This window comes from Neobacillus camarae, assembly GCF_054950115.1.
Map to the genome: position 1 here is coordinate 290687 of NZ_JBUCKX010000002.1, position 57671 is coordinate 348357.

At 48.2% G+C, this 57671-nt stretch carries 55 protein-coding genes (1 of these 55 cut by a window edge); 53 read left to right on the plus strand and 2 right to left on the minus strand.

The features are described from left to right. On the minus strand, positions 1-91 hold the 5' portion of the coding sequence (gene cls, locus ACY8D0_RS09125; RefSeq protein WP_462410202.1) for a cardiolipin synthase. Its footprint begins 1112 nt before the window's first position; only the first 91 of its 1203 coding nucleotides appear in the window; it begins with the start codon at positions 89-91; its stop codon lies off the left edge, out of view. Positions 92-271: 180 nt separating this feature from the next. On the opposite strand from cls, the gene ACY8D0_RS09130 reads away from it, so the two are divergent. The 10 genes from ACY8D0_RS09130 to ACY8D0_RS09175 all read left to right on the plus strand — a co-directional run bounded on the left by ACY8D0_RS09130 (position 272) and on the right by ACY8D0_RS09175 (position 14415). Further along, positions 272-2362 (plus strand): (Fe-S)-binding protein, encoded by a 2091-nt coding sequence (locus ACY8D0_RS09130; protein ID WP_462410203.1) that lies wholly within the window; start codon positions 272-274, stop codon positions 2360-2362. A gap of 290 nt (positions 2363-2652) precedes the next feature. Further along, on the plus strand, positions 2653-3837 hold the full coding sequence (locus ACY8D0_RS09135) for an acetyl-CoA C-acetyltransferase (protein ID WP_462410204.1): 1185 nt from the start codon (positions 2653-2655) through the stop codon (positions 3835-3837). A 15-nt stretch (positions 3838-3852) separates the two neighbouring features. Further along, complete coding sequence (locus ACY8D0_RS09140; protein WP_462411333.1) at positions 3853-4704, plus strand: 3-hydroxybutyryl-CoA dehydrogenase; 852 nt, start codon at positions 3853-3855, stop codon at positions 4702-4704. Positions 4705-4736: 32 nt separating this feature from the next. Further along, entirely contained in the window at positions 4737-5870 is a 1134-nt protein-coding gene (locus tag ACY8D0_RS09145; RefSeq protein ID WP_462410205.1) for an acyl-CoA dehydrogenase, read from the plus strand. A gap of 190 nt (positions 5871-6060) precedes the next feature. Further along, positions 6061-7200 carry an acyl-CoA dehydrogenase gene (locus ACY8D0_RS09150; protein ID WP_462410206.1) on the plus strand — a complete coding sequence of 380 codons (1140 nt, stop codon included), beginning with the start codon at positions 6061-6063 and terminating at the stop codon, positions 7198-7200. Between the two features lie 162 nt (positions 7201-7362). Beyond that, positions 7363-8001: a TetR/AcrR family transcriptional regulator gene (locus ACY8D0_RS09155; protein WP_462410207.1), complete on the plus strand. Its 639-nt coding sequence runs from the start codon at positions 7363-7365 to the stop codon at positions 7999-8001. A 26-nt stretch (positions 8002-8027) separates the two neighbouring features. Continuing rightward, positions 8028-11297 (plus strand): fused isobutyryl-CoA mutase/GTPase IcmF, encoded by a 3270-nt coding sequence (gene icmF, locus ACY8D0_RS09160; RefSeq protein WP_462410208.1) that lies wholly within the window; start codon positions 8028-8030, stop codon positions 11295-11297. Positions 11298-11467: 170 nt separating this feature from the next. Further along, positions 11468-11665: a hypothetical protein gene (locus tag ACY8D0_RS09165; protein WP_462410209.1), complete on the plus strand. Its 198-nt coding sequence runs from the start codon at positions 11468-11470 to the stop codon at positions 11663-11665. Positions 11666-11847: 182 nt separating this feature from the next. Beyond that, positions 11848-12462 carry a DNA-directed RNA polymerase subunit delta gene (gene rpoE / locus ACY8D0_RS09170; protein WP_462410210.1) on the plus strand — a complete coding sequence of 205 codons (615 nt, stop codon included), beginning with the start codon at positions 11848-11850 and terminating at the stop codon, positions 12460-12462. 357 nt (positions 12463-12819) lie between these two features. Further along, a complete protein-coding gene (locus tag ACY8D0_RS09175; protein ID WP_462410211.1) occupies positions 12820-14415 on the plus strand; it encodes a CTP synthase in 1596 nt (531 codons plus the stop codon). Positions 14416-14742: 327 nt separating this feature from the next. Here ACY8D0_RS09175 and ACY8D0_RS09180 read toward each other — a convergent pair whose 3' ends face one another. After that, positions 14743-15267 carry a DUF2529 domain-containing protein gene (locus ACY8D0_RS09180; protein WP_462410212.1) on the minus strand — a complete coding sequence of 175 codons (525 nt, stop codon included), beginning with the start codon at positions 15265-15267 and terminating at the stop codon, positions 14743-14745. Between the two features lie 393 nt (positions 15268-15660). On the opposite strand from ACY8D0_RS09180, the gene ACY8D0_RS09185 reads away from it, so the two are divergent. The 43 genes from ACY8D0_RS09185 to ACY8D0_RS09395 all read left to right on the plus strand — a co-directional run bounded on the left by ACY8D0_RS09185 (position 15661) and on the right by ACY8D0_RS09395 (position 57599). Further along, positions 15661-16032 carry a response regulator gene (locus ACY8D0_RS09185; protein ID WP_462410213.1) on the plus strand — a complete coding sequence of 124 codons (372 nt, stop codon included), beginning with the start codon at positions 15661-15663 and terminating at the stop codon, positions 16030-16032. A gap of 235 nt (positions 16033-16267) precedes the next feature. Then, the gene (locus ACY8D0_RS09190) at positions 16268-17122 is read left to right on the plus strand and encodes a class II fructose-bisphosphate aldolase (protein WP_462410214.1); all 855 of its coding nucleotides are present in this window, start codon (positions 16268-16270) and stop codon (positions 17120-17122) included. Between the two features lie 136 nt (positions 17123-17258). Beyond that, positions 17259-17909, plus strand: a complete 651-nt coding sequence (fsa, locus tag ACY8D0_RS09195) for a fructose-6-phosphate aldolase (protein ID WP_462410215.1) — start codon at positions 17259-17261, stop codon at positions 17907-17909. Between the two features lie 289 nt (positions 17910-18198). Beyond that, on the plus strand, positions 18199-19485 hold the full coding sequence (locus ACY8D0_RS09200) for a UDP-N-acetylglucosamine 1-carboxyvinyltransferase (RefSeq protein ID WP_462410216.1): 1287 nt from the start codon (positions 18199-18201) through the stop codon (positions 19483-19485). A 136-nt stretch (positions 19486-19621) separates the two neighbouring features. Beyond that, on the plus strand, positions 19622-20581 hold the full coding sequence (glpX, locus tag ACY8D0_RS09205; protein WP_462410217.1) for a class II fructose-bisphosphatase: 960 nt from the start codon (positions 19622-19624) through the stop codon (positions 20579-20581). A gap of 341 nt (positions 20582-20922) precedes the next feature. Beyond that, the gene (rho, locus tag ACY8D0_RS09210; RefSeq protein WP_462410218.1) at positions 20923-22188 is read left to right on the plus strand and encodes a transcription termination factor Rho; all 1266 of its coding nucleotides are present in this window, start codon (positions 20923-20925) and stop codon (positions 22186-22188) included. Between the two features lie 212 nt (positions 22189-22400). Then, a complete protein-coding gene (gene rpmE, locus ACY8D0_RS09215) occupies positions 22401-22607 on the plus strand; it encodes a 50S ribosomal protein L31 (protein ID WP_462410219.1) in 207 nt (68 codons plus the stop codon). A gap of 258 nt (positions 22608-22865) precedes the next feature. Next, a complete protein-coding gene (locus ACY8D0_RS09220) occupies positions 22866-23477 on the plus strand; it encodes a thymidine kinase (RefSeq protein ID WP_462411334.1) in 612 nt (203 codons plus the stop codon). Between the two features lie 141 nt (positions 23478-23618). Continuing rightward, positions 23619-24128 (plus strand): hypothetical protein, encoded by a 510-nt coding sequence (locus tag ACY8D0_RS09225; protein WP_462410220.1) that lies wholly within the window; start codon positions 23619-23621, stop codon positions 24126-24128. Between the two features lie 152 nt (positions 24129-24280). After that, positions 24281-25354: a peptide chain release factor 1 gene (gene prfA / locus ACY8D0_RS09230; protein WP_462410221.1), complete on the plus strand. Its 1074-nt coding sequence runs from the start codon at positions 24281-24283 to the stop codon at positions 25352-25354. Beyond that, a complete protein-coding gene (gene prmC, locus ACY8D0_RS09235) occupies positions 25314-26210 on the plus strand; it encodes a peptide chain release factor N(5)-glutamine methyltransferase (RefSeq protein WP_462410222.1) in 897 nt (298 codons plus the stop codon). The genes prfA and prmC overlap by 41 nt, the downstream gene beginning before the upstream one ends. Before the next feature lie 385 nt (positions 26211-26595). Next, the gene (spoIIR, locus tag ACY8D0_RS09240; protein ID WP_462410223.1) at positions 26596-27426 is read left to right on the plus strand and encodes a stage II sporulation protein R; all 831 of its coding nucleotides are present in this window, start codon (positions 26596-26598) and stop codon (positions 27424-27426) included. A gap of 131 nt (positions 27427-27557) precedes the next feature. Next, positions 27558-28010 (plus strand): GNAT family N-acetyltransferase, encoded by a 453-nt coding sequence (locus tag ACY8D0_RS09245; RefSeq protein ID WP_462410224.1) that lies wholly within the window; start codon positions 27558-27560, stop codon positions 28008-28010. Between the two features lie 186 nt (positions 28011-28196). Beyond that, positions 28197-29240 (plus strand): L-threonylcarbamoyladenylate synthase, encoded by a 1044-nt coding sequence (locus ACY8D0_RS09250; protein ID WP_462410225.1) that lies wholly within the window; start codon positions 28197-28199, stop codon positions 29238-29240. A gap of 353 nt (positions 29241-29593) precedes the next feature. Further along, on the plus strand, positions 29594-30151 hold the full coding sequence (locus ACY8D0_RS09255; RefSeq protein WP_462410226.1) for a manganese efflux pump MntP: 558 nt from the start codon (positions 29594-29596) through the stop codon (positions 30149-30151). Positions 30152-30282: 131 nt separating this feature from the next. Continuing rightward, on the plus strand, positions 30283-30732 hold the full coding sequence (locus ACY8D0_RS09260) for a low molecular weight protein arginine phosphatase (protein WP_462410227.1): 450 nt from the start codon (positions 30283-30285) through the stop codon (positions 30730-30732). 158 nt (positions 30733-30890) lie between these two features. Beyond that, positions 30891-31337, plus strand: coding sequence for a ribose 5-phosphate isomerase B (rpiB, locus tag ACY8D0_RS09265; RefSeq protein WP_462410228.1), 447 nt, complete (start codon positions 30891-30893; stop codon positions 31335-31337). A gap of 18 nt (positions 31338-31355) precedes the next feature. Further along, positions 31356-31922 (plus strand): TIGR01440 family protein, encoded by a 567-nt coding sequence (locus ACY8D0_RS09270; RefSeq protein ID WP_462410229.1) that lies wholly within the window; start codon positions 31356-31358, stop codon positions 31920-31922. Positions 31923-32051: 129 nt separating this feature from the next. Then, positions 32052-33293, plus strand: coding sequence for a serine hydroxymethyltransferase (locus tag ACY8D0_RS09275; protein WP_462410230.1), 1242 nt, complete (start codon positions 32052-32054; stop codon positions 33291-33293). A 156-nt stretch (positions 33294-33449) separates the two neighbouring features. After that, entirely contained in the window at positions 33450-34079 is a 630-nt protein-coding gene (gene upp / locus ACY8D0_RS09280) for a uracil phosphoribosyltransferase (protein ID WP_462410231.1), read from the plus strand. Positions 34080-34884: 805 nt separating this feature from the next. After that, positions 34885-37146 (plus strand): S8 family serine peptidase, encoded by a 2262-nt coding sequence (locus tag ACY8D0_RS09285; RefSeq protein ID WP_462410232.1) that lies wholly within the window; start codon positions 34885-34887, stop codon positions 37144-37146. A gap of 396 nt (positions 37147-37542) precedes the next feature. Then, the gene (locus ACY8D0_RS09290; protein ID WP_462411335.1) at positions 37543-37731 is read left to right on the plus strand and encodes an AtpZ/AtpI family protein; all 189 of its coding nucleotides are present in this window, start codon (positions 37543-37545) and stop codon (positions 37729-37731) included. A gap of 5 nt (positions 37732-37736) precedes the next feature. Then, a complete protein-coding gene (locus tag ACY8D0_RS09295) occupies positions 37737-38111 on the plus strand; it encodes an ATP synthase subunit I (protein ID WP_462410233.1) in 375 nt (124 codons plus the stop codon). Between the two features lie 22 nt (positions 38112-38133). Then, entirely contained in the window at positions 38134-38847 is a 714-nt protein-coding gene (gene atpB / locus ACY8D0_RS09300) for a F0F1 ATP synthase subunit A (protein WP_462410234.1), read from the plus strand. 86 nt (positions 38848-38933) lie between these two features. Continuing rightward, positions 38934-39146: a F0F1 ATP synthase subunit C gene (gene atpE, locus ACY8D0_RS09305; protein WP_042463793.1), complete on the plus strand. Its 213-nt coding sequence runs from the start codon at positions 38934-38936 to the stop codon at positions 39144-39146. A gap of 98 nt (positions 39147-39244) precedes the next feature. After that, a complete protein-coding gene (gene atpF, locus ACY8D0_RS09310; RefSeq protein ID WP_462410235.1) occupies positions 39245-39766 on the plus strand; it encodes a F0F1 ATP synthase subunit B in 522 nt (173 codons plus the stop codon). After that, the gene (locus ACY8D0_RS09315; protein ID WP_462410236.1) at positions 39766-40305 is read left to right on the plus strand and encodes a F0F1 ATP synthase subunit delta; all 540 of its coding nucleotides are present in this window, start codon (positions 39766-39768) and stop codon (positions 40303-40305) included. The genes atpF and ACY8D0_RS09315 overlap by 1 nt, the downstream gene beginning before the upstream one ends. A 23-nt stretch (positions 40306-40328) precedes the next feature. Next, a complete protein-coding gene (gene atpA / locus ACY8D0_RS09320; RefSeq protein ID WP_462410237.1) occupies positions 40329-41837 on the plus strand; it encodes a F0F1 ATP synthase subunit alpha in 1509 nt (502 codons plus the stop codon). Positions 41838-41930: 93 nt separating this feature from the next. Continuing rightward, positions 41931-42788 (plus strand): ATP synthase F1 subunit gamma, encoded by an 858-nt coding sequence (atpG, locus tag ACY8D0_RS09325; protein ID WP_462410238.1) that lies wholly within the window; start codon positions 41931-41933, stop codon positions 42786-42788. A 195-nt stretch (positions 42789-42983) separates the two neighbouring features. Then, positions 42984-44405, plus strand: coding sequence for a F0F1 ATP synthase subunit beta (gene atpD / locus ACY8D0_RS09330; RefSeq protein ID WP_462410239.1), 1422 nt, complete (start codon positions 42984-42986; stop codon positions 44403-44405). Between the two features lie 20 nt (positions 44406-44425). After that, a complete protein-coding gene (locus tag ACY8D0_RS09335; RefSeq protein WP_462410240.1) occupies positions 44426-44830 on the plus strand; it encodes a F0F1 ATP synthase subunit epsilon in 405 nt (134 codons plus the stop codon). Positions 44831-45965: 1135 nt separating this feature from the next. Then, positions 45966-46340 carry an NADH-quinone oxidoreductase subunit A gene (locus tag ACY8D0_RS09340; RefSeq protein ID WP_462410241.1) on the plus strand — a complete coding sequence of 125 codons (375 nt, stop codon included), beginning with the start codon at positions 45966-45968 and terminating at the stop codon, positions 46338-46340. Further along, a complete protein-coding gene (locus ACY8D0_RS09345; protein WP_462410242.1) occupies positions 46331-46843 on the plus strand; it encodes a NuoB/complex I 20 kDa subunit family protein in 513 nt (170 codons plus the stop codon). The genes ACY8D0_RS09340 and ACY8D0_RS09345 overlap by 10 nt, the downstream gene beginning before the upstream one ends. Before the next feature lie 3 nt (positions 46844-46846). Beyond that, complete coding sequence (locus tag ACY8D0_RS09350; RefSeq protein ID WP_462410243.1) at positions 46847-48289, plus strand: NADH-quinone oxidoreductase subunit C; 1443 nt, start codon at positions 46847-46849, stop codon at positions 48287-48289. Positions 48290-48292: 3 nt separating this feature from the next. Beyond that, positions 48293-49393 (plus strand): NADH-quinone oxidoreductase subunit D, encoded by a 1101-nt coding sequence (locus tag ACY8D0_RS09355; RefSeq protein ID WP_462410244.1) that lies wholly within the window; start codon positions 48293-48295, stop codon positions 49391-49393. Further along, positions 49393-50397, plus strand: coding sequence for an NADH-quinone oxidoreductase subunit NuoH (gene nuoH, locus ACY8D0_RS09360; protein WP_462410245.1), 1005 nt, complete (start codon positions 49393-49395; stop codon positions 50395-50397). The genes ACY8D0_RS09355 and nuoH overlap by 1 nt, the downstream gene beginning before the upstream one ends. A 69-nt stretch (positions 50398-50466) precedes the next feature. Beyond that, the gene (gene nuoI, locus ACY8D0_RS09365) at positions 50467-50886 is read left to right on the plus strand and encodes an NADH-quinone oxidoreductase subunit NuoI (protein ID WP_462410246.1); all 420 of its coding nucleotides are present in this window, start codon (positions 50467-50469) and stop codon (positions 50884-50886) included. Beyond that, positions 50883-51401, plus strand: a complete 519-nt coding sequence (locus ACY8D0_RS09370; RefSeq protein ID WP_462410247.1) for an NADH-quinone oxidoreductase subunit J — start codon at positions 50883-50885, stop codon at positions 51399-51401. Before nuoI ends, ACY8D0_RS09370 begins: the two co-directional genes overlap by 4 nt. Next, a complete protein-coding gene (gene nuoK, locus ACY8D0_RS09375; protein ID WP_462410248.1) occupies positions 51398-51712 on the plus strand; it encodes an NADH-quinone oxidoreductase subunit NuoK in 315 nt (104 codons plus the stop codon). Before ACY8D0_RS09370 ends, nuoK begins: the two co-directional genes overlap by 4 nt. Before the next feature lie 201 nt (positions 51713-51913). Further along, positions 51914-53782, plus strand: a complete 1869-nt coding sequence (gene nuoL, locus ACY8D0_RS09380) for an NADH-quinone oxidoreductase subunit L (protein WP_462410249.1) — start codon at positions 51914-51916, stop codon at positions 53780-53782. Then, on the plus strand, positions 53779-55284 hold the full coding sequence (locus ACY8D0_RS09385; RefSeq protein ID WP_462410250.1) for an NADH-quinone oxidoreductase subunit M: 1506 nt from the start codon (positions 53779-53781) through the stop codon (positions 55282-55284). The genes nuoL and ACY8D0_RS09385 overlap by 4 nt, the downstream gene beginning before the upstream one ends. Before the next feature lie 6 nt (positions 55285-55290). Continuing rightward, positions 55291-56802, plus strand: a complete 1512-nt coding sequence (gene nuoN / locus ACY8D0_RS09390) for an NADH-quinone oxidoreductase subunit NuoN (protein WP_462410251.1) — start codon at positions 55291-55293, stop codon at positions 56800-56802. A gap of 389 nt (positions 56803-57191) precedes the next feature. Beyond that, a complete protein-coding gene (locus ACY8D0_RS09395) occupies positions 57192-57599 on the plus strand; it encodes a DUF6157 family protein (RefSeq protein ID WP_462410252.1) in 408 nt (135 codons plus the stop codon). Positions 57600-57671 lie beyond the last annotated feature (72 nt).

Here is a 57671-nt window from a genome sequence, read left to right on the forward strand (position 1 = left end):
CAAGATGCTTCTTTTGTCCTAAGTTAAAATCCAAGCCAAGCCATATAATGAACAGAAGAATTAGTCCAATCAAAGCCATTGCCACATACATGGGAAACCATCCTCCAGTCTGTTGTAGTTTTTCCACGAAAAATCATTTCTATTAGTTTGAAAAAATGGTTTGACTGAATGCTCATTCATTTTTATAATATGGATAAGATGTTCAGAAAATTTTATATTTTCTACAACTTAAGTACAATTAGGGAGAGAAAAAGGAAAGGGGCGTTTCAGTGTGAATGGACTGTTATGGGTCAACCTTATTGCGTTTCTTGGTGTAACCGCTTACGCAATCAGCCTGTTCGTCTATGTTGTCAAAACTCGCATCGAGTACATTAAGCTTGGCAAAAAAGTGGAGTTCGACAACAATGTGAAAGCGCGGCTGGAGAAAATCTGGATCAACGTCTTCGGGCAAAAAAAGCTGCTTAAGGATAAGAAAAGCGGCGCTATGCACGTCATGTTCTTCTACGGCTTTATTTTAGTCCAATTCGGGGCCATCGATTTCATTTGGAAAGGTCTCGCGCCAGGGTCCCATCTGCCGCTCGGCCCGTTATATCCTGGCTTCACCTTCTTCCAAGAAATCGTCACCTTAATGATTTTAGTGGCCGTTATTTGGGCTTTCTACCGCCGCTATATTGAAAAATTAGTCCGGTTAAAGCGGAACTTCAAGTCAGGTCTGGTGTTAATTTTTATCGGCGGCTTGATGCTGTCCGTTTTATTAGGTAACGGAATGGGCCTCATCTGGCACGGTGAAGAGAGCTCTTGGACGGAGCCGGTGGCATCGTTGATCAGCACGATTTTCTCCGGTATGGGCGAAACGGCTGCGGTGTCCGTGTTCTATGTGGCCTGGTGGATTCACTTGCTGTTCTTGCTGTCATTCTTGGTTTACGTGCCGCAGTCCAAGCATGCTCACTTGATTGCCGGTCCGGCCAACGTTTATTTGAACCGGTTGGAAAAGCCGGGCAAATTGAAAAAAATTGATTTTGAAGATGAATCGCAAGAATCCTTCGGGGTTGGAAAAATTGAAGACTTTACCCAGCTGCAGCTGGTTGATTTTTACGCTTGCGTCGAGTGCGGCCGCTGTACTAGTATGTGCCCGGCCACCGGAACAGGCAAAATGCTGTCGCCGATGGACTTAATCGTAAAAATGCGCGACCACTTAACCAATTATGGAGCCGCTGTCACATCCAAACAGCCATGGGTGCCAACGTTTGCGTTTGCGGGCACGAAAGGCAACCAGCTGGCGATTGCCGCCGCCGGGCAAGGTGCGGAAGAAACGGCCGCTACTACAATCTATAATCCAAGCTTGATTGGCGATGTGATCACGGAAGAAGAGATTTGGGCCTGCACAACCTGCCGTAACTGTGAGGACCAATGTCCGGTCATGAACGAGCACGTCGACAAAATTATTGACCTGCGCCGCTATCTGGTTTTGACAGAAGGAAAAATGGATGCCGATGCCCAGCGCGCCATGACCAACATCGAGCGCCAGGGCAACCCGTGGGGCTTAAACCGCAAACAGCGTGAAGACTGGCGCGAGCTCCGCGAAGACGTGGAGATTAAAACGGTGAAGGAAATGAACAAGGCGGGCGAAGAGTTCGAATACCTCTTCTGGGTCGGTTCGATGGGTTCCTACGACAACCGTTCACAAAAAATTGCGCTATCCTTTGCCAAGTTGCTGAATGAAGCAGGCGTCAAGTTTGCCATCCTTGGCAACAAGGAGAAGAACTCCGGCGATACGGCCCGCCGTTTGGGCAACGAGTTCCTGTTCCAGGATTTGGCCGCGAAAAACATAGAAGAATTTGAAAAGGCGGAGATCAAGAAGATTGTCACGATTGACCCGCATGCTTATAATACGTTCAAAAATGAATACTCCGATTTCGGCCTGGAAGCACAAGTGTACCATCATACTGAAGTGCTCTACCAGCTGGTGAAGGAAGGACGGCTAGTGCCGAAGAATGAGGTTAAAGAAACCATCACATTCCATGATTCGTGTTACTTGGGCCGTTATAACGAGGTATATGACGCACCGCGGGAGATTTTAAAATCGATCCCTGGCGTGACGCTGGTGGAAATGGAACGGAACCGCGAAAAAGGCATGTGCTGCGGCGCCGGCGGCGGACTCATGTGGATGGAGGAAGGAACCGGCCACCGCATCAACGTCGCCCGAACCGAGCAGGCTTTGTCCGTCAACCCGACCGTTATCAGCTCCGGATGCCCATACTGCCTCACCATGCTGACCGATGGAACCAAAGCCAAAGAAGTCGAAGACAAAGTCTCCACCTATGATGTCGCAGAACTTTTAGAAAAAGCCGTCTGCGGATGAGCAAAAGAACTGGTGCCTGGCAGTCATTCTTGACCGCCAAGCACCTAACTAACAAGAATAGCAGAGTTGAATTTTTATCATCATAAAATTTGGAAAATTTTGTGTAAAACAATTCAACTTCTGCTATTATTCATGTAAAATAGAAATAAGATAAAACGCTTTCATTTACAGCTGACGTGGGCTGCCTAGAGGCCTGCGTTATTTTTGGGAAACTCGCCGAACGAGCGTTCAGTCAGGAAACATTTTTACAATAAAAATACTGAATATTGGGAAAAGGGAGAGTGGATCGAATGGGGAAAACGGTCATTTTAAGCGGGGTAAGGACGCCATTTGGCAAATTTGGCGGTGGATTAAGCAGCCTCAAAGCGGTGGAGCTTGGAGGTATTGCGATTAAAGAGGCATTAAAACGCGCCGATGTCAGGCCAGAAGATGTAGAAGAAGTGATTTTTGGAACGGTGCTGCAAGGCGGCCAGGGGCAAATCCCGTCGCGCCAAGCCTCCCGCCATGCTGGACTGCCTTGGGAAGTCAAAACCGAAACAATCAACAAGGTGTGCGCGTCCGGGATGCGCAGTGTCACGTTGGCAGACCAAATCATCCGCGCCGGCGACGGGGAAGTGATTGTCGCGGGCGGTATGGAATCGATGAGCCATGCGCCTTATATTCTGCCGAATGCCAGATGGGGGATGCGGATGAATGATGGGGCCGTCAAGGATTTAATGATTCATGATGGCTTAAGTTGCAGCTTTACCGGGGTCCATATGGGGACATATGGAAATTCGACAGCGGAGGATTTGGACATCAGCCGCCAAGCCCAGGATGAATGGGCCTATCGCAGCCATCAGCGGGCCATTGCTGCAATTGAAGCGGGTAAATTTGCTGAGGAGATCATTCGGGTAGAGGTGCCGCAGCGCAAAGGGGCTCCTGTCGTAGTGGAGCACGACGAGGCGCCTCGGAAGGACACATCACTCGAAAAATTGGCGAAGCTCGGGCCGGCATTTGGGGGCGGCACCATTACGGCAGGAAACGCGCCTGGGGTCAATGACGGGGCAGGAGCGATGGTGTTAATGAGCGAGGAGCGCGCCATCCGAGAAGGCCGCGGGATCGAAGCGGTCATCATTGGCCAGGCGGCGGTTGCTGTGGAAGCCAAGGATTTTCCGAAAACTCCCGGACTGGTCATCAATGAAATTTTACGAAAAACAGGCAAAACAGTAGAAGACATTGATTTGTTTGAAATCAACGAGGCATTCGCCGCGGTGGCACTGGCAAGCAAGCAGATTGCGGGTCTTGATCCGGAGAAGATCAATGTCAACGGCGGTGCGGTTGCCCTGGGCCATCCAATCGGTGCCAGTGGAGCGCGGATTATTATTACCTTAATACATGAGTTGAAACGGCGTGGCGGCGGAATTGGCATTGCGGCCATTTGCAGCGGCGGCGGCCAGGGTGACGCTGTTATGATTGAGGTGCCAAAAAGATAGGGGGACGGTGTGATGATGAAGGTAGAAAAAGTGATGGTAATCGGAGCGGGGCAAATGGGCTCGGGGATTGCCCAAGTTTGTGCCCAGGCGGGATATCAGGTGCTGCTTAACGATTTAAAACCGGAATTTGTCGAGCGCGGTTTGGGGGTCATCAACAAGAACCTGTCACGCAACGTGGAAAAGGGACGATTGACAGAGGAGCAAAAACAGCAGGTGTTGGACCGGTTAACGGCTTCCACGGACTTGAATGATGCGGGCGGAGTTGACCTTGTCATCGAAGCAGCGGTCGAAAATATGGACATCAAGGCCAAAATTTTTGCACAGTTGGATAGCATCGCACCGGAGCATGCGATTTTGGCGAGCAACACCTCGTCGCTGCCCATCACCGAGATTGCGGCATCCACCAAGCGTCCGGAAAAAGTCATCGGCATGCATTTTATGAATCCGGTACCGGTGATGAAGCTCGTGGAAATCATCCGCGGCTTGGCGACTTCCGATGAAGTGTACCAAGTGATCGAGGACATGACGAAAACACTGAACAAGGTGCCGGTGGAGGTCAATGACTTCCCAGGTTTCGTGTCGAACCGAATCTTGCTGCCGATGATTAATGAAGCGATTTTTACCTTATATGAGGGAGTAGCCACGAAGGAAGCGATTGACGAAGTCATGAAGCTTGGCATGAACCATCCGATGGGGCCGTTGACCTTGGCTGATTTTATCGGCTTAGATACCTGCCTTTACATTTTGGAAACCTTGCATGAAGGCTTCGGCGACGACAAATACCGTCCATGCCCGCTGTTGCGCAAATACGTGAAAGCCGGCTGGCTGGGCAAGAAAACGGGCCGCGGGTTCTATACCTACGAATAAGCTTGAGAAGTCCTCCAAAGGAGCGAGGAATCATGAATTTATTTTTTACCGAAGAGCAAATCATGCTGCAAAAAATGGTCCACGATTTTGCGGCCAATGAAATCGCGCCATTTATTGAAAAAATGGAGCAGGGCCAGTTTCCCCGGGAGATTTTAAAAAAAATGGGGCAGCTGGGCCTGATGGGCATTCCGGTTCCTGAACCATATGGCGGTGCGGGGATGGACTTCATTTCATATGTGAGCACGATCCACGAGCTGTCCAAAGTCAGTGCCACGGTTGGCGTGATTTTGTCGGTTCATACGTCCGTTGGAACAAACCCGATTCTGTATTTTGGCACAGAGGAACAGAAGCAGAAGTATGTGCCGAAGCTTGCGGCCGGAGAATATTTGGGGGCATTTTGTTTAACGGAACCGGGCTCGGGCTCGGATGCCGCCAGTTTAAAAACCCGTGCGGTCAGGCAAGGGGACGAATATATCCTGAACGGCTCCAAAATCTTCATCACCAATGGCGGCGAGGCTGATGTGTATATCGTGTTTGCCAAAACGAATCCTGAAAAAGGCGCTAGGGGGATCTCGGCATTTATTGTGGAAAAAGGGTCGCCGGGGTTTGTAGTCGGCAAGGATGAAAAGAAAATGGGGCTGCACGGGTCGAGGACCGTCCAATTAACCTTTGAAGATATGCGTATTCCAGCGGAAAACCTGTTGGGCCGTGAAGGTGAGGGGTTTAAGATTGCGATGGCCAACCTTGATGTCGGCCGTATCGGGATTGCCGCTCAGGCGCTCGGGATTGCGGAAGCCGCGCTGTCGGCCGCAACCGACTATGCAAAGGAACGGCACCAGTTTGGCAAGCCGATTGCCGCCCAGCAGGGGATTGGCTTCAAGCTTGCTGATATGGCAACCCAAGTCGAGGCGGCGAAACTCTTAGTCTACCAGGCGGCGGATTTGCGGAACCGTGGGGAGAAATGCGGTAAAGAAGCCTCGATGGCCAAGCTGTTCGCGTCGCGGGCAGCGGTGGAAGTGGCAACGGAGGCAGTCCAAGTGTTCGGCGGCTACGGTTATACGGAAGACTACCCGGTCGAGCGGTATTTCCGCGATGCGAAAATCACGGAAATCTATGAGGGAACGAGCGAGATTCAGCGGATCGTGATTAGTAAGCAGCTTTTATGATGGGACATCGGGCGTTTGAAAGGTACTTTTGAAAGTAAAATCCAAATAAAGGTCGTAAGTTCTCTAAATTAGGCAGTAAGTGCCCAAAAATAGGTTGTAAATAAAAAAAATAGGCTGTAATCGATAAATAGGATGTTGTAAGTGACTACGTTTAAAAATAGAACCAGTTTCGAAGAGGGAGAGACTCAAAATGAACTTTAAACTGTCCGAAGAACACGAAATGATTCGCAAAATGGTACGGGACTTTGCCAGAAACGAAGTGGCCCCGACCGCAGCGGAGCGCGATGAGGAAGAACGTTTCGACCGGGATTTATTTGACAAAATGGCATCGCTCGGACTGACAGGAATACCATGGCCGGAGGAGTACGGCGGCATCGGCAGCGACTACTTGGCTTACTGTATTGCGGTCGAGGAGTTGTCCCGCATCGATTCCTCCATCGGCGTCACCTTATCGGCCCACACTTCGCTGGCAAGCTGGCCGATCTACAAATTCGGCACAGAAGAACAGAAACAGAAGTATTTAAGGCCATTAGCTGAGGGAACCAAGATGGGTGCCTACGGTCTGACCGAACCTGGAAGCGGTTCGGATGCAGGCGGCATGCGGACAACGGCACGTCTCGAGGGCGGCCATTATATCATTAACGGTTCAAAAATTTTCATCACCAACGGCGGCGAGGCAGAGATTTATGTGGTGTTTGCCTTAACCGACCCGTCCAGCCGGCAAAAAGGCACGACCGCGTTTATCATCGAAAAAGATTTCCCAGGCTTCTCTGTCGGTAAAAAAGAAAAGAAACTCGGGATTCGTTCGTCACCAACTACCGAATTGATTTTTGAAGATTGCCAAGTGCCGGTTGAAAACCGGCTGGGAGCGGAGGGCGATGGTTTCAAAATTGCCATGATGACACTTGACGGAGGGCGCAACGGCATCGCGGCCCAGGCGGTCGGGATTGCCCAAGGAGCACTCGATGCGGCAGTGGATTATGCAAAAGAACGCCATCAGTTCGGCAAGCCGATTGCCGCCAACCAAGGCATCAGCTTCAAGCTGGCCGACATGGCCACCAGCATCGAGGCTGCCAGACTGTTAACCTATCAGGCCGCTTGGCTGGAGTCCAATGGCCTTCCATACGGAAAAGAGTCGGCGATGTCCAAACTGTTTGCCGGGGATGCGGCGATGAAGGTCACGACGGAAGCAGTGCAAATCTTCGGCGGCTACGGCTATACCAAGGACTATCCGGTTGAACGGTTCATGCGTGATGCGAAAATCACGCAAATCTACGAAGGCACCCAGGAAATCCAGCGGCTTGTGATTTCAAGAATGCTGACAAAATAACCGGCTGACCAGGCCCCCTTGACCAGGTGCCATTGACCCGGCAAGGAACTGTGACGAAATAACCGGGATACAGGGCCCGCCCGGTTCGAGGCCCGGCTAAAATTTTACAAGAAGAAAGGCGGTAATTTTGGATCGCCAGACTATGATAAAGGCGGTTGGGATATGAACAAACGGGAGGTACAGGCTTCGGTCAAAGATGAGCGTCTTGTCCAAAAAAGGCGCGACCAAATGATCAAGGGAGCCGTTGCACTTTTTAAACAAAAGGGGTTTCATCGGACGACAACAAGGGAAATCGCCAATGCGGCTGGGTTCAGCATCGGGACGCTTTATGAGTATATCCGCACCAAGGAAGACGTGCTTTACCTCGTGTGCGACAGCATCTATGACCATGTCAGCGACCGGCTTCAGAAAGACCTCGAACTGAAAAAGGGCACCATTGACAGCCTGAAAAAGGGGATTGCCAACTTCTTTTATGTGATGGACGAGATGCAGGAGGAAATCCTTGTCATGTACCAGGAGGTCAAGTCACTGTCAAAGGACGCCCTGCCCTATGTCCTGAAAAAGGAACTGGAAATGACGGGCATGTTTGAGAGCATGCTTGAAAAATGTGTCGAAAATGGTGAACTCGATTTGTCGGAAAAACAAATCAAGCTGATTGCCCACGATATTTTTGTCCAAGGGCAAATGTGGAGCTTCCGCCGCTGGGCGCTTAGAAAATTATATACTCTCGATGAATATATTGAGTTGCAAACCGATTTGCTGCTCTTGGGGATTAAACAGCTTCATAAGGGCGAGACCTAAACCGTTTTACGAAAAGGGGGAGAAGGATGAAAACGACCGAAATTTACAAGCCGAAACACCATATCCGCTTTGTGACGGCGTCCAGTTTATTTGATGGCCATGACGCCTCCATCAATATCATGCGGCGTATCCTCCAAGCGAGCGGCGCCGAGGTAATCCACCTTGGTCATAACCGCTCGGTCGAAGAGGTGGTCAACGCGGCGATTCAAGAGGACGCGCAGGGGATTGCGATTTCCTCCTATCAAGGCGGGCATGTCGAATATTTTAAATACATGTACGATTTACTGAAGGAAAAAGGCGCACCCCACATCCGGATTTACGGCGGGGGCGGCGGCGTCATTATTCCTAGGGAAATAAACGAGCTGCATGAGTATGGGATTGCGAGGATTTTTTCACCAGAGGATGGCCGCCAGCACGGCCTTCAGGGCATGATTGATATCATGATCAAGGAATGTGATTTTTCAACGGTCTCGGACGAGATCAGCGGGATGATTGAAAAATTGCCTGCTGGCGATGTGAACGCGATCGCCAAGCTGATCACGTGTGCAGAGCTGCAGGTGGATCAGAATTCGGAGGCCGCCGCGGCAGCGGAGCAGGTGTTGGAAAAAGTCAAAAGCATGGAAAAAGCGATTCCGGTGATTGGGATTACCGGGACGGGCGGAGCCGGAAAAAGTTCCTTGACCGATGAGCTGATCCGCCGGTTTATCAATGAATTCCCTGCTAAAAAAGTGGCGGTCCTGTCGGTCGATCCGACGAAACAAAAGACCGGCGGGGCGCTGCTGGGTGACCGGATCCGCATGAATGCGATTTTTTCGCCAAATGTGTACATGCGCTCGCTGGCGACAAGGAGTTCGAAAACCGAGCTGTCGCTGGCGATTAAGGATGCGTTGGCCGTGACGAAAGCGGCCGGATTTGACCTGATTATCGTGGAAACAAGCGGCATCGGCCAAGGGGATGCAGAGATTACCCAGATTTGCGATGTTGCCATGTATGTGATGACCAGCGAGTTCGGGGCCCCGTCCCAGCTGGAAAAAATCGATATGATTGATTATGCCGACCTGATTGTCATCAATAAATTCGAGCGCAAAGGCTCTGAGGATGCCAAACGCCAGGTGCAGAAGCAATACCAGCGCAGCCACATGCTGTTCGAAAAGGATACGAGCGAGATGCCGGTGTACGGGACGATTGCCAGCCAATTCCATGATGCCGGCACCAACGCCTTGTTCGCCGCTTTAATTGAAAAAATAAACGAAAAAACCGGCACGGATTGGGTGACCACTTTTTCAAAAAATGCTGTGGTCGAAAAGCAAAATGTCATTATCCCGACCGACCGCCGGTATTATTTAAGGGAAATCACCGAAACAGTCCGGTCCTATCATAAGAAGGCCGAGCAGCAGGCCAATCTTGCGCGGAAACTGTTTCAGCTGGAAGGGGCGATGGCCAGTGTCAAAGAGCAGGATGGCGGAGCTCCCGAAGTGCTGGCGGCTTTAGAACGGATTAAGCTGGAAACGGAAGCCAAGCTGACGCCGGAGTCGAAAAATATCCTCGACAATTGGGAAAAAACAAAAGCATCCTACAGCGGCGACCAGTTTGTCACACGGATTCGCGATAAAGAAATTATTACAGCCCTTACCACAACAAGTCTGTCCGGGCTGAAGATTCCTAAAGTCGTGTTGCCAAGATACAAGGATTACGGAGAAATTCTCCGCTGGGTGTACCGGGAAAACGTGCCGGGCTCGTTCCCGTATACTGCAGGGGTGTTTCCGTTCAAGCGCGAGGGCGAGGACCCGAAACGCCAGTTTGCCGGAGAAGGCACGCCGGAGAGGACGAACCGCCGCTTCCATTATCTGTCCAAGGATGATCCGGCAAAGCGCTTGAGCACGGCCTTTGATTCCGTGACCCTTTACGGTGAAGATCCCGATCATCGTCCTGACATATACGGAAAAGTCGGCGAGAGCGGGGTCAGCGTGTGCACGCTCGATGATATGAAAAAGCTGTATGATGGCTTCGATCTGTGCCATCCGTCCACGTCCGTGTCGATGACGATCAACGGTCCAGCCCCGATTATTTTGGCGATGTACATGAATACCGCGATTGACCAGCAGGTAAAGAGGAAGGAAGCCGAGCTCGGCCGGGTACTGACGGTGGAAGAGTTTGCGGAAGTGAAAGCATTTACGCTGCAGACGGTCCGCGGTACGGTTCAGGCCGATATTTTAAAAGAAGACCAAGGTCAGAACACATGTATCTTTTCAACGGAATTCGCGCTGCGGATGATGGGCGACATCCAGCAATATTTCATCGACCACAAGGTGCGTAACTATTACTCGGTGTCGATTTCGGGTTACCATATTGCCGAAGCAGGTGCCAACCCGATTTCCCAGCTGGCGTTTACGCTGTCAAACGGATTTACCTATGTGGAGTACTACTTGAGCCGCGGCATGAATATCGATGATTTTGCGCCGAACCTATCATTCTTTTTCTCCAACGGGCTCGATCCGGAATATACGGTCATCGGCCGGGTGGCGCGCCGGATTTGGTCGACAGTGATGCGCGAGAAGTACGGGGCTAATGAACGGAGTCAAAAGCTGAAGTATCATGTGCAGACTTCCGGGCGCTCCCTGCATGCCCAGGAAATCGATTTTAATGATATCCGTACCACCCTGCAAGCGTTGATGGCCCTGCAGGATAACTGCAATTCCCTTCATACGAACGCGTATGATGAAGCCATCACGACACCGACCGAGGAATCGGTACGGCGGGCGATGGCAATCCAAATGATCATCACCAAGGAGCAGGGGTTAGCGAAAAATGAAAATCCGCTCCAGGGTTCGTTCATTATCGAAGAGCTGACGGATTTGGTGGAGGAAGCGGTGCTCCAAGAGTTTGACCGGCTCAATGACCGCGGCGGCGTGCTCGGGGCGATGGAAACCCAGTATCAGCGCGGCAAAATCCAGGATGAATCAATGTACTATGAAATGAAGAAGCATACTGGGGAACTGCCGATTATTGGGGTCAACACCTACTTGAACCCGAACCCTCCTTCCGAGGAAGAGGTCAACAGTATGGAACTGGCCAGGGCGACACAAGAAGAAAAAGAACTGCAAATCGCTAACCTAAGGGCCTTCCAAGCCGCACGCGTTGGCGAAGCAAAAGACGCCCTGAACCGGTTAAAACGAACAGCCACAAGCGGCGGCAACATCTTCGCCGAACTCATGGAAACCGTCAAAGTCGCCAGCCTCGGCCAAATCACCAAAGCCCTATACGAAGTCGGCGGCCAATACAGACGCAACATGTAGCACAGTAACGCATTAACGGGGTGGGGGCCTGGCCCCCACCCCGTTAATGCGGTGAAGCAATGGGTTCTAAAAATACCCAGAAATATTTTTTTGGAAGTTGTCCATAATAGGAATTTATCTTATATAATCAAGTTGGGTGTTTACTTCTGTGTTTTGGGCAGGTGTCAGCAATGAAGGGCAGTCGGATGGTTTTGATATTGGTGGTTTTTGCGTGGCCATTGTATTATCTTTATGAGAAGCAGCTGGGAGCGATTTCGTTTCTTTCGCTGGCAATTTTTTTTGGGGTGATTTCTTATAAAGAGGCCAAAAAACTCAGAGATCAGGAAAAAAACAGCGGGGAGTCCGAAAAAAGGGAAAAAATTGAATGAAACCGTTGCTGGAACTAGCATAAACGGGAAGAATTTGTTTATAATGAAGAATATGGTTTCTGAGCGGGCGGGGTGCTCTGTGCACGCTTTTACTGTTAAGGAACGATAAGTAATCATACATAATGATTCGTCATAAGAAGGTCCGTTAATCACCCTTAAAGGGTGTTAAATAGAGAAAGGAAGTGCCAATATTGAGTTTAGCACAATACTCAAAAGAGGAGTTACAAGAACTATCCCTCATCGAAATAGCATACGAATATTTGAATAATAGCAAGCAGCCAATCACATTCCAAGATTTAGTTAGTGAAATTTCATCCGCTTTGGGACTTTCCGAACAAGAAATTCGCTCCCGCCTGGCACAATTTTATACTGACATCAATATCGATGGCCGATTTTTGTCATTAGGTGAATACCGCTGGGGACTTCGCGCTTGGTATCCAGTCGACACAGCTGAGGATGACGTGGTAACGACCACGAAACCGAAGAAGAAGAAGGCGAAGAAGGTCGTGGATGAGGAAGAACTTGAACTCGACGATTTCGATGAAATCGACGAGGAAGATTATGATGACTTCGAAGAAGAGGAAGAAGATGTTCTTGAGGATGAAGAAGTCTTTGAGGATGAACTCGATGAGGACGAACTCGATGAAGACTTGGATGAGTTCGATGACGACGATGAAGCAATTGAAGAGGACGAAGACTTTGAACTCGATGAGGACGAAGAGCTGGAAGACGACCTTGAGACCGAGCTAGAAGAGGACGAAGACCTCGAAGTCGATGATGAAGAGGAAGACTTATAATAGAAAAACTAAGCCGCCCAAGTTCCAAAAAAGTGGCTTGACTTTTTGGACGGCAGCTTGTATTATCTTGTTTGGGCTCCTTAAAAAGGACGTATAAATTAGTGAATGCAATGCGCTCCCCTTACACACAGCGTAAGAGGAGCGCTTTTTGTTTTTTGGTCCGTCAAAAAATGCCTGTCTGCCGCCGGTTGCGCGGCATTTGTCAAAGGCAAGAAAACCTCCTTTAAGGCGGGGTTTTTTATTTTTGAACAAAGCATTCCCCTGCTGCAAATAGGGTGGATATTTGCAAAAGAAATTTTTAAAAAATCCATTAACAATCTAAATAATGCACAAACTGTATTTGAGGGGGAATTATTGATGACGAAGTATATATTTGTGACGGGCGGTGTGGTTTCATCGCTGGGAAAAGGAATTACCGCTGCATCCTTAGGAAGATTATTAAAAAACCGTGGATTGAACGTGACAATCCAAAAATTTGATCCCTACATTAACGTCGACCCAGGAACCATGAGCCCTTACCAGCACGGTGAAGTATTCGTGACTGACGATGGCGCTGAAACAGACTTGGACCTTGGCCACTATGAGCGCTTTATTGATATCAATTTAAACAAGTACAGCAACGTAACGACAGGAAAAGTGTACTCCACTGTCCTTCGCAAAGAGCGCCGCGGCGATTATTTGGGCGGCACAGTTCAGGTAATTCCGCATATTACCAATGAAATCAAGGATCGTGTGTTCCGCTCCGGCAAGGAAACCAATGCTGATGTGGTGATTACGGAAATCGGCGGAACCGTTGGCGACATCGAATCGCTGCCATTCTTGGAAGCCATTCGCCAGATCAAAAGTGATATTGGCAGTGAAAATGTCATGTACATTCATTGTACCCTGATTCCTTATATCAAAGCAGCCGGGGAAATGAAGACCAAGCCGACCCAGCACAGCGTAAAAGAATTGCGCGGCCTTGGGATTCAGCCTAACATCATCGTGCTCCGTACCGAAATGCCGGTTACCCAGGATATGAAGGATAAAATTGCCTTGTTCTGTGATATTGACGCAAAAGCGGTCATCGAATGCCGTGATGCGGATACGTTATATTCCATTCCACTTGCATTGCAAGAGCAAAACATGGACCAAATCGTTTGCGACCATCTGAAATTGGTCACTCCGGAAGCAGATATGGCCGAGTGGAAGCAATTGGTGGACCGTGTGCTGAACCTTTCGAAGAAAACCCGCATCGGCCTTGTCGGAAAATACGTTGAGCTTCAAGATGCGTATATTTCCGTTGTCGAAGCAATGAAGCATGCCGGCTATAATTTTGATGCCGACGTGGAAGTGAAGTGGATTAACTCTGAAAACGTGACTCGTGAAAATGTTGCGGAACTGTTGGATGATGTGGATGGTGTGCTTGTGCCTGGCGGCTTCGGTGACCGTGGGATTGAAGGGAAAATTGAAGCAACCCGCTATGCCCGCGAAACGAAAAAACCATTCTTGGGTATTTGCTTAGGCATGCAGCTGGCAACGATCGAGTTTGCCCGCAATGTGCTCGGCTACAGCGATGCTCATTCATCTGAATTTGTTCCGGATACGCAGCATCCGATTATTGATCTGCTTCCAGAGCAAAAGGATGTGGAAAACTTGGGCGGTACACTGCGTTTGGGCTTGTATCCTTGCCGTCTTGTGGAAGGAACGAAGGCTTTTGAAGCATATGCTGAAGAAGTGATCTATGAGCGCCATCGCCACCGTTACGAGTTCAACAATGCATATCGCCAGCAAATGGAAGAGGCCGGTTTTGTGTTCTCTGGGACAAGCCCGGATGGACGACTAGTGGAAATCGTCGAGCTGAAGGATCACCCTTGGTTTGTCGCATCCCAGTTCCACCCGGAATTCGTCTCCAGGCCAACACGCCCGCAATCGTTATTCCGTGAGTTTATCAAAGCGACAATTGAAAAATAAAATTCAAAGACCAGTTCCGGTTCAGGGACTGGTCTTTTTCTGTTAAACGCAGTGAATTATCGCTGATTCATTGATTTAAAGGTTGGGGCCTGCCGATCTTCATAGGCATGATGAAAGACAGTTTTTAGCGAAAAGAAAGAGGAAGTGTCCTTCATAAGCTGGATGAAAGACAGTTTTGAGTAAAAAGAAAGAAGAAGTGTCCTTCATAGGAGTCATGAAAGACACTTGTCACAGAAAAGAGAGGGGAATTGTCTTTCATGATCAACTGAATAAAAGGTCCCAAAAAACTCGGGGCTCCCGCCTGTCCGTGAAAGAGGCAACTCTACATTACATTTCATACTCCGCCAAGATTTCATCAATAGTAAACTTCAACCCATAATAAACAAACAGTCCGGCCATGGAAGACGGATACCCGAACCGTCCGCCGGTCTCATCGGGAAGCAGCCCCTTGGTCAGCCGCAAATCGATATGGACATCCGCTATTTCAGCCAATCGGCCATCCTCTACATTTGTAGAAACCACGACAAAAGGGATATTTTTTTCAACCAAGGATTCGGCAACCATGATTGCCTCAACATCATCGGAGTTCCTTGTGAACAACAGCACCCTGTCAGCATCCGTAAGTTCGGAAAGAGTTTCACTGGTCAGCTCTTTGGCCGAGCCAAGTGGCTCTGCGCCTTCTGTGGCTTCTGCAGGAACAGCTTTCATTTCTTTAGCTGCAAAAATATAGATGGAACCGTCTCCTGAAGCCGCCTGGGCCAACAGCCGGGCCCCGTCCTCAAAAGAGAACTCCTCATTTTCCGCAATCCTTTTAAATAATCCCGTTAACTGGGTAGAAAACATTTTTAACATAAACATCCTCCTTACTAACCCAAAGCGCTGCCCTGATTTTACATATAGGCCCTGTTAAACGATCATATTGATTTTTTTAACCCGCTGATTGTAATGAATAAGATCCAATCCTGCGGGAGTACGGGGCCGAGGGGGCTCCTCGGCAAGCCCGTGGGTTCGCTGAGAGACTGGAGCGAAAATCAACAGCCGTATTTTAATAGAGCCCACAAAAAGGATCCAATTCGTACGCGCTTTTTCATCTTTCATCATTATAGACTTTTTCATCAAAATGCAAAAATGCAAGAATTTACCCAAAATTAGATATATACAGGAGGAGTTTTATTCATTAAAGTAGAAGTAATACAAGTATGTAAACAATGTACATAAAAAGATGATGAGGGTAGGGGTGGAAGTATGAAGGAGAAGATTTTGATAGTGGATGACCAGTTTGGCATCCGGATATTGCTCAATGAAGTTTTCAACAAAGAAGGATATCAAACTTTTCAGGCGGCCAATGGAATTCAGGCCCTCGACATTGTGAATAAGCATGCACCGGACCTCGTGCTCTTGGATATGAAAATTCCAGGCATGGACGGGATTGAAATTTTAAAAAGGATGAAGGTGATTGATCCCGACATCCGCGTTATTATCATGACAGCCTACGGAGAATTGGACATGATCCAAGAGGCAAAAAACCTTGGGGCCATCACCCATTTTGCCAAGCCATTCGATATCGATGACATTCGGGCTGCAGTCCGTAAAAATATGCCCCAAAAGGCAAATTGACTATTAAAAATTACCAAATATTTTAACAACCATGTTGGTTTCGCTTTCATTATGACAGTTTCCAAAACACTGCGTCTTTATTAGCATTTCTGTCTATGTTTTGATATGATACATATGTACTTTTTACAAGCTGCATCTTTTTCGACATGATACATAATCACGATAGCAAAGGGAAAAATGGATATGAAATTCCCTGTTTGAAAAAGACTGCAACTGAATTTAAGGAGGAATTGAAATGCCTTTAGTTTCAATGACAGAAATGCTGAAAAAAGCGAAAGCAGAAGGCTACGCTGTTGGACAATTCAATATTAATAACTTGGAGTTTACCCAAGCTATTTTACAAGCAGCCCAAGAAGAGAATTCACCAGTCATTCTTGGTGTATCCGAAGGTGCTGGCCGCTATATGTCCGGCTTTAAAACCGTTGTAAAAATGGTTGAAGGTTTAATGGAAGATTTGAAAGTGACTGTTCCAGTTGCTATTCACTTGGACCATGGTTCAAGCTTTGAAAAATGTAAAGAAGCAGTAGATGCTGGATTTACTTCCGTTATGATTGATGCTTCTCACCACCCATTCGAAGAAAACGTAGAAATCACTTCTAAAGTAGTGGAATATGCTCATTCAAAAGGTGTGTCTGTTGAAGCAGAATTAGGAACAGTCGGCGGTCAAGAAGACGACGTTTCCGGCAGCATCATCTACGCTGACCCACAAGAATGTTTGGATCTAGTAAAACGTACTGGCATTGATGCCCTTGCACCTGCACTAGGTTCTGTACACGGTCCTTACAAAGGTGAACCAAACCTTGGCTTCAAGGAAATGGAGGAAATCGGCAACCTAACTGGCATGCCTTTAGTCCTTCATGGCGGTACTGGAATCCCAACAAAGGATATCCAAAAATCTATTTCTCTTGGAACTGCTAAAATCAACGTCAATACCGAGAACCAAATTGCTTCTGCAAAAACAGTCCGTGAAGTATTGGCTGCAAAACCAAACGAATACGATCCACGTAAATATCTTGGACCAGCTCGTGATGCCATCAAAACAACAGTGGTTGGCAAAATCCGCGAATTCGGCTCCAACGGCAAGGCGTAAGCCTCAACCTATACAGCAAAAGGGGACAACCTCTTTTGTGCCGCAAATTCTAATACGGACCGCCCTGATTAAGGGGCGGTTTCCGTATGTTTATAACTGACTGAAAATTTTGTCGAATAAAGGGGAGGAGATTTTTATGAAATTTTTCATCGATACAGCAAATTTAGAAGAAATCAAAGAAGCGTATGATCTCGGATTATTAGCGGGGGTAACCACCAACCCGTCACTGGTTGCCAAAGAAAAGGGAGTTTCTTTCCATGACCGCCTGCGGGAAATTACTAGTTTGGTTTCAGGTTCCGTCAGCGCCGAAGTCATCGCACTGGATGCGGAAGGTATGATTAAAGAGGGCAAAGAGCTGGCTGCGATTGCACCGAACATCACAGTTAAGGTCCCAATGACCCCTGATGGGTTAAAAGCCGTCCACGCATTATCACAGGAAGGAATCCAAACAAACGTGACCTTGATTTTTAACGCCAATCAAGCATTGCTGGCAGCAAGAGCAGGCGCAACTTACGTTTCCCCATTCCTTGGCAGGTTGGACGATATCGGCCAAAATGGCTTGGAGCTCATCTCTACGATTGCAGAAATTTTCAACGTCCATGGAATTGAAACCGAAATCATTGCGGCGTCCATCCGCCATCCGTTGCATGTTACAGAAGCAGCATTAAGGGGAGCCCATATTGCGACCATCCCGTATAAAGTATTGATGGGTCTGACCAAGCACCCACTGACTGATAAAGGAATCGAAGCATTCTTAAACGACTGGAAGTCAAGGACTGAAGCCTAAGCCTCATTTCCGGTTTTTCCATTTTCGTGTAAATTTTTGTAATAGGCTACATGAAACGACCATTTTCGTGTAAACTATAAAGTAGACATTCTGTCGGAATTTGGCTGTTAATGTTGGGAGAATTTACTTTCCGCATTTTTTATAAAAAAAGCAGAAAGGCCTGACCGGACACGTATAGTTCATTCTTAAGTAGACTATGATGGAAATAAATACAGCGCTTACTAAAAGTAAAGCGCCCGACCCATTCCATTCATTCAAGATGAACACAGGCCATAGAAGGGAGTCGAAAATGGAAAAACTTAAAATAGCGGGCGGATATCCGTTAAAGGGAACAGTTCGAATAAGTGGTGCCAAGAATAGTGCGGTTGCGTTGATACCCGCCACCATTCTGGCCGAGTCTCCGGTTACGATTGAGGGGCTGCCGCATATTTCTGATGTCGAGATTCTGAAAGATCTTCTGGAAGAAATCGGCGGCAACGTGAAAATTACAGAGGATGAAATGACGGTTGACCCGTCCACTATGATTTCCATGCCTCTGCCCAACGGCAAAGTGAAAAAACTGCGCGCGTCCTATTATTTAATGGGAGCGATGCTGGGACGGTTTAAAAAAGCGGTCATCGGCTTGCCGGGCGGCTGCCATTTGGGTCCGCGTCCGATCGACCAGCATATCAAGGGCTTTGAGGCTTTGGGTGCCCGGATTACCAACGAGCAGGGAGCCATTTACCTGCGCGCGGATGAGCTTCGCGGCGCGCGGATTTACCTTGATGTGGTGAGTGTTGGGGCTACCATTAATATTATGCTCGCCGCTGTCCGGGCAAAAGGCCGGACGATTATTGAGAATGCGGCAAAAGAGCCAGAAATCATTGATGTGGCTACGCTTCTGACCAATATGGGTGCAAGAATCAAAGGGGCAGGGACGGATGTCATCCGGATTGACGGCGTCGATAGCCTTCATGGCTGCCGGCACACGATCATTCCTGACCGGATTGAAGCCGGTACGTATATGATTCTTGGGGCCGCCGCCGGCGAAGGCGTGCTGGTGGATAACGTCATCCCGCAGCATTTGGAGTCGCTCATTGCCAAACTTCGTGAAATGGGAGTGCCGGTGGAAACCGGTGATGACCAAGTGTTTGTGGGCGGGTCCGACAAGTTGAAGCCTGTTGATATCAAGACGCTGGTTTATCCGGGATTCCCAACCGACCTGCAGCAGCCATTCACGACGCTGTTAACCAGAGCATCGGGCTCTAGTGTCGTGACCGATACGATTTACGGCGCCAGGTTTAAGCATATTGATGAATTGAGAAGAATGAACGCCAATATTAAAGTGGAAGGCCGTTCGGCGATCATTAACGGTCCAATCCAGCTGCAGGGGGCGAAAGTGAAAGCCAGCGACCTGCGGGCAGGGGCGGCTTTGGTCATCGCCGGATTGATGGCGGAAGGAATTACCGAAGTGACAGGCCTTGAGCACATCGACCGCGGCTATAGCAATTTGGTTGAAAAATTAAATGGCTTAGGTGCCACCGCATGGCGGGAAGAGCTGACGAAAGAAGAAATGGAACATTTAAAAAACACCTGAGCACATCAGACAGTTGACCTCTGACTCGTGTGTTTGTGTGTGAGAGAAGCCGGTTGCGAAAAAACTGGACAGGCTATAGAGAGAGATTTAAAACATTGGAGAGTTGTTTGCAAAAGAGAAACGGGAGATGACACTAATGGAAAGAAGTTTATCGATGGAGCTTGTCCGGGTAACGGAAGGGGCAGCACTTGCCTCTGCCCGGTGGATGGGCCGCGGGAAAAAGGACGATGCGGACGGAGCAGCCACCTCGGCGATGCGGAATGTATTTGATACGATTCCGATGAAAGGGACTGTCGTTATCGGTGAAGGGGAAATGGACGAAGCACCGATGCTCTACATCGGGGAAAAGCTCGGAAACGGTTATGGTCCCCGCGTGGATGTGGCTGTTGACCCGCTGGAAGGAACCAATATTTTAGCTTCCGGCGGCTGGAATGCGTTGGCCGTTGTCGCTGTTGCTGACCACGGAAACCTTCTGCATGCTCCTGATATGTATATGGAAAAAATTGCAGTCGGACCTGAAGCAGTTGGCCAGGTGGACATTCATGCCTCTGTTTTGGATAATCTAAAAGCGGTTGCCAGAGCCAAAAATAAGGACATTGAAGACGTGGTGGCGACCGTGCTGAATCGTGAGCGTCATGAACATATCATTCACCAGCTTCGCGAAGCTGGCGCTCGGATTAAATTGATTAACGACGGCGATGTCGCGGGTGCAATCAATACGGCATTCGATAACACGGGTGTCGATATCCTATTCGGATCCGGCGGTGCACCGGAGGGTGTTCTGTCCGCGGTGGCGCTGAAATGCCTCGGCGGGGAAATTCTCGGCAAACTCTTGCCGCAAAGTGATGCCGAACTCGAGCGCTGCAAAAAGATGGGCCTTGATTTGAATCGTGTGCTCCGCATGGAAGACCTTGTCAAAGGCGACGACGCCATTTTTGCCGCCACTGGCGTAACCGACGGGGAACTGCTGCGTGGTGTTCAATTTAAAGGCACCTACGGAACGACCCATTCGCTTGTTATGCGGGCGAAATCTGGGACGGTCCGGTTTGTCGAAGGCCGCCATAGCTTAAACAAAAAACCAAATTTAGTTTTATAAAATAGGCAGGATGCCAGGGGGCCAATCAAGCCCCCGGCGCACCTGTTGACTAGAAATCAGCCTGATGGCCAATCCATAGGCAAATGCTTAACTCCCACATCTCCAAAGATGACCCCTTCGGAAATCATTTCCAAACGAACCGAACCGGAAAAATTTTGTTGATTATTTTTTTAGTAAGAGGGTAAAATAGAAATTGTTTTTATTATGCATTTTTTCTGCTGTTTTATTCATTTCTTTTTCAACTTCTATTTCCATTCCTCTAATTATATGACAAACCTGCATCATCTCCGACTCGATGAACAAGCGGATATGACGGAAAAATTTTAAAGCGTGGTGTACACATGGAATTAACAATATCAATTTTAGAAAATATGAAGCTGAAGGAGCTTTATGAGCTGGCGCGCGAATATAAAGTAACCTATTACAGCAAATTGACGAAGAAAGAACTCATTTTTGCGATTTTAAAATCGCGGGCGGAACAACAGGGTTATTTCTTCATGGAAGGCGTCCTGGAAATCATTCAATCCGAGGGCTTCGGGTTCTTGCGGCCAATTAACTATTCCCCAAGTTCCGAGGATATTTATATTTCTGCCTCGCAAATTCGCCGGTTTGACCTGCGAAATGGGGACAAGGTATCTGGCAAAGTGCGCCCGCCGAAGGAAAACGAGCGGTATTTCGGCTTGCTGCATGTCGAAGCGGTAAACGGGGAAGACCCAGAATCAGCGAAGGAACGGGTATATTTCCCGGCTCTGACACCTCTTTATCCTGACCGGATGATGAAATTAGAAACCACCCGGGATAAGCTGTCCACCCGGATTATGGACCTGGTGGCGCCGGTCGGCTTTGGCCAGCGTGGCTTGATTGTGGCACCGCCTAAGGCCGGTAAGACGATGCTGTTAAAGGAAATTGCCAACAGCATTACCACCAATCACCCGGAAGTGGAACTGATTATGCTGTTGATCGACGAACGTCCAGAAGAGGTGACCGATATCGAACGGTCCGTTGCCGGTGATGTCGTCAGCTCAACGTTTGATGAGGTTCCGGAAAACCATATTAAGGTCGCAGAGCTTGTTTTGGACCGCGCGATGCGTTTAGTCGAGCACAAGCGCGACGTGGTCATTTTGATGGATAGTATCACTCGTTTGGCGCGGGCCTACAACTTGGTAATTCCGCCAAGCGGCCGTACGTTGTCTGGTGGTATTGACCCGGCGGCGTTCCACCGTCCGAAGCGTTTCTTCGGGGCGGCCCGAAATATTGAAGAGGGCGGCAGCTTGACGATTTTGGCAACGGCATTGGTGGATACGGGTTCCCGTATGGACGATGTCATTTATGAAGAATTCAAAGGAACGGGTAACATGGAGCTTCATTTAGATCGTCAGCTTGCCGAGCGCCGGATTTTCCCTGCATTGGATATCCGCCGTTCCGGTACGCGGAAAGAGGAGCTCTTGATTCCGAAAGACCATCTCGACAAACTATGGGTGATGCGCAAATCAATGTCAGATTCGCCAGATTTTGCCGAGCGGTTCTTGAAAAAACTAAGGCAAACCAAATCCAATCAGGATTTTTTCGACCAAATTGGTGAAGAATTAAAGATGCGCCGGTCGTAGGACTCATCAACAACGGCCATTGTGCAGTTCATAGTTTTTTTAAACATTTACGGGTATTCCTGTAAATCCCAACTTGAAAATGGCAGGCTACCCTGTTATAATGGGGTCAATGTGTTTTTAGTTTTTTTGATTCCAAGTGTTTGTTTAAAAGTACAAGCACTTTATGATAACTCTGTTTCGAATATGATTCAGGGCGGAAGGAGATGAAAAGAATGAAAGCAGGAATTCATCCAAATTATAAAACAGTTACGGTGACTTGCGCATGCGGCAACACTTTTGAAACCGGATCAGTCAAAAACGAAATCCGTGTAGAAACTTGCTCTGAATGCCATCCGTTCTATACTGGTCGTCAAAAATTCGCTGAAGCTGGCGGACGTGTTGACCGATTCAACAAAAAATACGGCCTTAAGCAACAATAATTGCGACAGAAACAGGCAAGCAGAAACCCTACTTGCCTGTTTTTTATTTGTTGCGGGGTGTAAATGTCCTCTGGTACGTTAAAACGTTACTCCGATGGGGGACAGGCCCCCGGCGCGTTAATGCGTTACCATGGTGGGGGACAGGCCCCATACATGCTATTGGCCTTAATAGAAAATGATATACTTATATGCATTGCATAGATTTTGATACTTAAGAATATTGTCAGAGGGTTCGTAAGAGGAAGGAGACGCTGTTTTATGTATTTAATGAAGCAGACCGGATGGGTCGAGGTTATCTGTGGTAGTATGTTTTCTGGTAAATCGGAGGAATTGATTCGCCGTGTGAAACGCGCGGAATTTGCTAAGCAAAAGATTGCCGTGTTTAAGCCGAAAATTGATAATCGCTACAGTGATCAGTCTGTTGTATCCCATAATGGTACTTCCTTTCATGCGAAGCCCATTTCCCACTCTATCGAGATTCTCCATCATGTAGAAGCGGAAACGGATATTATCGCTATTGATGAGGCGCAGTTTTTTGATGAAGGCATTGTCAGGGTTGTGCAGCAGTTGGCCAATAGCGGCCATCGGGTGATTCTCGCGGGACTTGACCAAGACTTCCGCGGCGAGCCGTTCGGACAAATGCCGGCCTTGATGGCGATTGCTGAGTCGGTGACCAAGCTGCAGGCCGTTTGCACCGTGTGCGGCTCACCGGCGAGCCGGACCCAGCGCCTGATTAACGGACGCCCGGCATCTTTCCACGACCCGGTTATTTTGGTTGGGGCAGCGGAAGCGTACGAACCGCGGTGCCGCCACCATCATGAAGTGCCCGAATCCGCAACCTATCGGCAGGTTGTTGAAGAAAACGTGTAGCTTATATAAAAGAAGGTATCAGGAGTGTCCCTGGTGCCTTTTTGTTTTTTAGCGGAGGCTTGGCGCCCGCCGTGTCTGGAAGTAATTCACTTGAGCGGCATCTGATGGTTGCGGGCAAGATAGTAACGGGAGGTGCAAATCGTGAAAAAGTGGACCATTTTCTCGTTTATTTTGCTATTGCTGTTTGCAGCAGCCGGCTGCCAAGGGGATAAAACCGCTGACAATACAGCTTACGACTTGCGGAAAACCAATGAAACCAGCAAGCCGGATACGATGAACCGTGAGGACAATGCGGGTGTGCGTGATTTTACGAATGACCGTGGAAAAAATGACCGGCACTCGGTGGAAGATGATATCACCAATCAAAATCCCAATTTCCTTGACTTGAACCGGACAGGGAGCGGCAGTGAAGCTGGCGGCACAAACGAAGGGAACGACATCAACCAAGCGAAGCGGGTGATTGCCGACACGAAGGAATTTGTCCCAGATTCAATCTGGACCAATGGCGACCGGATGTGGGTGACCGTTTATAAAAAGGGCATGCTGACGAACCGTGAAAAGGACGACGCCGAAGCCCGACTCCACCGTAAACTCGTTCAAGCATTGCCTCGCTACAATATTGAAGTAAAAGTGCAGGAAGACCGCAGATAGCATGCTCTGTTGACCAGGGCATGTTTTTTAATATTTTTTTCAAATAAATTGGTTTTGACCTTGAAATTTTCCTATACTATAATAAGAATGTTATGCACTAAAAAAAGAACGGTTTTTTAATATAGATATGTAAAAATATGAGGTGAATAATTGTGTTTGATCGTTTGCAATCGGTCGAGGACCGCTATGAAAGATTAAACGAGCTTTTAAGCGATCCGGAGATCATTAATGATACAAAAAAACTGCGTGATTACTCCAAAGAACAAGCGGACATGCAAGAAACTGTAGCAGCCTACCGCGAATACAAAGAGGCCAAATCCCAGCTCCAGGATACCAAAGCGATGCTTGAGGAAAAACTGGATGCGGACATGCGTGAAATGGTCAAAGAAGAAATGCACGAACTCGAAGCGCAAATTGAGGAATTGGAAGAACGTCTAAAAATCTTGCTTGTCCCGAAAGACCCGAATGATGACAAAAACGTTATCATGGAAGTCCGCGGCGCGGCAGGCGGGGAAGAGGCAGCCTTGTTTGCGGGCACCTTGTACCGGATGTACAGCCGCTATGCCGAAGCACAAGGCTGGAGAACCGAGGTCATTGATGCCAACGAAACCGGTCTTGGCGGCTATAAGGAAATTATTTTTATGATTACCGGCCAAGGCGCATTCTCCAAATTGAAGTATGAAAATGGCGCCCACCGCGTTCAGCGCGTGCCGGAAACCGAATCGGGCGGCCGGATTCACACCTCCACCGCAACGGTAGCAGCTCTGCCGGAAGTGGAGGAGTTTGACATCGAAATCAATGATAAAGATATCCGCTTTGATACGTTCGCATCGAGCGGCGCTGGCGGACAGAGCGTTAACACCACCATGTCAGCGGTTCGTTTGACCCATATTCCGACCGGTATTGTGGCGACCAGCCAGGACGAACGATCTCAGCATAAAAACAAAGATAAAGCGATGAAAATCCTGCGGGCGCGGGTTTATGACAAGTTTCAGCAGGAAGCCCAGGCTGAATACGACGAGGTCCGGAAATCAGCTGTTGGTACCGGTGACCGTTCGGAACGGATCCGCACCTACAACTACCCGCAAAACCGGGTAACCGACCACCGCATCGGGTTGACCATTCAAAAATTGGACCAAATCATTGAGGGCAAGCTTGATGAGGTCATTGAGGCATTGATTCTCGATGACCAAGCGAAACGATTGGAAAATGCCTCAAATGAGTAAAAAAATTTACGAAGCTCTCCAATGGGCTTCTTCTTTTTTAACGGAAAATAAACGGGACGCCAACGCCGGTGAACTGCTGCTGCGGCACTTCACCGGCATGTCGCGGGCACACCTGTTTGCCAATGTCCGCGAAGATCTTCCCGATTCGGTGTGGACGGCATTTGAGGCGGCGGTTATGGAACATGTCCACGGGGTTCCGGTCCAATATATCATGGGCACGGAAGAGTTTTATGGCCGGGCTTTCCTGGTGAATCGGGCTGTCTTGATTCCAAGGCCGGAAACGGAAGAATTGGTGTACGGTACATTAAAAAGGCTCAAATTGCTTTTTGGGCAAAAGCCTGATTTGAAATTGGCCGATATTGGCACGGGCAGCGGCGCTATCGCAATTACGATGAAGCTGGAGGCACCAAGTGTTGCCGTGACGGGGACCGATATTTCGGAGGAGTCGCTGACGGTGGCGCGGGAGAATGCAGGCCGCCTTGGGGCGGATGTCCGCTGGATTCAGGGGGATTTGCTGCAGCCGTTGATTGCCGTCGGTGAGAAATGGGATATTGTGATGTCCAATCCGCCTTATATTCCATTGGGGGACATCACCTGGATGTCGGAAGTCGTGACGGAGCATGAGCCGCACCGCGCCCTGTTTGCGGGCGATGACGGTCTGGATTTCTACCGCCGGTTCATGGACGAACTGCCCCAGGTCCTTGCCCCTCAAGCGCTTGTTTGTTTTGAAATCGGGGCCGGGCAGGGCGAAGCGGTCGCGGCGATGTTACGTGGGACTTTTGCAAAAAGTAAAGTCGAAGTAGTCAATGATATTAACGGCAAGGACCGAATGGTGTTTGCGGAGATTGGCTTTTAGAAAACGAATGGACGAGTGGTTTCCATTCGTTTTTTTGTTATGTAATGGGCATGTGCTGGTAAAGCCAGGGTAAGTGTTGATAAAAGTCTAGTTTTGGTTGATAAGGGCCTAAGTTAGGTTGATAGAAGACCGATTTAGGTTGATAAGAGCTCAAGTTTGGTTGATAAACAATTGAAAAGGGCCGGTCAACTTATTTGAGCTGCGGAACAGTCCGGTTTTACTTTTAAGGATGCAAAACGATAAGTTGAATTTTTTCACTCAGTTGATTGGAGCGGAGGTCAACAGTCAAATTCAACAGAGCCATTTTTAAAAATAGCAAATTTTAATAGTTTAAGATTCTGGCATTCTGTCCACAATGGGGATAGGGAAGGGACGGTGCTGGAAAATGGGAAACAAAGTAATCGTTTGGGCTTATCTAGTAGTTTTATCATTTGCGACAATGATAAATTTATATATGCCGAAAACCGAAGCGGCGGCAAAGGAATCCATCGTGATACCAGGGGAAGCCATCCGGCTGAGGATATTGGCCAACAGTGATTTTGAAGAAGACCAGCAGATCAAACGAAAAGTCCGCGACGCGGTGAACGCAAAAATCTCGCTGTGGGTACAGGATTTAACCTCGATGGAGAAAGCAAGATCGGTCATCCAATCCAAACTGCCTGAGATCCAAGACATCGCAGAAAAGACAGTCCGTGAACAAGGGTCCAACCAATCAGTCAAAGTAGAGTTTGGCCAAGTACAATTTCCAACGAAATTATACGGGCAATATTTATATCCGGCAGGCAAGTACCAAGCCATCTTAATCACCCTGGGCAAAGGCGAAGGCGCCAACTGGTGGTGCGTGCTGTACCCGCCATTATGCTTCCTCGATTTTTCCAATGGTGTCGCTGTCAGCGATGGCTTTGAAGAAGAAAAACAAACCGCTAAGGCCAAAAGTAAGGAAGAAGGCTCGGACGCATTAGCTAAACTGGTAGATAAACAAGAGAAGAAAGATGAAGAAAAAGCAAAACAAGTAGAGAAGCTAACCAAAGCATCAAAGGAAAAAAATACAGATAAAAAAGAAGACCAAATAGCTGAAACTTCAACTAAGGACGAAAAAGAAGATTCATCAAAAAAATCTAGCAAAACCAAAGATCAACCAGTCTATGTCGCCGAAGACGAACAACCCGTAAAAGTAAAATTCTTCATCGTCGACATGTGGAAGAAAATATTTTAACACAGTAAAGCGCTGGGGGCCTGTCCCCCAGCGCTTTACTGTGCTAAATAGCCTCATACATATCTGGGTTCTATTCTTTCTTTTCTATCATATTCATAAAGTATAGTAGATTGGAAATGGAGGGGAAGGGTATGCAGATGTTGATTCGCAGGGCGAAACGGGATGATTTGGATGGGTTGAGAGAGTTCCTGGGAAGAGCAAATCTTGGGACGGATGGACTAAATGAGGAAACGGCGGAATGTTTCCTATTGCTAGAGGATAAGAATGGGGCACTGAAGGGAACATTAGGAATGGAAGTGTTCATAGAGGCTGAGGCCGGGCTCTTGCGTTCGCTCGTCGTTTCGCCAGGTCAAGCTGATCAGGATATCCTTATATTAATGGAACAAATGGTGAAGCTGGCAAAGGAAAAAGGATTGAAAAGCATATTCTTAGCCACCAATAAAAACTCGGCAGTGCCTTTTTTCGAATGGATTGGTTTTCAGCAAGTCGAACGGGAAATGCTGCCGGTTGGGTTAAGCGATTCCGATCATATTCGACACTTATTCAGTGTGGATAACTCGTTATTTTTGAAATATGATCTATAGCCTGTGGATATTTCGCTTAAGTTATCCACTTTTTTCAGGAGTTTATACACAATTTGTGGATAAAACTTGTATTTATCCCCTGCTTCTTTTATACTTTCAAACGTACATTGCGAAAAAATAGAGTCAATAAGCCTAAATTCGTCATTTTTCGACTTGTTGATTTGGGAAATAGTAAGGTGGATAACTATGAACACAAAAGTCTGGAAAGTGGATAACTATGTGGATAAATTAGAGAGTAATCCACATATTGTGGATGCTGCCCATTTTTTACGAGAAAATGAAGTGGTTGCGATGCCTACGGAAACGGTTTACGGTTTGGCGGGGAATGCAGAAAGCGACGAGGCGGTAGCCAAAATATATGCAGCGAAGGGCCGACCAAGCGATAACCCGTTAATTATTCATATTGCCGAAAAGCAGCAGCTGGACGATTTTGTATTGGAGATTCCGGCGAAGGCCGAAGCCTTAATGGAGGCATTTTGGCCGGGGCCGTTGACGATTATTTTCAAAAGGAAGCCGGGAGCTTTGTCGGAAAAGGCAACCGCTGGACTTGATACAGTGGGGGTACGGATGCCGGACCACCCAGTAGCTTTAGCTCTCCTAAAAACATGCGGATTGCCTATTGGAGCCCCGAGTGCCAACAGTTCAGGTAAACCGAGCCCGACAACAGCCCAGCATGTTTTGGACGATTTGCAGGGGAAAATCGCCGGGGTGCTGGATGGAGGCGCGACGGGTGTCGGCGTTGAATCCACCGTCATCGATTGCACGGAGGCCATTCCGGTCATTTTACGTCCGGGCGGTGTGACCAAGGAGCAGCTAGAAGCCGTGGTCGGTGAGGTGAGAATCGACCGTGCGTTAACCGATGAGCACGAAAAACCGAAAGCGCCGGGAATGAAATACAAGCACTACGCGCCAAATGCCCCGCTGTACTTGGTTTCAGGGACAAGAGCGTTTATCCAACAGCTGGTGGATGAAAAGCGGCAGGAGGGTTTAAAGGTTGGGGTATTGACCACCGAGGAATTTACCGGAGAGTTTACCGCCGACCATGTGCTGGCCTGCGGAAAACGGTCTGAGCTTGAGACCGTGGCAGCCGCCCTGTATGATACGCTCCGCCGGTTCAACCAAATCGAAGTCGACATCATCTATAGCGAAATGTTTCCAACCGAAGGAGTCGGCTACGCCATCATGAACCGCCTCCAAAAAGCAGCCGGAAACAAAATCATCAACCAATAAGCACCGTCCCCCTTTTTAAGGGGGAACCGGTGCTTTATTCATTTAACGCGCCGGGGGCCTGTCCCCCACTGGACTAAAGTGTTAACGCATTGGGGGCCTGTCCCCCGCTGGACTAAAGTGTTAACGCACCGGGGGCCTGTCCCCCACTGGACTAAAGTGTTAACGCATTGGGGGCCTGTCCCCCGCTGGACTAAAGTGTTAACGCACCGGGGGCCTGTCCCCCGCCGGATTAAAGTGGTAAAGCACTGGGGGACAGGCCCCGCCTCTTGGTCCCACCCATGTCCCATTTGTGCTTCTAAATTTTGTTGGACGTGCATATGCTGAAATAGTTAGTCCAAGGGGGCGAGGTTTGGATGTCTGATGTGGTTGGGGAAGTTTTGACGTTGATGATTATGGCAGCGGCGCTGGGGATGGATGCGTTCTCGGTGGGCCTTGGTATGGGGATGTACAAACTCCGCCTTAAGAAGATATTTGAGATTGGCCTGACAATCGGGCTGTTTCATGTGATCATGCCGCTTGCTGGGATTACGGCGGGAAAGTTTCTCTCGGAGAAATTCGGTTCGTTTGCCTCAATTATCGGAGGCGTGTTGCTTATACTGTTAGGCCTGCAAATGATTTGGGCCAGCCTGAAAAACGAGGATGAAAAAGTGATCACACCGGTGGGCTTCGGCCTGCTGTTATTTGCTTTGAGTGTCAGCCTCGACAGCTTTTCTGTCGGCTTGAGCTTAGGCATATATGGAGCAAAAACCGTATTGGTCTTGCTTTTCTTTGGCATTGCTGCCGCCACGCTTACCTGGGCCGGCCTGCTGCTCGGAAAGAAAGTGCGCGGCTGGATGGGCGCCTATAGCGAAGCCCTCGGCGGGGCGATCTTGCTGGCTTTTGGCCTCAAACTATTGTCCTTTTTATGGTGAAAAAATACATACGGGTATTCGGGGACCCGCCAATCATATAATATGGAAATTCCCCGAATAAAATATTGCACACAATGCACGATTAATATTTAGCAAAGTTGTTATAGAATAGAGGAAAGGGGGAAGATACGATGCAGCACATCTTATTCGTATGCACAGGAAACACATGCAGGAGTCCTATGGCAGAAGCTATTTTGAAAAATAAAAACATAGACGGCATGGAGGTAAAGTCCGCCGGCATTTACGCGGCAAATGGCAGTGAGGCTTCTGCAAATGCTAAGCAGGTCATGGATAAAAACAAGATCCCCCATGACCACCGGTCGACGTTGCTGTCCGTTTCAGAAGTGGACTGGGCCGATCTCATTCTGACCATGACCACATCCCATAAATTCGCCATTCAACAACAATACCCAAGAGCCATCAACAAGGTGTATACCTTAAAGGAATTCACGGGCGAGGATTACGACCACGATGTCATGGACCCGTTTGGCGGCTCTGTCGGCGTCTACGAACAAACTTTCCAAGAGTTAGACCGGTTAATCGATCAGGCGCTGGAAAAATTGGCAGGCGAAAAGTTGTAAGCGCAGAAAAACAGCAAATGAAGTTGAAAACAATAGAAACCAGCCGTACACAGGCTCTCTGTCCAAAGAGGGCTTTTTTGTTTGCTTTTATCTTTATATTTTCATACGGGTATGTCAAAATTAAAGGCAGATTGTACTAGTTTGAGGAGGGTTATTTTATGAAAGTGGCTTTAGCTTCTGACCATGGCGGCGTCAATATCCGCAAGGAAATCGCCAGCCTGCTGGATGAACTGAATATTGCTTACGAAGATTTTGGCTGTGACTGCACCACCTCTGTAGATTATCCTGATTATGCCCTGCCTGTGGCCGAAAAAGTGGCCAGCGGCGAGTTTGACCGCGGCATCCTGATTTGCGGCACCGGAATTGGCATGACCATCGCGGCAAACAAAGTGAAGGGTATCCGTTGCGCGCTTTGCCACGATACTTTTAGTGCAAAAATGACCCGCGCCCACAATGACAGCAACATTCTCGCCATGGGTGAGCGGGTGGTGGGCCCAGGGCTTGCCAGGGAGATCGCCCAAGTATGGCTGACCGGGGAATTCGAAGGCGGCCGCCACGCCAATCGCATCGGAAAAATCACCGAATATGAGGAAAAGCACCTTTAGAAAGAAGGGTGACAAAACATGATTCAAGAATGGGAAAAACAACTGCAAGCAGTGTTAACCGAATATAACGAGCAAGTCTCCATAAAGCCGGGACAGCTCTTGGTAGTGGGCTGCAGCACAAGCGAAGTGGCCGGGGCCAAAATCGGAACCGCCGGCACCATGGAAGTCGCCGAAATGATTTTTAACGAACTGAAAAAATTTCAGTCGGAAACCGGCATCCAGCTTGCTTTTCAATGCTGTGAGCACCTAAACCGTGCGCTCGTGGTCGAACGCTCAACGGCCGAGCAGCGGGGCTTTGATGAGGTCACGGTGGTTCCTGTCCGGACCGCTGGCGGTGCGATGGCCACCTATGCTTATCAACACATGGCCGATGCCATTGTGGTGGAAACCATTAAAGCCGAAGCCGGCATCGACATTGGCAGCACCTTGATCGGCATGCACTTAAAACCTGTTGCCGTGCCGGTGCGCGTCAAACAGAAAACAGTCGGAAGGGCCTATGTGACCCTAGCTAGGTCAAGACCGAAACTTATCGGCGGTGAACGGGCTGTTTACCACCTTAATGACGAAAATTCTAGTTGCATCTAGTTAAAAATGTTCGGTTTTTGGTTTAAATTTGAATTTTCTGTCATCACCTTTTTTAAGAAAAACATGCTACAATAAAAAAGGAATTTTCAAACTGTTTAGTATACGCAACAAAATCAAAGGGGGATTATCATGAAGCATTTGTCTCAGTCTGACGAGCAGGTTTTTCAAGCGATCCAAAAAGAACTTGGCCGTCAACGCGCTAAAATCGAATTAATTGCCTCAGAAAACTTTGTCAGTGAAGCGGTAATGGAAGCCCAGGGCTCCGTTTTAACAAACAAATATGCAGAAGGCTATCCGGGACGCCGTTATTATGGCGGCTGCGAGTACGTCGACGTGGTCGAGGATTTGGCCCGCGACCGTGCGAAGCAAATTTTCGGGGCGGAACATGTCAATGTCCAACCGCATTCCGGCGCCCAAGCCAATATGGCGGTTTACTTCACTATTCTAGAGCAGGGAGACACAGTGCTCGGCATGAATTTATCCCACGGCGGCCACTTGACCCACGGCAGTCCGGTCAACTTCAGCGGTGTCCAATATAATTTCGTGGAGTATGGCGTCGATCAAGAAACTCACCGCATCGATTATGAAGATGTCCGTGCCAAAGCGCTTGAGCACAAGCCAAAGCTAATCGTTGCTGGCGCGAGCGCCTACCCGCGTGAAATTGATTTCGCTAAGTTCCGCGAGATTGCCGATGAAGTCGGTGCCTACTTGATGGTCGACATGGCCCACATCGCTGGACTGGTTGCGGCAGGCCTGCATCAAAGCCCCGTGCCTTACGCTGATTTTGTGACGACGACAACCCATAAAACATTGCGCGGACCACGTGGCGGGATGATTTTATGTAAAGAGGAATTCGGTAAGAAAATCGATAAATCCATTTTCCCTGGAATCCAAGGCGGACCGTTGATGCACGTCATCGCGGCCAAAGCGGTGGCTTTCGGTGAAGCGTTAACCGATGAGTTCAACGAATATGCTGGAAAAATTGTGGCCAATGCCAAACGCTTGGCGGAAAGCCTGCAAAAAGAAGGCATCACGCTCGTTTCCGGCGGCACGGACAACCACTTGCTGTTAATCGACCTGCAATCTCTTGGTTTGACAGGAAAAGTGGCAGAAAAAGTGTTGGATGATATCGGCATCACCGTCAATAAAAACACCATCCCATACGATCCGCAAAGCCCGTTCATTACAAGCGGCATCCGGGTTGGAACAGCAGCGGTGACCACTCGCGGCTTCGGCGCTGAAGAAATGGATGAGATTGCTTCAATCATCTCGTTCACTTTGAAAAACCATGAAGACGAGGCAAAACTGGAAGAAGCCCGCGCACGTGTGGATGCATTGACCAGCAAATTTGTCCTTTACCCAGAATATTAGAATAATCCTTCGAAGAATCGGCCTTACTATAATTGGTAGGGCCGTTTTTTTTTGAAAAAACAAACAAGTTCTATGGAGTTGCTCATTGAATCGTTTTTCTGTAAAATGAATCGAAGTGTATTTAGAGGTAAAATTTTAATATAAGGGGCGATTATTTTGGCTAAAGTATACGTCTTTGACCATCCGCTAATCCAGCACAAGCTGACTTACATACGCGATAAACATACCGGAACCAAGGATTTCCGCGAATTGGTCGATGAAGTGGCAACGTTGATGGCGTTCGAAATCACACGGGACATGCCGCTCGAGGACACGGAAATTGAAACACCGGTCAGTGTGACCAAATCGAAGGTTCTGTCCGGGAAAAAGATTGGCATTGTGCCAATATTGCGTGCCGGAATCGGCATGGTGGACGGGATTTTAAAATTAATCCCGGCAGCGAAAGTGGGACATATCGGTTTGTACCGTGACCCGGAAACGTTAAAGCCAGTGGAATATTATGTGAAGCTCCCAAGTGACGTAGAAGAGCGCGATTTTATCGTGGTTGACCCGATGCTTGCAACAGGAGGATCCGCAATTGAGGCGATCCACGGCTTGAAGAAGCGCGGCGCCAAAAATATCAAATTCATGTGTTTGATTGCAGCTCCAGAGGGCGTGGAGGCCGTTAAGACCGTTCATCCGGATGTGGATATCTATATTGCCGCGTTAGATGAAATGTTAAATGACCATGGTTACATCGTTCCAGGACTGGGCGATGCCGGCGACCGGTTGTTTGGAACAAAATAATGTTTGCTCGAGCCAGGCCGATGCCTGGCTTTTGTCATGTTAAGGCTGGGCGTTGATAAAGAGGAGAATTCGGTCGATAAACAAATAAGATGCGTTGATACACAGTTTAATTTGGTTGATAAACTAATCCAAGTGTAAAAAATAGCTCTCTTTAAAAATAAATGATGAAGAAGAAGAGCCAGGCTTATACCTAAAGCTGGGCGTTGATAAAGAGGAGAATTCGGTCGATAAACATTTAAATTTGGTCGATAAACAAATAAGATGCGTTGATACACAGATTAATTTGGTTGATAAACTAATCCAAATGTTAAAAATAGCTCTCTTTTTAAAAATAAATGATGAAGAAGAAGAGCCAGGCTTATACCTAAAGCAGGGCGTTGATAAAGAGGAGAACTCGGTCGATAAACATTTAAATTTGGTCGATAAACAAATAGGTTACGTTGATACACAGTTTAATTTGGTTGATAAACTAATCCAAGTGTGAAAAATAGCTCTCTTTAAAAATAAATGATGAAGAAGAAGAGCCAGGCTTATACCTAAGGCTGGACGTTGATAAAGAGGAGAATCCGGTCGATAAACTGTCAAGTTGGGTCGATAAACAAATAAGCTGCGTTGATACACAGTTTAATTTGGTTGATAAACTAAATCCAAGCCAAGTATTAAAAAATAAAAATAGCCCTCTTTAAAAGAACATAATGAAGAAGAAATTACCTCTGTGTAGATCCATACAGGTTATGTCGATGAAATTCCCCCGCATAGATCCCCCGCTACAGGAAAGACTGATGCTAAAAGGGGAACTTTTCACATGAAACTACTTCTAGCACTCCTTCTTGCAATTCAAACGGGCAACGTGTCGACGACAGCCAATCTAATCAAAACGGAGCCGCCCATCTCCATTAAAAGACCGTTAATCCACCCGCCGATACCCGCATCTACCCAGGACACCGTGGCCATCGTCATGCTGGACCGGCCCCAATCGGAACAGGAAATCCAACAGCTCATCAAACCCTATAAAAACATCAAACTGCGCCGGGTTTTTACAGAAGCCATCGACGGCTTCTCGGTCGAAGGCCCGCCAGAAACCATCGAGCGGCTCGCAGGACATAGGCCCATCCTACAAGTCTCGACAGTCAACGAATACCAAGCCGAAACCGAAGAAAGCGTCAAAATCATTGGCGGCGAAACCGTGCGCGGCTTTTTTGACCAAAACAACCAGCGGCTGACGGGAAAAGGCGTAACCGTGGCGGTCATCGACACGGGCGTCGACTATACCCATCCCGATCTAAAACGGAACTTTGCCGGGGGCCATGACCTCGTCGATAATGACCAAGACCCGATGGAGACCCTCACCCCCGGCAGGGCCACCCTCCACGGCACCCATGTCGCCGGCATCATTGCCGCCAATGGAAAAATCAGAGGCGTCGCTCCTGATGCCAAAATCATCGCCTACCGGGCACTGGGTCCGGGCGGCGGCGGAACAACGGAGCAAGTCTTGGCGGCAATTGAGGAAGCGATCAAAGATAAAGTTGATATCATGAACCTGTCGCTCGGCAATAGTGTCAACGGGCCGGACCTGCCGATCAGCATCGCCCTCAACCGCGCCGTAGACAAAGGCATTGTCGCGGTCGCAGCATCGGGAAATTCAGGACCAAATGTCTGGACCGTCGGTTCGCCCGGCACAGCAACCAAAGCAATCTCCGTCGGCGCCTCCACCCCCTTGCAAACCATTCCCTGGCTGACCGTATCTGGGGTGCGGGAAAAGTTTCGAATTGAGCCGTTGGAGGGTTCAGACACGTGGTCGGTTGACCGCTCATTGGATCTTGTGGACGGCGGAATCGGCCGGAAAGAGGACATCCACAATGCTGCCGGAAAAGTCGTGTTAATCAAACGCGGAACATTAACCTTTTCGGAAAAAGCGGAGAACGCCCGCGCCGCCGGGGCACGGGCAGTCCTCATTTACAATAATCTAAGCGGCAGCTTCATCGGCAACCTGGAAGCACCTGTGGACATACCGGTCGGGGCCCTATCCAAACACGACGGGGGAGTCCTCCACCAAATAATCACCAAGAGAAACACCCTGGCGCGAGTGGAACTGAAAGGGGAACAGGATTTATTGGCCGACTTCAGTTCCCGCGGCCCGGTCACTGGCAGCTGGGATATAAAGCCGGACATCTTGGCACCGGGGGTGGCCATCCATTCGACCATCCCGGGCGGGTACCTGTCGCTTCAAGGCACGAGCATGGCCGCGCCGCATATCGCCGGCGCCTGCGCGTTAATTAAACAGGCCCATCCCGATTGGACACCAGTGCAAATCAAGGCCGCGTTGATGAACACGGCCAAGCCCCTGGCCAAATCAAGCCAGCCCCAAACCCGAATCCATATCGGCGCAGGCCCCCTGTACCACACCTATGAGCAAGGGGCGGGCCGGGTTCAGGTCGATAAAGCGATTCAGGCGGCAACGCTGGTCACGCCAGGCAGCCTGCGGTTCGGCAAATTTTCGAACGGGGAAAACTCCCAAACCGCCAAATTGCTGGTGGAAAACATTAGTGGTAAGGAACAGAGATATTCCTTCTCACTCCCGCCCAACACAGACGGCCTCACGTGGAGGTTTCCAATGTCGTTTACCCTGGGGCCGCGCCAATCAAAAGAAGTCACTGTGGACCTGACCGTCGACCCGGAAATGTTCAAGCGGAAAATTCACGATGGCTATTTAACATTAAACGCTGGAGACAGCACCATCCATATCCCGTACTTATATGTACTGGAGGAACCAGGATATCCGAGGGTTATGGGGTTTGATTTTGCTCAAGGGGACAAGCCGGGCCATTACCGTTACGAAGCTTATCTGCCGGGCGGGGCAGAGGAATTTGGCATCGCCTTGTTTGACCCGGGCGATTACCGATTTATCGAGTTTTTGGATGCGCGGAAAAATGTCGGCCAGGGATTAATCCGCGTCGACCTCCCTCCTGAAAAGCTCCCTGCCGCAGGAACGTACCTTGTCAAGGTCTTTGCGAAAAAGGCAGGGAAAGAGGACTTCACGGAAGGCGTTATCGCTATAGAAAAATAGAAAAGACAAGCGTAAAAAACTATGCGAATTTATGGCATAGCTTTTTACGCTTTCTTTCTATAATAAAAGTTCATAAAATTGTACCAGTTGTACAATTAAAAATGTTCACAAAATAGACACAAAATGACCAAATTTTATCCACAGATTAAAATAAAATAAAAGTGTAAAATGTACGGATATCTGGAAAAGATTGTGGTTTTATTGCCTAAATTCATTGACATTGATAGGGGGCTATTGTATGCTAACATAGGGCGTCGATGATAAGGTTTTCAATTGTCGGAATCTTTATCTAAAGATAGTTTTTAAATGCCCTTAAAGGTATACATTTTCCTAGCATTCTCTTATGGCGAGGATGTGTTATGGTTGAGTCAAAATAACCGCAGCCCGTTCAAAGCGATGGCACTGATGAGCGCCATTACCTCCCAATTGGTAGGTTCCATCCTGATAGGTATTTTCGCAGGCAGATGGCTTGATCGGCATTGGGACACAGAACCAATTTTCTTAATAGTCGGACTCTTTATCGGTCTTGCTACAGGTACTTATGCCATGCTCCGTACCATCCGCGATTTCTACTCAGGAGAATAACTATAATGCCAGATTTCAGAACCATGTTCAATAGACAGCGGAAATGGATGTTTTATTTATTATCCATCTATGTCCTAGGCTGGGGATTTACATCATATCATACAATCTTTCTAGGATTGATTCTTGGGACATGCTTTGGTTACTTGAATCTATGGATGCTGGTGAGAAAGACTGAGAGTTTTGATAGAAAGGTTTCGCAGGGAAAAAAACCCCGCTCCCTTGGGTCGCTCTCGAGAATGGCTATGGCAGGAATCGCAGCGGTTATTGCGCTAAGGTACCCTGAACAATTTGATATGGTTAGTTTGGTAATAGGACTAATGACATCCTATATTGTCATTATGATAGATTATTTTTATCACGCAGTGAATGAACATAAGTGATTGGGAAGAGAGGTGAGTATACATGAATCACGAAGCTCCTGTGGTAGAATTTCTGGGTCTCTATTTTAACCTTGCCAACGTGTTAATGATAACAGTGGCAAGCGCCATCGTTTTTATCATTGCAATTCTTTCCACCCGTAAGCTGGCAATGAAACCGGCTGGGATGCAAAACTTCCTGGAATGGGTGATGGACTTCGTCAAAGGGGTCATCAACAGCACGATGGATTGGAAAGAAGGCGGGAGATTCCACATTCTTGGTCTGACATTGATAATGTATATTTTTGTATCCAATATGTTAGGTCTTCCATTTTCCATTGTTTTAAAAGGCAACCTATGGTGGAAATCACCAACGGCCGATCCAACCATAACGTTAACTTTAGCGGTTATGATTTTGGGGCTGACCCATTTTTATGGAATTAAGCTAAAAGGCATAAAAGAGTATACGGCTGGTTTCTTCAGTCCGATGAAGTTCTTGTTCCCATTGAAAATCATCGAAGAATTTGCCAATCCGCTGACTCTTGGTTTGCGTCTTTATGGTAACATTTACGCCGGTGAACTTCTTCTTTCTCTTCTAGCAGGAGGATTAGCGCACCAAGGCATTATTGGAACAATCGCAGCCATCCCGCTGACGTTGGCATGGCAAGGATTCTCTGTTTTCGTAGGCACCATCCAAGCCTACATATTCACTATGTTGACGATGGTTTACATGGCCCATAAAGTGAGTCATGACCATTAATAAAAACCCGTTCATTTATATGAACAATCTATACAAATAATATATGTATTTATACATTAAGGAGGAAAAAAGTAATGACAGGTTCAATTGGTATTTTAGCAGCAGCAATCGCAATTGGTTTAGCAGCAATCGGTGCAGGTATTGGTAACGGTCTTATTGTAGGACGTACAGTAGAAGGGATTGCCCGCCAGCCAGAAGCACGTGGATTACTTCAAACAACTATGTTTATCGGGGTAGCGTTAGTTGAAGCATTACCGATTATCGGCGTAGTTATCGCGTTCATGGTATTAAACCGATAGAATCAGGAAAATTCCAGATGGCGATGATCAGCAAATCCTCGCCATTACTTTATGCATTTTTCTAGCGTCAAGCAACTCTTGAAAGGAGTGAATCCGAGGTGTTAACAAGCAGTCTTGTACTAGGCGCAGCAGAACATGCCACGATCAATACCGGTGACATCGTGTTCCAGCTGCTCATGTTTATCATATTGCTAGCCTTGCTGAAAAAGTTCGCATGGGGTCCATTAATGGGCATCATGAAACAGCGTGAAGAACACATCAGCAGTGAAATCCAAGCCGCGGAAAACAGCCGCAAAGAAGCTGAAAAGATTCTTCAGGAACAAAGAAATCTTATTAAAGAAGCACGCAATGAAGCGGCAAGCTTGATTGAAAGCGCAAGAAAACAAGGCGATATCCAGCGGGAAGAAATCATCACGACTGCCCGTTCCGAAGCAGTGCGCTTGAAAGAAGCTGCCAAGGTGGAAATCGAGCAGCAGAAGGAAAAAGCAGTGGCGGCGATCCGCGAACAAGTCGCATCCTTGTCTGTCCTTATTGCCTCTAAAGTCATTGAAAAAGAACTTAGCGCAGCCGATCAAGACAAGCTCATTAACGAATATATTCAAGAGGCAGGAGATTTGTGATGAGTAACTCGTTGGCAGCGAAGCGTTACGCGTTAGCGCTATTACAAATTGCAAAAGAACAGCAGCTTCTTGAAACAATGAAAGAAGATCTTCGTGTAGTAAAAGAGGTTATTCAGTACACGCCTGAAGTATCAGCCGCGCTGCAATCATCCAAACTAACTTTGGTGCAAAAAAAGCAGCTGATCAGCAACTCGTTTGCTTCCGTAAACGTGTATGTGCTGAATACACTGTTACTATTAATCGAACGCCATCGCGAAGGAATCATTACGGAGTTGGCCGATGAGTTTTTGGAGTTGGCCAATGAAGAAATGGGAATCGCTGATGCAGTCGTGTACAGCACACGCACATTAAGCGATGCCGAGCGTGAAGCGTTATCCGCTGTTTTTGCCGCGAAAATTGGCAAAAAAGCATTAAATATCGAGAATATTGTAGATACCAATCTATTGGGCGGCGTACGCTTGCGGATTGGCAATCGAATTTATGATGGATCATTACGCGGCAAACTTGACCGCTTAGAACGTAAATTGTTGTTAAGCTAAGATTTGTAGATAGGGGTGAAACCATGAGCATCAAAGCTGAAGAAATCAGTTCCCTGATAAAAAAGCAAATTGAAAACTATCAGGCAGAAATACAAGTGACCGATGTGGGTACAGTTATCTCCGTTGGTGACGGTATCGCACGTGTCCACGGCCTCGACAACTGTATGGCCGGAGAACTTGTTGAATTCTCAAACGGCGTTATGGGTATGGCTCAAAACCTAGAAGAAAATAACGTCGGTATTATCATCCTTGGACCTTTCACCGAGATTCGCGAAGGTGACGAGGTTCGCCGTACAGGACGTATCATGGAGGTTCCCGTTGGTGAGGAACTGATTGGACGTGTTGTAAACCCACTAGGACAGCCAGTTGATGGCATGGGTCCGATCAATACAACGAAAACTCGTCCGGTTGAAGCAGTAGCACCAGGTGTTATGAGCCGTAAATCGGTTCATGAGCCGCTGCAAACTGGTATCAAAGCAATCGATGCCCTTGTGCCAATCGGCCGTGGACAGCGGGAATTAATCATTGGTGACCGTCAGACAGGTAAAACATCTGTCGCAATCGACACCATCTTAAACCAAAAAGGCCAAAACATGATTTGTATCTATGTGGCCATCGGACAAAAAGAGTCAACTGTACGTAACGCAGTTGAAACGCTTCGTAAGTTCGGTGCACTAGAATACTCAATCGTTGTAACAGCTTCTGCATCACAGCCAGCACCGCTACTATACTTAGCACCGTATGCAGGTGTATCAATGGCAGAAGAATTCATGTACAACGGCAAGCATGTCTTGATCGTATATGATGACTTATCGAAACAAGCTGCGGCTTACCGTGAGCTTTCCCTATTACTTCGCCGTCCTCCAGGTCGTGAAGCCTATCCAGGGGATGTATTCTACTTGCACAGCCGCCTGCTAGAGCGTGCTGCCAAATTGAGCGATGCACTTGGTGCCGGTTCCATTACAGCATTGCCATTTATCGAGACACAAGCAGGTGACGTTTCTGCTTATATCCCAACAAACGTTATCTCCATCACCGATGGACAGATCTTCTTGCAATCTGACCTGTTCTTCTCTGGCGTACGTCCAGCGATCAACGCCGGTTTGTCTGTATCCCGTGTAGGGGGTTCTGCGCAAATCAAGGCCATGAAGAAGGTTGCCGGTACATTACGTCTTGACCTTGCTTCCTACCGCGAACTTGAGGCATTCTCGCAATTCGGTTCTGACTTGGATAAAGCCACTCAAGCGAAATTGAATCGTGGTGCTCGTACCGTTGAGGTTCTGAAACAAGACCTGAACAAGCCAATCGCAGTTGAAAAGCAAGTTATGATCCTATACGCTTTAACACGCGGCTTCTTGGATGAGATTCCATTAGAGGACATCCGCCGCTTCGAAACGGAATTATATAACTGGTTAGACCACAACCGCAAAGAACTGTTAGACCAGATCACGACCACGAAGGATCTTCCTGCTGACAAGGATTTAGCAGATGCAATCAATGCATTCAAGAAGACTTTCGCTGTCTCTGAGTAATTTATGATCTAACAATTACAATGGCCAACCGTCGTGCGGCCGACCGCGCGGCGCTTGAGTCATACATTCTTTGAATGAGGGTGGTGAGAACCTATGGCTTCTTTACGCGATATTAAAAATCGGATAACTTCGACGAAAAAAACCAGTCAAATTACCAAGGCAATGGAGATGACCTCTGCGGCCAAATGGAACCGTGGCGTGCTGAATGCGAAAGCCTTCGTACCGTACATGGAAAAAATCCAGGAAGTCACCGCGTCGATCGCGATTGGCGCAGGCGGCGTGAATCATCCGATGCTGAAACATCGTCCGATCAAGAAGACAGGCTATGTCGTCATTACCTCTGACCGTGGACTGGCTGGAGCGTTTAACTCAAACGTCATCCGCCGGGTCCAGCAGGCAATCCAACAAAATCATAAATCCAATGATGAATTTGCGATTATTGCTATCGGCCGGGTAGGACGTGACTTCTTTGTGAAGCGCGGCTACAACGTCGTCCTTGACATTGTCGGGGTTTCCGACCAGCCAAACTTCCAGGACATTAAAGACATTACCAGCTCCACTGTTGGAATGTTTTCCGATGAAACCTTTGATGAACTCTATATTTACTATAGCCATTATATAAGCGCGATTTCTCAAGCTGTTACCGAGAAGAAGCTTCTCCCGCTGACAGAACTATCGACGTCCCACAAGCTCATGTCCTATGAGTTTGAACCGTCAGCAGAAGAGATTCTCGATGTCCTTCTGCCGCAATACGCGGAAAGCCTAATCTACGGTGCACTCCTCGACAGCAAAGCCAGTGAGCATGCTGCAAGGATGACTGCGATGAGAAACGCAACCGATAATGCGAACGAATTAATCCGCTCGTATTCACTAAGCTACAACCGCGCCCGCCAGGCCGCGATCACGCAGGAAATCACCGAAATCGTCGGCGGTGCGGCGGCGTTAGAATAATTTTAAAAAAGCTAGCCTTGTCCGGTGTTCGGGACGAAGTCCTGCGCCGGCTATCCGGTTTCTCGTCACTAGAACTGGATACAGGCCGCAATACTTAGTGGCGAACACGATACAAGGTTCGTTTTTCAAAAAATAGTTCGGATTCTCGAAATATAGTTCGGTATACAGTTTGCAACATTGTTAGGAGGGAAAACGATGAACAAAGGACGCGTTGTTCAGGTTATGGGTCCGGTTGTTGACGTGAAGTTTGAAAACGGTCAGCTGCCTGAGATTTATAACGCATTGAGAATTAATACAGAAGCGCGTAGTCAAGCGGAAGTTGCGATGAACTTAACCCTTGAAGTAGCCCTTCATTTAGGCGATGATACGGTTCGTGCCATCGCGATGTCTTCCACTGACGGTTTAACTCGTGGAGTGGAAGTAGAAGATACTGGTGCAGCGATTTCGGTACCGGTTGGGGAGCCAACTCTTGGCCGTGTATTTAACGTACTAGGCGAAGCGATTGACTTGAAAGAGGACGTGCCAGCTAGTGCCCGCCGTGATTCGATTCACCGTGAAGCACCAACTTTTGAAAACCTTTCTACGGAAGTAGAAATTTTGGAAACTGGTATTAAAGTAGTAGACTTGCTAGCTCCTTACATCAAGGGCGGTAAGATCGGACTATTCGGTGGTGCCGGTGTAGGTAAAACCGTATTAATCCAGGAATTGATCAATAACATCGCGCAGGAGCACAGCGGTATTTCTGTTTTTGCCGGCGTCGGTGAGCGTACGCGTGAAGGGAACGACCTTTACCACGAAATGACAGATTCAGGTGTTATCAAGCAAACAGCGATGGTATTCGGTCAGATGAATGAGCCGCCAGGTGCACGTATGCGTGTGGCCTTGACTGGTTTGACCATGGCTGAATATTTCCGTGATGAGCAAGGACAAGACGTGTTGTTCTTCATGGACAACATCTTCCGTTTCACACAAGCAGGTTCTGAGGTTTCTGCGCTGCTTGGCCGTATGCCATCTGCCGTAGGTTATCAGCCAACGCTTGCTACTGAAATGGGCCGTTTGCAAGAACGGATTACTTCTACTAATAAAGGTTCTGTTACATCAATCCAAGCGATTTACGTACCAGCCGATGACTATACTGACCCGGCTCCGGCTACGACTTTCGCTCATTTAGATGCAACAACAAACCTGGAGCGTAAACTTTCTGAGATGGGTATCTACCCAGCGGTGGACCCGCTTGCTTCGACTTCTCGTGCGCTGTCACCTGATATCGTTGGCGAAGAGCACTACAATGTGGCTCGTCAAGTGCAGGAAACATTGCAGCGTTACCGTGAGTTGCAGGATATCATCGCCATCCTTGGTATGGACGAGTTGTCTGATGAAGATAAGTTAGTCGTTGCTCGTGCCCGCCGGGTTCAAAACTTCTTATCGCAAAACTTCCACGTGGCTGAGCAGTTCACTGGCCAGCCAGGTTCGTATGTACCGGTTAAAGAAACTGTACGTGGCTTTAAGGAAATCCTTGAAGGAAAATATGACCACCTTCCAGAGGATGCCTTCCGTCTTGTCGGCCCAATTGAAGATGTGGTTGAGTCTGCAAAACGCATGGGTGTAGAGGTCTAATACCGCCAGGAGGGTAAAAAATGAAGACGATTAAAGTCAGTGTTGTTACTCCCGATGGCCCGGTGTACGAAGACGATGTGGAAATGGTGAGTACCAAGGCGAAGTCAGGAGAGCTTGGCGTTTTGCCAGGACATATCCCGATGGTGGCTCCACTGGAGATTGGTTCGGTCCGCCTGAAGAAGGACGGCAAGACGGAATATGTCGCTGTGAGCGGCGGTTTTCTAGAGGTCCGTCCAGATCAGGTGACGATTTTGGCACAGTCTGCTGAGAAAGCAGAAGAGATCGATATCGAACGCGCCTTGAGAGCGAAGGAGCGTGCCGAGCAGCGGATGAATGACCAAAAGGCTGAGCATTATGATTTCCGACGTGCCGAGTCCGCATTGCGCCGCGCCATCAACCGCCTTTCTGTTGCGGAAAGAAGATAAATATATACGAGTAAAAACCCCTCTGGGCTTACCCAGAGGGGTTTTTTCATGGATAGGAGAGAGGCGTTGATAAATAGGGGATTTGGGTTGATAAAGGGGTAGTTAACGTTGATAGAAGACTAACTGAGGTTGATAAAGGACCAGATTGGGTTGATAAGAGGCCAAGTTTGGTCGATAAACAAATGAAAGGGGAAAAAATTGCTCATTTTTAAGAGCGATTAACAAAGTGGATATTTCTCTGCAATGAACAGTTCGAGAACACTACAATAAAAAGTAACTATACTGCAGATGACTTTGCTAGAAGATAAATATGCTAACCCCTCTGGGTCTCCCCAGAGGGGTTTTTTCATGGATAGGAGGAGAAGCGTTGATAGATAGGGAATTTGGGTTGATAAAAGACTAATTTAGGTTGAAAAAAGATTAATTGAGGTTGATAAAGGACCAGATTAGGTTGATAAGAGGCCAAGTTTGGTCGATAAACAAATACAAGGACCTAAAATAAAAAATAGCTCATTTTAAGAAAGGTTCCAAAGTAGATATTTCTCTGCAATGAACAGTTCGAGAACACTACAATAAAAAGTAACCCAACTGCAGATTGCTAGAAGATAAATATGCTAACTCCTCTGGGTCTACCCAGAGGGATTTTTTTATGGATAGAAGGAGAAGCGTTGATAAAAAGGGAATTGAGGTTGATAAAAGAATAATTTAGGTTGAAAAAAGATTAATTGAGGTTGATAAAGGACCAGATTAGGTTGATAAGAGGCTAAGTTTGGTCGATAAACAAATAAAAGGGCCTATACGATTCCAGCACACACTCAAAAAAGCAAGCTAACTTCTGAGGATTTTGCTAAAATCCGAATGAAAATCGCACCCAAGAATAGGATAGTTGTAGGTAAGTTTCTGCTGACAAGTCTGGCTGGTGATGTTGGAGATCCAAAACCTAAAATGGGCCAAATTTTAGGTCAATTCGACTAATTTTTCGATAGTATTTTAGAGGAAAGTTGAGCTCAAAATAATTTTCCAATTTTAATATGGCGGGTTTGTCGACACAAGTTTGTAACAATGCTATAATGAATTCGGTTACAATATTCACTAGTTAGAAATATGAAAATATTCAACATTGGAGGGGATAGACATGGAACTTTTAAATGTATATCAGAATAATTATCTGATAGTTTTTGTGTTCCTATGTCTCGGTATTTTGCTGCCGGTGGTGGCGCTATTTTTGGGAAAGCTTCTGCGTCCTTTTAAACCTAGTGAGGCGAAGTATACCACATATGAAAGCGGTGTTGAACCATTTCACGATTCACGTGTACAGTTCAATGTCCGCTATTATATTTTTGCCCTGATGTTTGTAATTTTTGATGTAGAAACGGTGTTTTTATATCCATGGGCCGTTGCCTATGACAAACTAGGCATCTTTGCGTTAGTGGAAATGGTGATTTTCGTCATTATGCTGTTAATTGGCTTGGTCTATGCCTGGAAAAAGAAGGTGCTACGATGGATTTAAATTTGGATGGTATTTCAAATCTAGAAGCCGAAGAGTTAAAGAGAAATGTATTTATGACAACGCTGGAGCAGGTGAAGGGATGGGCGCGAAGCAGTTCCATTTATCCCGTAACATTTGGTCTGGCTTGTTGTGCAATTGAAATGATGGGCGTGGGTGCGGCCCACTATGACTTGGACCGGATGGGCTCGTTTTTCCGTCCGTCACCGCGGCAATCGGACTGCATGATTGTGTCCGGTACCGTTACGAAAAAAATGGCGCCATTGCTGCGCCGGATTTATGACCAAATGCCGGAGCCAAAGTGGGTTATCGCGATGGGCTCATGTGCGACCGCAGGAGGTCCGTACATTAAATCTTATTCTGTTGTTAAAGGGGTCGACCAAATCGTTCCGGTGGATGTGTACATCCCGGGGTGCCCTCCAAACCCAGCCGCGTTAATCTATGGAATTAACAAACTCAAAGAAAAAATCCGATACGAAGCGAAGACGGGGAAGAAGGTGATCTAGTCCATGAGTGAGGAGAAAGATCTCGAGCAACAAAAGCGGGAGGCGGCGGCCAAAGCGAAGGCGGAGGCATTGGCAAGACGCCAGGCAAGGCAGGCAGGGGAAGCTGCGCCTAAGAAGGAAGAGCCGGCCAAAGCGGAAGTGCCTAAAGAAGCGGCACCCCAAGCAGCCGAACCGCAAGAACAAACCCCAGCACCAGCGGGCGATGCGGATGATTTAGCAAAGAAAAAGGCAGCCGCGGCAGCCAAAGCGAAAGCAGCCGCGTTAGCGAAAAAGAAACGGGAAGGCATCGTGGAGGAGGAGCCGCCAGCCGAGGCACCGGCAGCCGCAAGCTCTGGTGAAGAGGATGACTTAGCAAAGAAAAAAGCAGCTGCAGCAGCCAAAGCGAAAGCAGCCGCGTTAGCGAAAAAGAAACGCGAAGGCATCGTGGACGAGGAGCCGCCAGCCGAGGCACCGGCAGCCGCAGGTTCTGGAGAAGAGGATGATGTAGCGAAGAAAAAAGCAGCGGCAGCAGCCAAAGCGAAAGCGGCCGCGTTAGCGAAAAGGAAACGCGAAAGCATTGCCGACGAGGAGCCGGCAGCAGAAACCGAAACCTCCGATGCGGATGAACTCGCCAAGAAAAAAGCGGCAGCTGTAGCGAAAGCCAAAGCAGCGGCAGCCGCCAAACGGAAGGCGATGGAGCTAGCAGGCGGAGATGCAGGATCGGACGAACCGGCAGCTGAAGCGGGAGACGATGCGAAAGCGAAGGCCGCCGCAGCCGCAAAAGCCAAAGCCGCAGCCGCAGCCAAGGCCAAAGCCGCAGCCGCAGCGAAAGCATCCCGTGAAGGCGGAGCAGCCGCAGATGGCGATGAAAAAGCCAAAGCCATTGCCGCAGCCAAAGCGAAAGCCGCCGCGGCCGCCGCAGCCAAAGCCAAAGCTGGAGGAGCCGCCAAAGGCGCTGCAGCAGCACCGACGGAACCGGCAAAACCATCCCCGAACCAGCCTTATTTGGATAAATATTTAAAAGTCATTGAAGAAAACATGGGTTCCGATGTTTTAGAAGATTCTTATATTAATAAACTATCGAAGGATGTTCCAACACTGGTTGTGAAGCGTGAATCCTACTTCAAACTGGCCCAATTTTTAAAATACAACGAACTGTTGGGATTTGACTATCTGTCAGAGCTGCATGGGACAGACTTCGAAACCCATATGGAAATTTATGTTCACTTATACTCATACAAAAAACGGCAATCTATCGCGGTCAAGGTAAAAATGGACCGGGACAATCCCGTCATCGAATCGTTGCAGCCGTTATGGGCAGGGGCCGACTGGCCGGAATGTGAAGCCTACGACCTGCTCGGCATCCGGTTTACCGGACACCCGAACCTGCACCGGATTTTCCTTGGCGAAGATTGGATCGGCTATCCGCTGCGCAAAGACTACGAGCCGTATGATGTGGAGGTGTAGTACATGATCAGAACAGAAGAAATGGTCCTGAACGTCGGCCCACAGCACCCGAGTACGCACGGGGTGTTCCGGCTCGTCGTCAAGCTGGACGGAGAAATCATTACCGAAGCTACACCGGTCATCGGATATTTGCACCGCGGGACTGAAAAAATAGCCGAAAACCTGCAATACACGCAAATTATTCCTTACACAGACCGGATGGATTACCTGTCCGCCATGACCAATAACTACGTCATCTGCCATGCCGTGGAAACGATGATGAACATCCAGGTGCCGGAGCGTGCCGAATACCTGCGCGTCCTCGCCATGGAATTAAACCGGGTTGCCAGCCACCTCGTCTGGTGGGGGACCTACTTGCTGGACCTTGGAGCGACTTCTCCGTTCATTTATGCGTTCCGTGAACGTGAAATGATTATCAATCTGTTAAACGAACTGTCCGGCGGACGTCTGACCTACAACTACATGCGGGTAGGCGGCGTGAAATGGGATGCGCCAGAGGGCTGGATTGAAAAAGTAAAAGAATTTGTTCCGTACATGCGCAAGCAGCTGGAAGGGTACCACAGCCTTGTGACCGGAAACGAGATCTTCCTGAACCGGGTCAAAGGCATTGGAAAGTATACGAAGGAAGATGCGCTGAATTACTCGCTCTCCGGCACCAACCTCCGCTGTACCGGCGTCAAATGGGATTTGCGCAAAGACGAGCCGTATTCGATTTATGACCGGTTTGACTTCGATGTCCCGACAAGGGATAGCGGCGATGCTTGGGCGCGGTACCAATGCCGGCTCGCAGAAATCGGCGAATCGTTAAAAATTGTGGAGCAGGCCGCTGAACAATTCCCGCAAGACGGGGGAATTTTAGCCAAGGTGCCAAAAATCATCAAAGTGCCAAAAGGGGAGGCCTATGTCAGAATCGAGGCGCCACGCGGCGAAATCGGCTGTTATATCAACAGCGACGGGAAAAAAGAGCCGTACCGCTTGAAATTTAGAAGGCCATCTTTTTATAACCTGCAAATCCTTCCCAAGCTATTAAAAGGCGAAAACATCGCCAACATGGTCACCATTTTGGGAGCCATTGATATCGTACTGGGAGAGGTGGATGGCTGATGGTACAAGATCTGCTGCATACGAGTCCTGGCTGGGGACAATTTATCTTCTTCTTTATTACCGGGCTCGTATTGTTATTAGTCGTATTGGGCTTTGTTACATTCTCCATCCTGGCCGAGCGGAAGGTCATGGGGTTCATGCAAAACCGGATCGGCCCAAACCAAGTCGGCGGCCGCTGGGGCTTGCTTCAGACCGTTGCTGACGTCTTAAAGCTTTTGTTAAAAGAAGATATTATCCCGAAAGTGGCGGATAAGCCCTTATTCATATTGGCACCAGTGATTGCCTTTGCGCCGTCGTTTATGGTACTGGCCGTTATTCCGTTTACCGACAAGTTTCAATTTGCCGACCTGAATGTCGGACTGCTCTATTATGTAGCGATTTCCGGATTGACTGTTTTCGGTATCCTGCTGGGCGGCTGGGCGTCCAACAACAAGTACTCCCTGCTGGGCGGGGCAAGGGCGACCGCACAAATGATTTCCTATGAAATCCCGCTCGTTATGTCGGTGCTCGGGATCATCCTGTTAACTGGAAGCTTGAACTTAAATGACATTGTTCATGCGCAAGAAAAAGCCTGGTTTATCCTGCTGCAGCCGATTGGATTTATCATTTTCCTAATTGCGTCTACCGCAGAGCTGAGCCGGACACCGTTTGACTTGCCAGAATCAGAGTCAGAACTCGTGGCTGGTTATCATACCGAATACACTGGTTTCCGCTGGGCCTTCTTTATGCTTGCTGAATATGTGTATTTATTTGCCATGACAGGACTGATTACGGTATTATTCTTTGGCGGCTGGCTGCCATTGTTTGGCTTCTTAGGATTTATCCCAGGTTCCGTCTGGTTCGCACTCAAGTTTTGTGTCGTGCTGTTTATCTATCTTTGGTTCCGCAGCACGTTCCCGCGGATGCGTGCCGACAAACTGATGGAATTCGCATGGAAAGTGTTGATGCCAATCGCGATTGGCAATATCATGTTAACCGCCTTAATCAAATCGTTATTTTTCTAAAAATAAGTGCTGTTCATATCTGGAGCGGACACGAGACACGGGATTTATTTTTAAAAAGGGGTGAAAAACTTGCTAGGATTAACGAAAGGTTTGAAGTATACCCTGAAGCAGTTGACTCGGGAGCCGGTAACGTATGATTATCCGAACGAACCGCTGCCGCTGCCGGACCGGTTCCGCGGCATTCAAAAGTTTTATCCGGAAAAGTGTATTGTCTGCAATCAATGCGCCAATATTTGCCCGACAGATTGCATCCAGCTGACGGGTAAAAAACATCCGGACCCGACGAAGAAAGGGAAAATCATCGATACCTACGACATCAATTTCGAGATTTGTATCCTCTGTGATTTATGTACCGAGGTGTGCCCGACTGAGGCCATCGTGATGACGAATAACTTTGAACTCGCGGAATACAGCCGCGATATGCTGTTTAAGAATCTGGAATCATTGGATGAAAACGACGAAAACATACGGCAGGTGAACAAACCATGACCTTTACCGGCGAGTTTCTCGCATTTATGATACTGGCCTTGGTGGCCATTATCGGCGGGGTCCTGCTGTTGAACCTTACTAAAGTCGTTCACATGGTCGTCGCCCTGATTTTTACCTTCATCAGCATTGCTGGAATTTATGTGCTGCTGTCGGCCGAGTTTGTCGCTGCCGTGCAGATTCTCATCTATTCCGGGGCGATCACAATTATCATGCTGTTTGGCATCATGCTGACGCGGCCATACGACGAAAGTGAGGAAAAAACAAGCAGGTGGCGAAAAGCGTTCCTGTTCTTGGGGGTTGTCGGATTTGGTTTCGCAGTTTATATCGGCATATACCACTCCCCAATCGATCAAGTGCCATCGACACTGCATGAAAACAATCCGATGCAAATCGGAAAAGCAATTTACGGCAAATACTTGATTCCGTTTGAATTTATGTCGGTGTTATTGTTAATTGCCTTGATTGGTGCCATTATTATGGCCAAACGTGAAGACAAGGAGGCGGACAAATCATGAGTTCGATTCCCGTTTCAGCCTTCCTGGCATTGGCGTTGATTTTATTTTGCATCGGACTTTACGGTGCGCTGACCAAAAGAAACACAGTCATTGTGCTGATTTCAATTGAGTTGATGCTGAATGCCGTCAATATTAATCTCGTAACCTTTAGTAAGTATGGCGCAGCGCCTTCGATTGACGGCCAGGTGTTTGCCCTGTTTGCGATGGCGGTTGCCGCAGCCGAAGCGGCTGTAGGACTGGCCATTTTGATGGCTCTGTATCAAAGAAAGAAAACCGTCCATGTCGATGAAATGGACGAAATGAAACATTAAATCTGGGTGGTGCCGGGAGTAAATGCCGGACACGACCAATAACCAGAATGTCGGGCGGAAAAAGGGCCGCCAGACGACTAAAACCGTGGTGCCAAAGCTGATACAGGCTGGACACCAACGAAATTTGAAACATAACCATGGTGCCAAACACCAAAGATGTCCCGGAATGAATCGGGTGATGTCTGGCACGGAGGGGGAAAGATGATGGAAAATGCATGGCTCATACCGCTTTTCCCGCTTGTTTCTTTTGTGATCCTTCTTCTATTCGGCAAGCGATTAAAGGAAGCGGGCGCCTATGTCGGGATACTCCTGACGCTTGCATCGCTGGTTTACTCGATATTGGTTTTATTCGAGCGCTTCACGGAGCCAAGCTACATCGAAAAATTCGAATGGCTCACGATAGGAGATGTGTCGCTGACTGCGGGTTTTGAAGTCAATCAGTTAAATGCATTAATGCTGGTGATTGTATCGCTCGTAAGTTTTTTAGTACATACCTACTCCAAAGGCTACATGCATGGGGACGAGCGGTTTCCGGTATTTTACGCTTATTTAGGATTATTCACGTTTGCCATGCTCGGACTGGTGATTTCACCAAACTTACTGCAAACCTATATCTTCTGGGAGCTGGTCGGTCTCGGTTCCTTCCTGTTGATCGGGTTTTATTTTTACAAAGAAGAAGCCAAGGCTGCGGCGAAAAAAGCATTCATCATGACGCGGATCGGCGACGTCGGCTTGTTTATCGGCATGATTCTGCTGTTCTGGAAAACGGGATCGTTTGAGTACAGCGAAATCTTCTCAGCCGTCGAAGCGGGCGGGATTTCGCAAACGATGATTACGTTAACCGCCATTCTGATCTTTGTTGGCGCAGTTGGTAAATCGGGTCAGTTCCCGCTGCACACCTGGCTTCCGGATGCGATGGAAGGCCCGACCCCAGTGTCGGCATTAATCCACGCCGCCACCATGGTCGCCGCCGGTGTATACTTGGTTGCCACGATGTTCCCGCTGTTTGCAGCGAGCAAGACCGCGCTGTTGACGGTAGCCATTATCGGTGCGTTTACGGCCATCTTTGCGGCCAGCATTGGCTTGGTGCAAACGGATATCAAACGGGTGCTCGCGTACTCGACCGTCAGTCAGTTGGGTTACATGATGCTCGCGCTCGGTTCTGCCGGTTATGTGGCTGGTGTGTTCCACCTGATGACCCATGCGTTCTTTAAGGCCTTGCTGTTCTTGGCCGCCGGATCCGTGATTCACGCGGTCCACACGCAGAACATTGAGGAAATGGGCGGGCTTTGGAAAAAATTAAAATGGACCGCGCCGCTGTTCTTGATCGGCACACTGGCAATCAGCGGGGTACCATTGTTATCAGGTTTCTTCAGTAAAGACGAAATATTAGTCGCCGCATGGGAAGGCGGACATCCAATCCTATTCCTGTTGGCGCTTATTGCGGCCTTCATGACAGCTTTCTACATGTTCCGGTTGTTCTTCCTGGTGTTTACCGGCGAAGCGCGCGGCGGACAAAAGAATGTTCACGAATCGCCTGCTAGCATGACCCTGCCTATGCTGGTGCTGGGTGTGCTGGCTGTCATTTCCGGCTATGTGAATACCCCATGGTTCGGCTCGTTCCTTGGCGATTGGCTGGTCGATGGCAATGAGAGACTTGGCCATGCCCATGTCGAAGGCCCAATCTGGATCATGATTGCCGCCACTGTTGTATCCTTGGCTGGCATCTACCTTGCTTGGCTGATTTACGGCAAGAAAAGCGTGTCCCGCAGCTGGCTCAGCGGTACGGGCGATACGCTGCACACGATTTTACTCAACAAATATTATGTGGACGAATTTTATCAAATGACTGTGGTCGCCGTGGCTAAGGGCATCAGCTATTTTCTTAGATTCATTGATGTCTTCCTGGTCGAAGGGATTGTCAAAGGAGTGGCTGGGTTTATCCAAGGCCTTGGCGCTACCGGTTCCAAGCTGCAAAACGGACAGGTGCAAACCTACGCGGCCGTTGCCTTTGTCGGCCTTGCCATCTTAACAGTCATCTTTGCGTTAACAGGGGGGTATTTACAATGAATTTAGGATGGGCACTGACACTGCTTGTATTATTCCCGCTGTTAGGCATCATCGTGTTGGCAGTCATGCCAAAAACGGCTGAAAAATCCATCAAACTGGTCGGCTTCCTGGCCACCCTGCCGTCGCTATTGCTGGCGTTGGCAGCCTATCTCCATTTTAAGTGGGGCAAGGATTTGGCGGATTTCTCTGTCGCGCATGACTGGATTCAATTCCGCGGTATGAACGCAGACGAACCGTATTTTTCCGTCAACTTCGAGCTTGGATTAAGCGGTTTTCAACTGATATTGGTTGTGTTGACCGCCGTTGTTGCCACACTGGCGGCGATTGCTTCCAATTATGTGAAGAAGGAATGGAAAGGCTACTACATGCTGTTCTTGCTGCTTGAAACCGGCATGCTCGGCGTGTTTACAGCCGAAAACTTAATTCTATTTTTCTTATTTTTCGAGATTACCTTGATTCCAACGTTCTTCCTGATCGGGAAGTGGGGTTATTTTGAAAAAGAAAAAGCAGCCTACAGCTTCCTGATCTACAACGGACTGGGTTCCGCTGTCCTGCTGATTGTGATCATGATTTTGTTTGCTAAAACAGGCACGACCAATATAGAAATGTTAAAAAGTATCGTGGCTGATCCAAGCGCACCATTATCAGGCGACCTCAAGCTCGGTTTGTTCATCGCTCTGCTAGTCGCCTTTGGGGTCAAGCTGCCGATCTTCCCGCTGCACAGCTGGATGTTGAAGGTGCACGTTCAGGCACCGCCGGCAGTGGTCATGATTCACTCTGGTATTCTTTTAAAAATTGGCGCCTACGGACTCATCCGGTTCGGCCTGGGGATTTTTCCGGCACAGTTTGAAAAATTGGCCACGCTCCTGGCGATTCTCGGAGTCATTAATCTGCTTTACGGCGCATTTCTGGCGTTCATCCAGACCGACTTCAAAATGGTCTTGGCCTACTCCTCGATATCCCACATGGGAATCGTGCTGATTGGCCTCGCCGCCATGAACGAAGCTGGCGTGCAAGGGGCGATCTTCCAAGTCATCTCTCACGGATTGATTTCAGCGTTGTTGTTCTTCTTGGTGGGCGTGCTGTACGAGCGGACCGACACCTCGTTGATCGGAAACCTTGGCGGCCTCGCAAAAGGCATGCCGGTGGCGGCAGGGTTCCTGTTGGCCGCGGCGATGGCCTCACTAGGCTTGCCGGGCATGTCCGGATTCGTCAGCGAGTTTATGGCATTCCTTGGCTTGTTTAAGGAACTGCCATGGCTGGCTGCGATTGGAACCATCGGCATCATCATGACGGCTGCCTACCTGCTTCGCGCCGTGCTCGGCATGACATTTGGCCAGGCACACCGCGAATTTGCCGGAACAGTGGACTTGAAGGGTGTCGAGTATGTCCCGGTCATTGTGTTAACGTTCTTGATTGTAGTAATTGGTGTTTACCCAAGTGTCCTAAGCGCGCCGCTTCAAGCCACACTTGAGACTATCATGCTTGGGTTGGGAGGGTGATGAAGGATGAGTGATACAATTCAATCAATCAACTGGAGCATTTTGACACCGGAGTTCATCATCCTTGCGGTCATTGCCATTCTGATTTTACTAGACTTATTTATGCCAAAAACATTAAGCCGGAAGATTCTCGGCTGGATCGGCATTGCCGCGGTTTTGGCTGCCCTGATCGTGACGCTCAGCATGGCCGGTGATCCGGTAAAATCAATCTTGAACAATACGTTCCGGGTTGACAGCTTTGCCATCGCGTTTAAAGCCTTGCTGCTCGGAGGCGCGGCGCTGGTGCTGCTTTTAGCCACCAGTTATGAAACAAAGGACGGTTTGGAACGGTACGAAGCGGAGTTTTATTATATCTTCCTGTCCGCCTTGCTCGGCGCGATGGTGATGACATCAAGCGGCGACTTGGTCACGCTGTATGTCGGCCTCGAGTTATTGTCGATTCCTTCCTATATCTTGGCGGGAATGCGCAAATTCGATTCGAAGTCGAATGAGGCAGCGATGAAATACGTCATCAGCGGCGGGATTTCATCGGCGATTGCCCTGTTCGGAATGAGTTATGTGTACGGCATCGCCGGTTCGACCGACCTGCTTACGATTGCATCCAATTTGTCTATGTTAGCCGATGGCCAGCAAGCCTACCTGCTCGGCTTGGCCTTCTTAATGATTTTTGTCGGCTTGGCGTTTAAAATCTCGGCCGCCCCGTTCCATATGTGGGCACCGGACGTTTACCAAGGCGCTCCGACACCGGTCACAGCATTCTTGAGCGTGGTATCGAAGACAGCCGGCTTTGTGATTCTCATCCGTGTTCTATTGACGGTATTCGGCGCGGCGGCCTCCAACGGACCGAATTCGCTGCCGATTATCATGAACATGCAGGATTACATCGCCTTCCTGGCGGGAGCGACGATGATTATTGGAAACGTGGTCGCCTTGAAGCAAACGGATATTAAGCGGATGTTCGCTTATTCTAGTATCGCCCACGCCGGTTACCTGTTGGTGGCGGTGACGTCATTATCGGCCAATATGTTTTATTCTATTTGGTTCTACCTGCTGGCTTACCTGTTGATGAACTTGGGCGCTTTTGCCGTCATCCAGGTGGTCTCGGAAAAAGCAGGCTCGACCAAGATTGCTGATTTTGCAGGACTTTACCGCCGCTCGCCGGTTTTGGCTGTGGCGATGGGAATTTTGCTGATTTCCTTGGCAGGTTTCCCTGGAACAGCCGGGTTTATCGGCAAATTGAACATTTTTGCCGGGGCTTTTGCCGCGGAACCGCATTATGTGCTCGCGTCCGTAATGATCGCGACCACGGTTGTGTCGTATTTCTACTATTTCGGCGTGATGACGCAAATGTTCTTCCGCCCGGCGCAGGATGAAAGTAAATTAAACCTCCCATTTGGAATCATTATTGTCCTGATTGTTGCAGTGGTGGGGTCGATCTTGTTTGGAATTTTGCCAAACATTGCGCTCGACTTTATGAGCAACCATCTCGATATCCTGAACGATTTCTTTGGATCCTGATACAGGCTTTTGGGGGAAAGTCCGTATCGGGAAGTCATAAGGCTGGCTGTTTCTGGGGGGAAGCAGCCAGTCAATTGGATCATAACCCGGTGCCGGATTTACACGAACGGACCTTGGCACCGAGTACGGTTAAACAAAATAGGGGTTTTATACAGAAAAAGAAGAGGTTGGGGGACCTCTTCTTTTTCATTTTCTATAATAAAGGTATTAGATGAACTACCTTACAATTTACCATTGTTACCCCGCCTAAAATAACAATCAAGACGAATTCCCGATCTCATAATGTATTATTTTACAAATTATGGGATTTTAGTGATTTTTTTGTTCTCTTTAAAGTTATAATAATACCAAGAAAACTAAAGTAAATAGGTGTAGGAAGGAGTAATAGAATGAGTTATAAAAATACTTTTATTAAAGTCTCAGAGGACTCTGTAGTGGATTCAGCTATTATACCTCTCCCAAGAAATAACAAGCCTACTATAGCAACGATTGAATATGACTTAATCAGTAATAACCCCTATAAATATACTCAAGAAGATGTCCAATTCCAAACTTATTTAATTAAAAGCCAAATTCAGTCCGAGCAGCTAGATGAAATAAGAGAACAATTTTTCCAAAAACCTAAAGCTTGTTTTAGAGCTTCTCCATTGGTAAAAAAATATGGGTGGGGAATACACTACGATAATGAAGGAAAAGTTGCCATATATGATGTTAATAGTGAAGGGTACGAGCGATTTCTCAATTCGGACCAGATCACTTTAATAAAAGGCATGCGTTCTAAACGGGTAGAAAAATAGCATCTCGTTCATCTGCCTTGAAAAATAGGAGATCCGTCCCACTCTGAGACGGAGATTAAAGTCCAGTGGAAC

What these genes read in the sequence shown, in the direction of transcription:
- ACY8D0_RS09135 (WP_462410204.1), top strand. Translation starts at nt 2,653, where the DNA reads ATGGGGAAAACGGTCATTTTAAGCGGGGTAAGGACGCCATTTGGCAAA.
- ACY8D0_RS09140 (WP_462411333.1), top strand. Translation starts at nt 3,853, where the DNA reads ATGAAGGTAGAAAAAGTGATGGTAATCGGAGCGGGGCAAATGGGCTCG.
- ACY8D0_RS09145 (WP_462410205.1), top strand. Translation starts at nt 4,737, where the DNA reads ATGAATTTATTTTTTACCGAAGAGCAAATCATGCTGCAAAAAATGGTC.
- ACY8D0_RS09150 (WP_462410206.1), top strand. Translation starts at nt 6,061, where the DNA reads ATGAACTTTAAACTGTCCGAAGAACACGAAATGATTCGCAAAATGGTA.
- ACY8D0_RS09155 (WP_462410207.1), top strand. Translation starts at nt 7,363, where the DNA reads ATGAACAAACGGGAGGTACAGGCTTCGGTCAAAGATGAGCGTCTTGTC.
- icmF (WP_462410208.1), top strand. Translation starts at nt 8,028, where the DNA reads ATGAAAACGACCGAAATTTACAAGCCGAAACACCATATCCGCTTTGTG.
- ACY8D0_RS09165 (WP_462410209.1), top strand. Translation starts at nt 11,468, where the DNA reads ATGAAGGGCAGTCGGATGGTTTTGATATTGGTGGTTTTTGCGTGGCCA.
- ACY8D0_RS09175 (WP_462410211.1), top strand. Translation starts at nt 12,820, where the DNA reads ATGACGAAGTATATATTTGTGACGGGCGGTGTGGTTTCATCGCTGGGA.
- ACY8D0_RS09180 (WP_462410212.1), bottom strand. Translation starts at nt 15,267, where the DNA reads ATGTTAAAAATGTTTTCTACCCAGTTAACGGGATTATTTAAAAGGATT.
- ACY8D0_RS09185 (WP_462410213.1), top strand. Translation starts at nt 15,661, where the DNA reads ATGAAGGAGAAGATTTTGATAGTGGATGACCAGTTTGGCATCCGGATA.
- ACY8D0_RS09190 (WP_462410214.1), top strand. Translation starts at nt 16,268, where the DNA reads ATGCCTTTAGTTTCAATGACAGAAATGCTGAAAAAAGCGAAAGCAGAA.
- fsa (WP_462410215.1), top strand. Translation starts at nt 17,259, where the DNA reads ATGAAATTTTTCATCGATACAGCAAATTTAGAAGAAATCAAAGAAGCG.
- ACY8D0_RS09200 (WP_462410216.1), top strand. Translation starts at nt 18,199, where the DNA reads ATGGAAAAACTTAAAATAGCGGGCGGATATCCGTTAAAGGGAACAGTT.
- glpX (WP_462410217.1), top strand. Translation starts at nt 19,622, where the DNA reads ATGGAAAGAAGTTTATCGATGGAGCTTGTCCGGGTAACGGAAGGGGCA.
- rho (WP_462410218.1), top strand. Translation starts at nt 20,923, where the DNA reads ATGGAATTAACAATATCAATTTTAGAAAATATGAAGCTGAAGGAGCTT.
- rpmE (WP_462410219.1), top strand. Translation starts at nt 22,401, where the DNA reads ATGAAAGCAGGAATTCATCCAAATTATAAAACAGTTACGGTGACTTGC.
- ACY8D0_RS09220 (WP_462411334.1), top strand. Translation starts at nt 22,866, where the DNA reads ATGTATTTAATGAAGCAGACCGGATGGGTCGAGGTTATCTGTGGTAGT.
- prmC (WP_462410222.1), top strand. Translation starts at nt 25,314, where the DNA reads ATGACCAAGCGAAACGATTGGAAAATGCCTCAAATGAGTAAAAAAATT.
- spoIIR (WP_462410223.1), top strand. Translation starts at nt 26,596, where the DNA reads ATGGGAAACAAAGTAATCGTTTGGGCTTATCTAGTAGTTTTATCATTT.
- ACY8D0_RS09245 (WP_462410224.1), top strand. Translation starts at nt 27,558, where the DNA reads ATGCAGATGTTGATTCGCAGGGCGAAACGGGATGATTTGGATGGGTTG.
- ACY8D0_RS09250 (WP_462410225.1), top strand. Translation starts at nt 28,197, where the DNA reads ATGAACACAAAAGTCTGGAAAGTGGATAACTATGTGGATAAATTAGAG.
- ACY8D0_RS09255 (WP_462410226.1), top strand. Translation starts at nt 29,594, where the DNA reads ATGTCTGATGTGGTTGGGGAAGTTTTGACGTTGATGATTATGGCAGCG.
- ACY8D0_RS09260 (WP_462410227.1), top strand. Translation starts at nt 30,283, where the DNA reads ATGCAGCACATCTTATTCGTATGCACAGGAAACACATGCAGGAGTCCT.
- rpiB (WP_462410228.1), top strand. Translation starts at nt 30,891, where the DNA reads ATGAAAGTGGCTTTAGCTTCTGACCATGGCGGCGTCAATATCCGCAAG.
- ACY8D0_RS09270 (WP_462410229.1), top strand. Translation starts at nt 31,356, where the DNA reads ATGATTCAAGAATGGGAAAAACAACTGCAAGCAGTGTTAACCGAATAT.
- ACY8D0_RS09275 (WP_462410230.1), top strand. Translation starts at nt 32,052, where the DNA reads ATGAAGCATTTGTCTCAGTCTGACGAGCAGGTTTTTCAAGCGATCCAA.
- ACY8D0_RS09285 (WP_462410232.1), top strand. Translation starts at nt 34,885, where the DNA reads ATGAAACTACTTCTAGCACTCCTTCTTGCAATTCAAACGGGCAACGTG.
- ACY8D0_RS09290 (WP_462411335.1), top strand. Translation starts at nt 37,543, where the DNA reads ATGGCACTGATGAGCGCCATTACCTCCCAATTGGTAGGTTCCATCCTG.
- ACY8D0_RS09295 (WP_462410233.1), top strand. Translation starts at nt 37,737, where the DNA reads ATGCCAGATTTCAGAACCATGTTCAATAGACAGCGGAAATGGATGTTT.
- atpB (WP_462410234.1), top strand. Translation starts at nt 38,134, where the DNA reads ATGAATCACGAAGCTCCTGTGGTAGAATTTCTGGGTCTCTATTTTAAC.
- ACY8D0_RS09315 (WP_462410236.1), top strand. Translation starts at nt 39,766, where the DNA reads ATGAGTAACTCGTTGGCAGCGAAGCGTTACGCGTTAGCGCTATTACAA.
- atpA (WP_462410237.1), top strand. Translation starts at nt 40,329, where the DNA reads ATGAGCATCAAAGCTGAAGAAATCAGTTCCCTGATAAAAAAGCAAATT.
- atpG (WP_462410238.1), top strand. Translation starts at nt 41,931, where the DNA reads ATGGCTTCTTTACGCGATATTAAAAATCGGATAACTTCGACGAAAAAA.
- atpD (WP_462410239.1), top strand. Translation starts at nt 42,984, where the DNA reads ATGAACAAAGGACGCGTTGTTCAGGTTATGGGTCCGGTTGTTGACGTG.
- ACY8D0_RS09335 (WP_462410240.1), top strand. Translation starts at nt 44,426, where the DNA reads ATGAAGACGATTAAAGTCAGTGTTGTTACTCCCGATGGCCCGGTGTAC.
- ACY8D0_RS09340 (WP_462410241.1), top strand. Translation starts at nt 45,966, where the DNA reads ATGGAACTTTTAAATGTATATCAGAATAATTATCTGATAGTTTTTGTG.
- ACY8D0_RS09345 (WP_462410242.1), top strand. Translation starts at nt 46,331, where the DNA reads ATGGATTTAAATTTGGATGGTATTTCAAATCTAGAAGCCGAAGAGTTA.
- ACY8D0_RS09350 (WP_462410243.1), top strand. Translation starts at nt 46,847, where the DNA reads ATGAGTGAGGAGAAAGATCTCGAGCAACAAAAGCGGGAGGCGGCGGCC.
- ACY8D0_RS09355 (WP_462410244.1), top strand. Translation starts at nt 48,293, where the DNA reads ATGATCAGAACAGAAGAAATGGTCCTGAACGTCGGCCCACAGCACCCG.
- nuoH (WP_462410245.1), top strand. Translation starts at nt 49,393, where the DNA reads ATGGTACAAGATCTGCTGCATACGAGTCCTGGCTGGGGACAATTTATC.
- ACY8D0_RS09370 (WP_462410247.1), top strand. Translation starts at nt 50,883, where the DNA reads ATGACCTTTACCGGCGAGTTTCTCGCATTTATGATACTGGCCTTGGTG.
- nuoK (WP_462410248.1), top strand. Translation starts at nt 51,398, where the DNA reads ATGAGTTCGATTCCCGTTTCAGCCTTCCTGGCATTGGCGTTGATTTTA.
- nuoL (WP_462410249.1), top strand. Translation starts at nt 51,914, where the DNA reads ATGATGGAAAATGCATGGCTCATACCGCTTTTCCCGCTTGTTTCTTTT.
- ACY8D0_RS09385 (WP_462410250.1), top strand. Translation starts at nt 53,779, where the DNA reads ATGAATTTAGGATGGGCACTGACACTGCTTGTATTATTCCCGCTGTTA.
- nuoN (WP_462410251.1), top strand. Translation starts at nt 55,291, where the DNA reads ATGAGTGATACAATTCAATCAATCAACTGGAGCATTTTGACACCGGAG.
- ACY8D0_RS09395 (WP_462410252.1), top strand. Translation starts at nt 57,192, where the DNA reads ATGAGTTATAAAAATACTTTTATTAAAGTCTCAGAGGACTCTGTAGTG.